At 40.7% G+C, this 57671-nt stretch carries 54 protein-coding genes, 1 tRNA gene, 1 pseudogene and 1 other annotated feature (1 of these 57 cut by a window edge); of the genes and pseudogenes, 7 read left to right on the plus strand and 49 right to left on the minus strand.

What is annotated here, in order from left to right; genetic code table 11:
- Both CSV60_RS08835 and CSV60_RS08845 read right to left on the minus strand, forming a co-directional pair.
- Positions 1-739: the start of a valine--tRNA ligase gene (locus tag CSV60_RS08835; protein ID WP_099636717.1), read on the minus strand. Its footprint begins 1907 nt before the window's first position; 739 of the gene's 2646 nt are visible here — the first part of the coding sequence; its start codon is at positions 737-739; its stop codon lies off the left edge, out of view.
- A 53-nt stretch (positions 740-792) separates the two neighbouring features.
- Positions 793-1010 (minus strand) — a binding site (T-box leader).
- A 227-nt stretch (positions 1011-1237) separates the two neighbouring features.
- Positions 1238-1861 carry a hypothetical protein gene (locus CSV60_RS08845; protein ID WP_099636718.1) on the minus strand — a complete coding sequence of 208 codons (624 nt, stop codon included), beginning with the start codon at positions 1859-1861 and terminating at the stop codon, positions 1238-1240.
- Between the two features lie 70 nt (positions 1862-1931).
- On the opposite strand from CSV60_RS08845, the gene CSV60_RS16120 reads away from it, so the two are divergent.
- Positions 1932-2060, plus strand: a complete 129-nt coding sequence (locus CSV60_RS16120; RefSeq protein ID WP_255397313.1) for a hypothetical protein — start codon at positions 1932-1934, stop codon at positions 2058-2060.
- 98 nt (positions 2061-2158) lie between these two features.
- Here the strand turns inward: CSV60_RS16120 and hemL are convergent, their stop codons facing one another.
- The 24 genes from hemL to CSV60_RS08965 form a co-directional block, all read right to left on the minus strand.
- The gene (gene hemL / locus CSV60_RS08850) at positions 2159-3454 is read right to left on the minus strand and encodes a glutamate-1-semialdehyde 2,1-aminomutase (protein WP_099636719.1); all 1296 of its coding nucleotides are present in this window, start codon (positions 3452-3454) and stop codon (positions 2159-2161) included.
- Position 3455: 1 nt separating this feature from the next.
- Positions 3456-4436, minus strand: coding sequence for a porphobilinogen synthase (gene hemB / locus CSV60_RS08855; RefSeq protein WP_099636720.1), 981 nt, complete (start codon positions 4434-4436; stop codon positions 3456-3458).
- Positions 4417-5199: a uroporphyrinogen-III synthase gene (locus CSV60_RS08860; protein ID WP_099636721.1), complete on the minus strand. Its 783-nt coding sequence runs from the start codon at positions 5197-5199 to the stop codon at positions 4417-4419. Before CSV60_RS08860 ends, hemB begins: the two co-directional genes overlap by 20 nt.
- Positions 5192-6121, minus strand: coding sequence for a hydroxymethylbilane synthase (gene hemC / locus CSV60_RS08865; RefSeq protein ID WP_099629785.1), 930 nt, complete (start codon positions 6119-6121; stop codon positions 5192-5194). Before hemC ends, CSV60_RS08860 begins: the two co-directional genes overlap by 8 nt.
- Positions 6122-6136: 15 nt before the next feature.
- The gene (gene ccsA / locus CSV60_RS08870) at positions 6137-6967 is read right to left on the minus strand and encodes a cytochrome c biogenesis protein CcsA (protein ID WP_099629784.1); all 831 of its coding nucleotides are present in this window, start codon (positions 6965-6967) and stop codon (positions 6137-6139) included.
- Positions 6968-7188: 221 nt separating this feature from the next.
- Positions 7189-8565, minus strand: coding sequence for a glutamyl-tRNA reductase (gene hemA / locus CSV60_RS08875; protein WP_099629783.1), 1377 nt, complete (start codon positions 8563-8565; stop codon positions 7189-7191).
- A 129-nt stretch (positions 8566-8694) separates the two neighbouring features.
- Positions 8695-9276: a ribosome biogenesis GTP-binding protein YihA/YsxC gene (gene yihA, locus CSV60_RS08880; RefSeq protein ID WP_099629782.1), complete on the minus strand. Its 582-nt coding sequence runs from the start codon at positions 9274-9276 to the stop codon at positions 8695-8697.
- Positions 9273-11594 carry an endopeptidase La gene (gene lon, locus CSV60_RS08885; RefSeq protein ID WP_099636722.1) on the minus strand — a complete coding sequence of 774 codons (2322 nt, stop codon included), beginning with the start codon at positions 11592-11594 and terminating at the stop codon, positions 9273-9275. The genes yihA and lon overlap by 4 nt, the downstream gene beginning before the upstream one ends.
- 129 nt (positions 11595-11723) lie before the next feature.
- Positions 11724-12992 (minus strand): ATP-dependent protease ATP-binding subunit ClpX, encoded by a 1269-nt coding sequence (clpX, locus tag CSV60_RS08890; protein ID WP_099629780.1) that lies wholly within the window; start codon positions 12990-12992, stop codon positions 11724-11726.
- Positions 12993-13201: 209 nt separating this feature from the next.
- Positions 13202-14488 (minus strand): trigger factor, encoded by a 1287-nt coding sequence (gene tig, locus CSV60_RS08895; protein ID WP_099636723.1) that lies wholly within the window; start codon positions 14486-14488, stop codon positions 13202-13204.
- Positions 14489-14732: 244 nt separating this feature from the next.
- Positions 14733-15698: a tetratricopeptide repeat protein gene (locus CSV60_RS08900; protein WP_099636724.1), complete on the minus strand. Its 966-nt coding sequence runs from the start codon at positions 15696-15698 to the stop codon at positions 14733-14735.
- 148 nt (positions 15699-15846) lie between these two features.
- Positions 15847-16683, minus strand: a complete 837-nt coding sequence (locus CSV60_RS08905) for an SDR family oxidoreductase (RefSeq protein WP_099636725.1) — start codon at positions 16681-16683, stop codon at positions 15847-15849.
- A 2-nt stretch (positions 16684-16685) separates the two neighbouring features.
- Positions 16686-17756 (minus strand): mannonate dehydratase, encoded by a 1071-nt coding sequence (gene uxuA, locus CSV60_RS08910; protein ID WP_099636726.1) that lies wholly within the window; start codon positions 17754-17756, stop codon positions 16686-16688.
- A 2-nt stretch (positions 17757-17758) separates the two neighbouring features.
- Positions 17759-18388: a bifunctional 2-keto-4-hydroxyglutarate aldolase/2-keto-3-deoxy-6-phosphogluconate aldolase gene (locus tag CSV60_RS08915; RefSeq protein ID WP_099636727.1), complete on the minus strand. Its 630-nt coding sequence runs from the start codon at positions 18386-18388 to the stop codon at positions 17759-17761.
- A 12-nt stretch (positions 18389-18400) separates the two neighbouring features.
- Entirely contained in the window at positions 18401-19420 is a 1020-nt protein-coding gene (locus tag CSV60_RS08920) for a zinc-binding alcohol dehydrogenase family protein (protein WP_099636757.1), read from the minus strand.
- Positions 19421-19435: 15 nt separating this feature from the next.
- A complete protein-coding gene (locus CSV60_RS08925; protein WP_099636728.1) occupies positions 19436-20710 on the minus strand; it encodes a TRAP transporter large permease in 1275 nt (424 codons plus the stop codon).
- Positions 20707-21189, minus strand: a complete 483-nt coding sequence (locus CSV60_RS08930; RefSeq protein ID WP_099636729.1) for a TRAP transporter small permease — start codon at positions 21187-21189, stop codon at positions 20707-20709. The genes CSV60_RS08925 and CSV60_RS08930 overlap by 4 nt, the downstream gene beginning before the upstream one ends.
- Positions 21190-21260: 71 nt before the next feature.
- Positions 21261-22265, minus strand: coding sequence for a TRAP transporter substrate-binding protein (locus CSV60_RS08935; RefSeq protein ID WP_099636730.1), 1005 nt, complete (start codon positions 22263-22265; stop codon positions 21261-21263).
- Positions 22266-22343: 78 nt separating this feature from the next.
- The gene (locus tag CSV60_RS08940; RefSeq protein WP_099636731.1) at positions 22344-23300 is read right to left on the minus strand and encodes a sugar kinase; all 957 of its coding nucleotides are present in this window, start codon (positions 23298-23300) and stop codon (positions 22344-22346) included.
- A gap of 17 nt (positions 23301-23317) precedes the next feature.
- Positions 23318-24319 (minus strand): LacI family DNA-binding transcriptional regulator, encoded by a 1002-nt coding sequence (locus tag CSV60_RS08945; protein WP_099636732.1) that lies wholly within the window; start codon positions 24317-24319, stop codon positions 23318-23320.
- 254 nt (positions 24320-24573) lie between these two features.
- Complete coding sequence (locus CSV60_RS08950; RefSeq protein WP_158233167.1) at positions 24574-25500, minus strand: diacylglycerol/lipid kinase family protein; 927 nt, start codon at positions 25498-25500, stop codon at positions 24574-24576.
- Positions 25501-25568: 68 nt separating this feature from the next.
- The gene (locus CSV60_RS08955) at positions 25569-26198 is read right to left on the minus strand and encodes an SIMPL domain-containing protein (protein ID WP_099636734.1); all 630 of its coding nucleotides are present in this window, start codon (positions 26196-26198) and stop codon (positions 25569-25571) included.
- Between the two features lie 411 nt (positions 26199-26609).
- Positions 26610-27236, minus strand: coding sequence for an HD domain-containing protein (locus CSV60_RS08960; protein ID WP_099629775.1), 627 nt, complete (start codon positions 27234-27236; stop codon positions 26610-26612).
- 438 nt (positions 27237-27674) lie between these two features.
- Positions 27675-27875, minus strand: a complete 201-nt coding sequence (locus CSV60_RS08965; protein ID WP_233189587.1) for a peptide-methionine (R)-S-oxide reductase — start codon at positions 27873-27875, stop codon at positions 27675-27677.
- Between the two features lie 228 nt (positions 27876-28103).
- On the opposite strand from CSV60_RS08965, the gene CSV60_RS08970 reads away from it, so the two are divergent.
- Both CSV60_RS08970 and CSV60_RS08975 read left to right on the plus strand, forming a co-directional pair.
- Complete coding sequence (locus CSV60_RS08970; protein WP_099636736.1) at positions 28104-28739, plus strand: DUF1232 domain-containing protein; 636 nt, start codon at positions 28104-28106, stop codon at positions 28737-28739.
- A 23-nt stretch (positions 28740-28762) separates the two neighbouring features.
- A complete protein-coding gene (locus CSV60_RS08975) occupies positions 28763-29839 on the plus strand; it encodes an LCP family protein (protein ID WP_099636737.1) in 1077 nt (358 codons plus the stop codon).
- Positions 29840-29903: 64 nt separating this feature from the next.
- Here CSV60_RS08975 and CSV60_RS08980 read toward each other — a convergent pair whose 3' ends face one another.
- The 8 genes from CSV60_RS08980 to CSV60_RS09015 all read right to left on the minus strand — a co-directional run bounded on the left by CSV60_RS08980 (position 29904) and on the right by CSV60_RS09015 (position 37524).
- Complete coding sequence (locus CSV60_RS08980) at positions 29904-30047, minus strand: zinc-binding dehydrogenase (RefSeq protein WP_099636738.1); 144 nt, start codon at positions 30045-30047, stop codon at positions 29904-29906.
- A gap of 138 nt (positions 30048-30185) precedes the next feature.
- A complete protein-coding gene (locus tag CSV60_RS08985; RefSeq protein WP_099636739.1) occupies positions 30186-32642 on the minus strand; it encodes a penicillin acylase family protein in 2457 nt (818 codons plus the stop codon).
- Between the two features lie 829 nt (positions 32643-33471).
- Positions 33472-33545: transfer RNA gene (locus CSV60_RS08990), tRNA-Arg, on the minus strand.
- Between the two features lie 61 nt (positions 33546-33606).
- Positions 33607-34005 carry an SET domain-containing protein gene (locus CSV60_RS08995; protein WP_099629770.1) on the minus strand — a complete coding sequence of 133 codons (399 nt, stop codon included), beginning with the start codon at positions 34003-34005 and terminating at the stop codon, positions 33607-33609.
- Between the two features lie 121 nt (positions 34006-34126).
- Positions 34127-34777: a DUF3885 domain-containing protein gene (locus CSV60_RS09000; RefSeq protein WP_233189585.1), complete on the minus strand. Its 651-nt coding sequence runs from the start codon at positions 34775-34777 to the stop codon at positions 34127-34129.
- 25 nt (positions 34778-34802) lie between these two features.
- Positions 34803-35942, minus strand: a complete 1140-nt coding sequence (locus CSV60_RS16125; RefSeq protein ID WP_099636741.1) for a choline/carnitine O-acyltransferase — start codon at positions 35940-35942, stop codon at positions 34803-34805.
- Positions 35903-36559, minus strand: coding sequence for a choline/carnitine O-acyltransferase (locus CSV60_RS16130; RefSeq protein ID WP_255397315.1), 657 nt, complete (start codon positions 36557-36559; stop codon positions 35903-35905). Before CSV60_RS16130 ends, CSV60_RS16125 begins: the two co-directional genes overlap by 40 nt.
- 206 nt (positions 36560-36765) lie before the next feature.
- Positions 36766-37524 (minus strand): TerC family protein, encoded by a 759-nt coding sequence (locus tag CSV60_RS09015; RefSeq protein WP_099636743.1) that lies wholly within the window; start codon positions 37522-37524, stop codon positions 36766-36768.
- A 394-nt stretch (positions 37525-37918) separates the two neighbouring features.
- On the opposite strand from CSV60_RS09015, the gene CSV60_RS09020 reads away from it, so the two are divergent.
- Positions 37919-38773, plus strand: a complete 855-nt coding sequence (locus tag CSV60_RS09020) for a hypothetical protein (RefSeq protein WP_099636744.1) — start codon at positions 37919-37921, stop codon at positions 38771-38773.
- Between the two features lie 195 nt (positions 38774-38968).
- On the opposite strand, the gene CSV60_RS09025 is transcribed toward CSV60_RS09020, so the two are convergent.
- The 14 genes from CSV60_RS09025 to CSV60_RS09090 all read right to left on the minus strand — a co-directional run bounded on the left by CSV60_RS09025 (position 38969) and on the right by CSV60_RS09090 (position 52869).
- Positions 38969-40921: a hypothetical protein gene (locus tag CSV60_RS09025; RefSeq protein ID WP_099636745.1), complete on the minus strand. Its 1953-nt coding sequence runs from the start codon at positions 40919-40921 to the stop codon at positions 38969-38971.
- 280 nt (positions 40922-41201) lie between these two features.
- Positions 41202-41432, minus strand: a complete 231-nt coding sequence (locus tag CSV60_RS09030; protein ID WP_099629764.1) for a helix-turn-helix domain-containing protein — start codon at positions 41430-41432, stop codon at positions 41202-41204.
- Between the two features lie 15 nt (positions 41433-41447).
- Entirely contained in the window at positions 41448-41939 is a 492-nt protein-coding gene (locus tag CSV60_RS09035; RefSeq protein WP_099636758.1) for a DUF2975 domain-containing protein, read from the minus strand.
- A 340-nt stretch (positions 41940-42279) separates the two neighbouring features.
- Complete coding sequence (locus CSV60_RS09040; protein WP_099636746.1) at positions 42280-42678, minus strand: VOC family protein; 399 nt, start codon at positions 42676-42678, stop codon at positions 42280-42282.
- Positions 42679-42709: 31 nt separating this feature from the next.
- The gene (locus CSV60_RS09045; protein ID WP_099629762.1) at positions 42710-43207 is read right to left on the minus strand and encodes an SRPBCC family protein; all 498 of its coding nucleotides are present in this window, start codon (positions 43205-43207) and stop codon (positions 42710-42712) included.
- A 73-nt stretch (positions 43208-43280) separates the two neighbouring features.
- Positions 43281-43709, minus strand: a complete 429-nt coding sequence (locus CSV60_RS09050; protein WP_099629761.1) for a VOC family protein — start codon at positions 43707-43709, stop codon at positions 43281-43283.
- A gap of 97 nt (positions 43710-43806) precedes the next feature.
- Complete coding sequence (locus CSV60_RS09055; protein ID WP_099636747.1) at positions 43807-44199, minus strand: VOC family protein; 393 nt, start codon at positions 44197-44199, stop codon at positions 43807-43809.
- A gap of 531 nt (positions 44200-44730) precedes the next feature.
- Positions 44731-46275, minus strand: coding sequence for an acyl-CoA carboxylase subunit beta (locus CSV60_RS09060; RefSeq protein WP_099636748.1), 1545 nt, complete (start codon positions 46273-46275; stop codon positions 44731-44733).
- A gap of 26 nt (positions 46276-46301) precedes the next feature.
- On the minus strand, positions 46302-47084 hold the full coding sequence (locus tag CSV60_RS09065) for an enoyl-CoA hydratase (protein ID WP_099636749.1): 783 nt from the start codon (positions 47082-47084) through the stop codon (positions 46302-46304).
- Between the two features lie 13 nt (positions 47085-47097).
- Complete coding sequence (locus tag CSV60_RS09070; protein WP_099636750.1) at positions 47098-48003, minus strand: hydroxymethylglutaryl-CoA lyase; 906 nt, start codon at positions 48001-48003, stop codon at positions 47098-47100.
- A 23-nt stretch (positions 48004-48026) separates the two neighbouring features.
- Complete coding sequence (locus CSV60_RS09075) at positions 48027-48239, minus strand: acetyl-CoA carboxylase biotin carboxyl carrier protein subunit (protein ID WP_099629756.1); 213 nt, start codon at positions 48237-48239, stop codon at positions 48027-48029.
- A 16-nt stretch (positions 48240-48255) separates the two neighbouring features.
- Positions 48256-49623 carry an acetyl-CoA carboxylase biotin carboxylase subunit gene (locus tag CSV60_RS09080; protein WP_099629755.1) on the minus strand — a complete coding sequence of 456 codons (1368 nt, stop codon included), beginning with the start codon at positions 49621-49623 and terminating at the stop codon, positions 48256-48258.
- 98 nt (positions 49624-49721) lie between these two features.
- Complete coding sequence (locus tag CSV60_RS09085; protein WP_099636751.1) at positions 49722-51689, minus strand: acetate--CoA ligase; 1968 nt, start codon at positions 51687-51689, stop codon at positions 49722-49724.
- Between the two features lie 40 nt (positions 51690-51729).
- A complete protein-coding gene (locus CSV60_RS09090; RefSeq protein ID WP_099629753.1) occupies positions 51730-52869 on the minus strand; it encodes an acyl-CoA dehydrogenase in 1140 nt (379 codons plus the stop codon).
- 272 nt (positions 52870-53141) lie between these two features.
- Between CSV60_RS09090 and CSV60_RS09095 the strand changes: the two genes are divergently transcribed.
- The gene (locus CSV60_RS09095; protein ID WP_099636752.1) at positions 53142-54950 is read left to right on the plus strand and encodes a helix-turn-helix domain-containing protein; all 1809 of its coding nucleotides are present in this window, start codon (positions 53142-53144) and stop codon (positions 54948-54950) included.
- Between the two features lie 298 nt (positions 54951-55248).
- Here CSV60_RS09095 and CSV60_RS09100 read toward each other — a convergent pair.
- Positions 55249-55602: pseudogene (locus CSV60_RS09100) on the minus strand (steroid 3-ketoacyl-CoA thiolase); the annotation flags it as partial.
- A 109-nt stretch (positions 55603-55711) separates the two neighbouring features.
- Here CSV60_RS09100 and CSV60_RS09105 point away from each other — a divergent pair.
- Together CSV60_RS09105 and CSV60_RS09110 are read left to right on the plus strand one after the other, a co-directional pair.
- On the plus strand, positions 55712-56131 hold the full coding sequence (locus tag CSV60_RS09105) for a nitrogen regulation protein NR(II) (protein WP_143565334.1): 420 nt from the start codon (positions 55712-55714) through the stop codon (positions 56129-56131).
- Positions 56132-56193: 62 nt separating this feature from the next.
- Positions 56194-57444: a sigma-54 interaction domain-containing protein gene (locus tag CSV60_RS09110; protein WP_143565335.1), complete on the plus strand. Its 1251-nt coding sequence runs from the start codon at positions 56194-56196 to the stop codon at positions 57442-57444.
- Positions 57445-57671 lie beyond the last annotated feature (227 nt).

Raw genomic sequence — 57671 nt, forward strand, 5'->3', positions numbered from 1 at the left:
TACCGATCAAATGCTGGTAGCGTTCGTCATCGGGGTGAACTGCAACAGCTGTATCACCAAGCATCGTTTCAGGACGTGTTGTCGCTATTTCAATCGAGTCTGTGCCATCTGCCAATGGGTAGCGCATATGATAGAATGCACCTTGCACATCTTTATGAATAACTTCGATATCAGATATCGCTGTCTTCGTTGCAGGGTCCCAGTTGATGATATACTCTCCGCGGTAGATCAGCTTTTTCTCATACAACTTAACAAATACTTCACGTACTGCTTTTGACAATCCTTCATCCAAAGTAAAGCGCTCTTGTGAGTAGTCAAGAGCTAGACCAAGCTTCGCCCATTGTGCACGGATATGGCTCGCGTATTCTTCTTTCCATTTCCATGTTTCTTGTACAAAGTTTTCACGTCCAAGATCATAACGTGTTTTACCATCGGCGCGAAGTTTTTCTTCTACTCTTGCTTGTGTCGCAATTCCTGCGTGGTCCATTCCCGGCAACCATAGTGCGTCATACCCTTGCATACGCTTCATGCGGATGAGCATATCCTGTAAAGTCGTATCCCATGCGTGTCCTAAGTGAAGCTTTCCGGTAACGTTCGGTGGTGGGATCACAATTGTATACGGTTTTTTCTCGCTTTTTACATTCGATTCAAAATACTTACCTTCAAGCCACCATTCATAACGTCCTTTTTCCACTGCCTGCGGATCGTATTTGGTCGGCATCGTCAATTCGTCAGTCATTTCATTTCCTCCTTCAAATAAAAAGGGATACAAAAAAGCCCCACTCATCCCGGTAAAAGGACGAAGGAGCTCGTGGTACCACCTTTATTTATGAATGCAAAAAGCATTACATCTTCATGATTTGGTAACGGTCTTCACCGGTTCCTGCTACTCATATTTCACAGAAACTGCTCATAGGGGACTTCCATATGCGGTTTCCAGGTACGTTCCACCAATCGTACCCTCTCTAAAGAAAACGGTTCACATGTACTTTCCTACTCTTCGCATTTATATTCATATACACATTATTATAAGCGAAACATGTAGAGTCCGTCAACTGAATAGCAGTCTATAGAGAAAGGATGGTGAACGATGCGAAAAGGTTATAATCCCTATCTGTTGCCGCCGTGGCTTCGGAAAACAAGATTTTACTGTAAAGGCTGTATCATCCCGATCACCGTGTTTCAATTGATTCGATTACTACTTATCCCGACCACTGGCGATTTTTTAGTATTTTGCTTACTCGCTGCTTTGTCCTTCTGCTTCTACAAAAACATTATTTGAGTGGAAGATCTTTCTCGTTATATCGTCATCCATCTCGGCGATGTATAAGAGAAAGTCTTCCATTTCATTATTTACTTGTTCAACGGCACGATCAGCATTTGCAAGAAACTCTAAATGGGATGTCGAGGCAGCTACGAACTGTGGTGCTGCGGGCACTTCTTCGATTACAACCGGTTCTTGTACAGGCTCTTCCTGTTTCAAGTGAACGGTCCACTCAAGTTTCAATCCCCCGTCTTCCTGTGATGAAGATTTAATATCTCGCACTTCCAGTTGCAAGTCGCCATCGAGTTCTACTGGTAGATCAACATTCAAAGGCACAGCATATTCAAAATATCCTTTATTGTTTTCTACTTCCACGTCATGAATAACTAATACATCTTCAGTTGCCAATTCTACTTGCTTGTCTGCATCAAATACAACGTTTGCCGCGATATGATAGATCCCTTGCAAACGGATTGCATCTTCCGTACGTTCTTCCGTAAACCCTGGCGTCACCTTTACCTCAGCCGATTTAGCAAATGCCCCGTACTCCACAGGGAAATAAAAAGACTCTTGCAATGTCCATTGATGTGTTGTCATTTTCGCTTCACTCCTTTTCTTAACTCAGGCTACTATATGAAGAAATAAAGGAATTTAGAAGTGAAGTATAATGTGGAATGGGAATGGGAATGAAACGATCGCAACCGCGCTATTAAAGCCTAGCATCGCGCCAAAAGGACAGCACACCGCGCAAATGCCAGCGTACACCGCGCTATTGATCCCGAAGACCGCGCCATAACATCTGAAAACCGCGCCAATCCTCGCCAACACCGCGCCATCATCATAAAAAATGAACATAAAAGCGCCAAGCAATAAAATCTGCTTGACGCTTCAAGATTATCGTTTCAACTTCTCAAACACTGTATGGAAAGCTTCCACAGTCTTCGCGATATGCTCTTCTGTGTGGGCTGCTGACAAGAACATACCTTCAAATTGGGAAGGTGGTAAGAAAATACCTTCTTCTGCCATTAGACGGTAATACTCTGCGAACAGTTCCAAATCGGAAGTTTTCGCTTTATCGTAGTTATTGACACGTTGATCCGTAAAGAAGAACCCGATCATCGAACCAGCACGGTTGACGGTATGTGGAATATTATTAGCTTTCGCTGCTGCGCGGAAACCTTCTTCCAACTGATCGCCAAGCTTGATGAAGTGTTCGTATGTTTTCGGCGTCAACTTTCTCAACGTTTCAATACCTGCCGTCATGGCTAACGGATTGCCAGACAATGTACCCGCTTGATAAATAGTTCCTGCCGGTGCTACATGTTCCATAATCTCGCGAGAACCGCCATACGCACCTACAGGCAATCCACCACCGATAACTTTACCAAGACATGTAAGGTCGGGTTTGACGTTGAAGTGACCTTGTGCACATTTATATCCTACACGGAATCCAGTCATGACTTCATCGAAAATTAATAATGAACCGTTTTCTTCTGTTAACTCACGTAAGCCTTTAAGGAAGCCACTATCCGGTCCTACAACGCCCATGTTTCCTGCAACCGGTTCTACAATAATTGCAGCTAGATCGTCTCCATACTCTTTAATGGCCAATTTAACACTTTCCAGATCGTTATACGGGACCGTGATCGTGTTTTGTGCAATCGTTTCAGGCACTCCAGGGCTATCAGGCAAACCTAATGTAGCAACACCCGAACCTGCTTTAATAAGTAAGGAATCCGCATGCCCGTGATAGCAACCTTCGAATTTAAGGATCTTGTTACGCTTCGTATAGCCACGTGCTAAACGAAGTGCACTCATTGTTGCTTCTGTACCAGAAGACACCATACGTACCATCTCGATGGATGGTACACGGTCGATTACAAGCTCTGCCAATTCATTTTCCAGAAGTGTAGGTGCTCCGAAACTTGTACCTGTTTCAGCTACTTTCTGCATGGCAGATACTACGTCTGGATGTGTGTGTCCTAGGATTAGAGGACCCCAAGATAGAACGTAGTCAATATATTCATTGCCATCGATATCCTTAATGATCGCACCTTTACCACTTTCCATAAAGATCGGATCCATATTAACTGATTTGAAAGCACGCACTGGTGAGTTGACGCCACCTGGCATTAAATCCACTGCTATTTTGAACGCTTCTTCAGATTTCGTATATGATTTTTGTCCCATATTATTTCTCCTCCAACCAGCGAGCTGCATCTTTTGCATGATATGTCATGATGATATCTGCACCTGCACGCTTCATACTTGTTAATGTTTCTAACACAATTTTCTTCTCGTCTACCCAGCCGTTTAATGCAGCCGCTTTGACCATTGCGTATTCCCCACTGACGTTATATGCCACGACAGGTAGGAGTACATGATTTTTTACGTCGCGAATGATATCGAGATAAGACAATGCTGGCTTAACAATTAAGAAATCTGCGCCTTCAAGAATATCAGATTCCGCTTCACGCATTGCTTCCATACGATTTGCTGGATCCATTTGATACGTTTTACGATCGCCAAATTGTGGTGTGGATTGCGCCGCTTCACGGAATGGACCGTAATAAGCAGACGCATATTTAACTGCATACGACATAATGGGAATGTTTTGGAATCCTGCATCATCTAGCGCTTGACGAATGACCGCTACAAAACCATCCATCATATTCGAAGGTGCAATGATATCCGCTCCCGCTTTTGCTTGACTGACTGCTGTCTTCGCTAGCAGAACGAGACTAGCATCGTTATCTACATCATTGTCGTGAATAACGCCACAGTGCCCGTGATCTGTATACTCGCATAAACAAGTATCCGCTACAACGACCAATTGCGGATGCCGTTCTTTCACCGCACGTGTTGCACGTTGAATGATTCCTTCGTCGTCATATGCTTCAGTGCCCGTTGCATCTTTATTCGAAGGTATACCGAATAAAATAATTGATGAAATACCTAATTCGACGACTTCATCCGTTTCTTTTAATAATAAATCAATAGAAAACTGATCTACTCCTGGCATAGAAGCGATTGGATTACGCACGTTCTCGCCTTCTGTAACAAAGATAGGATAAATGAAATCCGCTGCTTTAATTTCTGTCTCTCTAACCATCGCTCGAACGGTAGGATGTGTACGAAGTCTACGATGACGCTTAAATTCTATTGGACTCATTTGTGAACTCTCCCTTTCGTTTGGCCAGTTCATGGACTAGCTCGACTAATGTATACGTTTTGGGCTTGATGTGAACAGGCGCACCCACTTTTAACAATGCACGTTCCGTAACATGACCGATCGCGCAAACCGTAAAGCCAAACCATGTTGTTTTCGGGGCAATACTTGAAGAGAATACTTCCACCGCCGACGGACTTGCGAACAATACGGACACTTGATTTTTATGAAGTATAAAACGACACAATTTATCTATTTCACTCGTTGCACTTTTGGTCTCATAGACTGTCCATTCGGAAACATGAAACGGCAACTCCTCACGAATCAAACTACCAGCAAGAGTACCTTTCAAAAAGACCACGTGTAATCGTTCCGACTCTTTTGGATTAAACTGTTTGACGAAAACATCTGCACTAAACACGCTTGGAATGAAAGATACGGCAAAGCCGAGTCGATCTAACGCTGCCGCTGTTCGAGTTCCGACTGCAGCCACTTTTCCTTTGAACGTATCTGCTGTTACATTGAACCGCAACATTTTTGCACGGAACGCAGCAACTGCTGATTGGCTCGTAAAAATGAGCCAATCAGCTTTCATTGCTTGTTGCAACTTTTGCTGATCAGCCTTCTTTCGTATTTCTCCCACTTCAATTAGTGGAATTGAAACCGGAATGCCTCCGTACTTTTTCACCAGTTCGGCAGCTTCCGTGGATTTTGGTGTTCCTGTGAAAATAACCGTTTCTCCTGCTAACGGTAATGCGTTACGCATCCATTTCCGCCTTCACTTTCTCGATTACTTCAGCAGCACCTTGCTCACGTAAAATTTTACTGACTTCTTTACCCACTGCAACAGGATCTGTTCCTTTCACTGTTTCACGGAACACTTGAATTGCATCCGGAGACGCGATGAAACCAGTCATTTCCACTTCATTACCATCAAACTTTGCAAATCCTCCGATTGGTACTTGACAAGAACCATCCATTTCATTAAGGAACGTGCGCTCAGCTTGTAGCTCAATCCATGTGCTCTCATCTGTTAATTTCGCTAGTTCATTTAGTAATTCTGTATCGTCTTCACGACATTCAATCGCTAATGCTCCTTGTCCTACTGCTGGAATACAATCTTCGAGCGATAGGTGTTCTGTGACGATGCTGTCATCCCAGCCCATACGCTTAAGTCCTGCCGCAGCCAAGAGGATTGCATCAAATTCACCATCTTGGAGCTTACGTAGACGTGTATCAATATTTCCACGAATCCACTTAATTTCAATATCTGGGCGCAACATTAATAATTGTGAGCTACGACGAAGACTGGATGTTCCAACAACCGCGCCTACTGGTAAATCCATGAAGCGAACATGGTCGTTTGCGATGTAAGCATCACGTGGATCCACACGTTTAGGGATACAGCCGACTGTCAAACCATCCGGAATTACCGCAGGCATATCTTTCATGCTATGTACGGCAAAATCAATTTCTTTATCAAATAATGCTTGCTGGATTTCTTTTACGAATAACCCTTTACCGCCCACTTTTGATAACATGACGTCTAAGATTTGATCGCCTTTCGTAACAATCTCTTTTACTTCAAATTCAAATGGTGCACCTGCTTGCTTCATTTGTTCAATAAACCATTTCGTTTGAGTCAATGCCAGCTTACTTCTACGTGAACCTACAATAATTTTTCTCAAAAAACTCTTCCTTTCTTATATCCATAAATGAAATTGTGACAGCGTGCTGCCCAAAAAGAAATTCACAACCGTTAAAAGAAATGCAAATATCGTCATCCAAGCAAACTCCACTGATTGAAGCTTACCCTTATAGTTGAAATAAATAACCGAAGAATAGATGAGTAATACTGCAAAGGATCCCATAATTTTTACATCAAATAGAGACCAATTCTCAAGCGCTACATACGCCCATTGAACACCGAATAATAAACTGACGAATAAAATCGGGATGCCAGTATAGATCGACATTTTCATTCCCATCATCGTCTGATGCAAATTCGGTAGACTGGAAAAGCGTTTTCCAAATTTCTTACTTTTTAGTACGTTATATACAATCAAATACAATACAGCAAAAACAAATGCTAACGCGAACACTGCATACGAGAGGATTGCTGACGTAATATGGACAAACAGTACTTCCGAAATAAGCGAATCACCAACAGTGGATGCTGTGTATTTCAAATTGGAAAAGACATGAATCATTAAAAATACAAATCCAATGATATTTGTGAAAAACACCATGAAGTTCACTTTATAAATCAACTGGAACACAATAGATAATGTGACCAGTAACCATACATAAAAATAGATTCCTTCAACTAGCGATAATACTGGAAAGCGCTTCATCTGAATTATATAAAGAGATAAAATCGCGGTTTGTGTAACCCAGACGGTAACGATAAGCCAAAAAGCAGTACGATGAACAACTTTTGACTTCTTCAAGTAATCAATTAAGTAAAAAACAAGACCGAGGGCATAAAGAACAATCATGACTTCCTGAAGTCTTGCGACGGTTAAATCAACCATATGCTATTCTCTGCCTTTCAAGCGAAAACCTCTCTTTTGATAGTAAGGAGTGTTCGTCTATATTGTCTCAAATGAGAGGGTGTTACTGCAAATAATTGCATCCATAATAAGCATCTTTCTACTAGTTTACCGAATATTTATGCATGTATTGCCTATTTAACTGCAATAAAAAAGTGGGCCTGTATCATTCTTGTGAAAGACAGATACAGAACCACCTGGGATTAGTGTTGATAATGTAAGTTCGTCACATCCACACCATCTGATTTTCGATCAGCGCGCTTTTGAAGACGTTCTTTTGCTTGTAATGCCAGCTGTTCCTTTTCTGTTACGACATCTTCAGAAATTCCAAAGATTTGTTCGAAAAGAGCGAGTTTCTCTGCTGCTTTTTTATCAGTAGATAATTCTTTAGCCTGTAAAATAGGTTCTTTTAACAATTGATTAATAATGGATTTTGTATGCTTGTTCAGCACTTTCTTTTCACGTTCGGTTAAATCGGGCATTTTATTTTCGATACTCTGCATCGTTTCGCTCTGAATACGACTTGCTTTCTTGCGTAATGCAGAAATCATTGGCACGACACCAAGCGTTGTTAACCAATCCTTAAAGGCAACTACTTCCTGTTCGATCATCAGACCGATCTCTTCAGCTGCACGCTTACGTTCAGCCAAATTTGCTTCGACAATGCCTTGTAGATCATCGATATCATACAAGAATACATTGCTTAGTTCACCGATTTTCGGATCAAGATCACGTGGCACAGCGATATCCACCATGAATAACGGCTTGCCTTTACGTAGTTTCTCTACAAAATCCATCAATTCATAATCAATGACATATTCAGTAGCACCAGTAGAGCTGATTAAAACATCTGCTTCTAGTAATAAGCATTGCAACTCTTGCATAGATTTCGCTTCACCATTAAATTTCGCCGCTAGAATTTCTGCTTTGGAGAATGTTCGGTTGATTACAGTAATCTTCCCAACACCGCTTCCTTGCAAGTTCTTAACTGCTAATTCACCCATCGTACCTGCACCAAGAATCGCAATATGCTTATCCTTGAGTGAACCGAAAATCTTTCTTCCGAGTTCTACTGCTGCATAGGAAACTGACACAGCATTTTCACCAATTGCTGTATCGGTATGTGCTCTTTTTGCTGTCGTAATCGCTTGCTTGAACAATTCGTTGAATACGGTACCAGTTGTACCAATATTTTGCGCAGCGAAAAAACTACTACGAACTTGTCCTAATATTTGCGTTTCCCCAAGTACCATGGAATCAATGCCTGCAGTTACACGTAATAAATGTTCCACTGCACCATCTTCTTCATGAATGATCAAGTGACTCGAAAAGTCCTCCATGGGAATAGAAAACCAATCGGCTAGAAATCTTTTTATATAATATCGTCCTGTATGAATCTGATCCACCACCGCATAGATTTCTGTGCGGTTACAAGTGGAAATAATGATGTTTTCCAAGATGCTCTTTTGCTGTTGCAATGTTTGCATCGCTTGTGGCAAATCAGCCTCGACGAATGATAGCTTCTCTCTAATTTCGACAGGGGCGGTTCGGTGGTTAACACCGACAACGACTGTATACATTAGGTGCTCACACCTTTCGGAATCATTTTCTTATACTCATTATAACATACATAGCGCTTTAGTCGGAATGCAAATTGTGAACATCGTTTGAAGTCATAATGTAACAATTCGATAAAATTAGATCGTTACTTACATGCGACTTTCAATTTCATGCCATGCTTCATCCATCCCAATACCTTTTTCAGAGGAAAACAGGATGAGCGGCTCGTGTATCTCCATGTTAAATGTTGTACGAACGATTTTCTTATGCTTCTCCCATTTACCTTTAGGTATTTTATCTGCTTTTGTCGCTATGACAATCGTCGGGATATTGTAATGAGAAAGGAAATCATGCATCATGCAGTCATCTTTTGTCGGTGGGTGACGTAAATCAACAATCTGCACTACCGCACGCAATTCTTCTCGTGATGTAATGTACTGTTCGATCATACCGCCCCATTTTTCTTTTTCAGTTTTCGACACTTTGGCGTACCCGTACCCCGGTACGTCAACAAAAAATAATTTTTCCTCAATCTTATAGAAATTGAGCGTTTGAGTCTTTCCCGGCTTTGAAGATGTACGCGCCAAACTTTTACGCCCAATCATTTTATTAATAAAGGAAGATTTCCCTACATTCGAGCGGCCGGCCAACGCAAATTCAGGATAACCTTCTGTTGGATATTGTTCAGGACGAACCGCACTCATAATCATTTCTACGTTATGGACTTTCATTTCTTTTCCTCCAAAGCGATATCGAGTACTTCATGAGCATCCGACACGAGTTTAAATGTTAATTCTTTTCTTACACTATCTGGAATATCATCTAGATCACGTTCATTATCTGACGGGATGATAATTGTTCGCAATCCTGCACGATGCGCACTCAGCGTTTTTTGTTTTAGTCCACCAATTGGCAATACACGTCCACGCAGTGTCACTTCCCCTGTCATACCGACTTCACGGCGAATCGGGCGTTCCGTCAATGCGGATACTAGTGCCGTTACGATCGTTATACCCGCGGAAGGTCCATCTTTTGGCGTGGCGCCTTCAGGAACGTGAATATGAATATCCCATTTTTCATGGAAATCAGGATCTATTTGAAATGTCATGGCTTTGGAACGCACATAGGACAAAGCGGTTTGTGCGGATTCCTTCATAACATCCCCAAGTTTCCCTGTCAGTAATAACTTACCTTTACCTGGAGATAATGAAACTTCAATTTGCAATGTATCTCCACCCACAGATGTATAGGCTAGCCCAGTTGCCATACCTACTTGATTGACTGTTTCTGCCTGTCCAAAACGGAAACGCTTTTTGCCAAGTAAGGCTTCTAAAGATTTCAGACTCACTGTTAGACTTTTTTTATCACCTGCTAGAATTTGACGCGCGGCTTTACGACAAATGCTGGCAATTTCTCGCTCAAGTGAACGGACACCAGCTTCACGTGTATAGTAACGTACGACTTCGAGAACTGCTTCTTCCTGGAAACGAAGTTGTGACTTCTTGAGGCCGTGTTCTTTCATCTGTTTGGGAATCAAATGATTGATCGCAATCGATTGTTTTTCCTGTTCTGTATAACCGGGAATCGAAATGATTTCCATACGGTCACGCAATGGACCGGGAATAGCCCCCAGATCATTTGAAGTCGCAATGAATAAAACACTCGAAAGGTCATACGGCTCTTCTATATAATGATCACTAAAAGTACTGTTTTGTTCAGGATCCAGTACTTCCAGCATAGCAGACGATGGATCTCCTCGGAAATCATTAGACATTTTATCGATTTCATCGAGTAAGAAGACTGGGTTGACAGTGCCGGCCTTTTTCATACTTTGGATAATACGCCCAGGCATCGCGCCTACATACGTTCGACGATGACCACGTATTTCAGATTCATCACGGACACCACCTAGAGATAGGCGGACAAATTCACGTCCTAGTGACTCCGCAATAGAACGGGCCAAAGAAGTTTTACCCACTCCTGGTGGACCATCTAAGCAAAGAATCGGACCACGCAGAGAATTTGTCATCTGACGCACCGCGAGATACTCTAGAATTCGCTCTTTAACGTTTTCCAATCCTTCATGATCACGATTCAAAATCTTTTCTGACCGAGACAAATCTAGTTGATCTTCTGTCGCATGAGTCCATGGCAACATAATGAGCCACTCAATATAATTACGAATAATGCCACTTTCAGCTGAAGCGGAAGGAATCTTTTCATAACGTTCCAACTCGCGCTCTGCTGTCTCTCTAACAGATTGCGGCATATTCGCTTCTTCAATTTTCTTTTTTAGTTCGGACACTTCAAGACCTTTACCATCTTTATCGCCTAGCTCTGTTTGAATCGCCTTTAATTGTTCGCGTAAATAAAACTCTTTTTGCGTGCGTTCCATTGCATCTTTCACGCGTTCATTAATTTTTTGTTCTAGCTCCATGATTTCCTGTTCATTATACATTCGACTGATTAGCCATTCCAAACGTTCAGGCACGTCCAGTATTTCAAGCACTTCTTGTTTTGCTGTTAATTTTAACGGCAAGTTTGATGCGATCATATCTGCTAACCTACCGGGTTCTTGAATGCTTTCAACCGTCTCCAGTGTTTCGTCGGAAATTCTTTTGCTGTTCTTCACATATCGTTTGAACTGTGCAACAAGTGAACGCATTAGCGCTTCTGCTTCCGCGTCTTTTTCTTCGCTTTCTTTATAACATGTGACATTGACAACTGGATACAGGTCAGCTTCTTGGTAACTGCTCCACGCTGCTCTATGTATGCCTTCGATTAATACACGATACGTACCATTTGGTAATTGAGTCATTGATTTGATAGTCGCCAGTGTACCTATTTCATATAAATCATCTATTTCAGGGTTTTCCAAGCCTAGATCTTTCTGAGTTGCAAGGAAAATTTGACTATCACCTGCTAATGAATGTTCAATAGCGAAAACCGAGCGTTCACGGCCTACATCAATATGTAATAGCATCGTCGGATAAACAATCACTCCGCGAAGTGGCAATAATGGGATGTTCTGTTTTTGAATCGTCGGCATGAATAGCCACCTCCAAATAAGTTATGTATATGTATGTATAATGCGTAATAAAATCCTATGTAAGAAAAGGCCGACTGCCGAACGTATAAGATACGCATCGGTGGAGCCGGCCCTTTTGCCTTTTCGGCGTTATGCGGTATTTTTTTCGTTATCTGATTCGTATACAGATCCGTCTTCTCGGTGCAAGATCGGAGTAGACTTACCAAGAACAGAGTCCTTCGTAATGATACATTTCTTCACTTCTTCAAGTGAAGGTAGATCGTACATTACATCCAACATGATATTTTCAATAATGGAACGAAGTCCACGTGCACCCGTTTTACGAGCAATCGCTTCTTTTGCGATTTCGATCAATGCATCATCTTCAAATTGAAGATCTACATCATCCAGTTCGACCATCTTCTGGTATTGTTTGACGATCGCATTTTTGGGCTCTGTTAGAATTTGATACAATGTATCTGCATCTAATGTATCGAGCGTTGCGATTACCGGCAAACGACCAATAAATTCTGGAATCAAACCGTATGATTGAAGATCCTCAGGAATCAATTTAGCCAATAGGCTATCTTCTTCATTGATTTCTTGCTTGGATTCAGAACCAAAGCCGATGACTTTACGTCCGATACGGCGTTTAACGATATCTTCAATTCCATCAAATGCTCCACCTACAACGAATAAGATATTCGTTGTGTCGATTTGCAAGAACTCTTGATGAGGATGCTTACGGCCGCCTTGTGGTGGAACGCTCGCAACCGTTCCTTCAAGAATCTTCAGCAAGGCTTGTTGCACACCTTCACCCGATACGTCACGAGTAATCGACGCGTTCTCAGATTTACGAGCTACCTTGTCGATTTCATCAATGTAGATAATACCTTTTTCAGCTTTATCGATATCGAAGTCTGCTGCTTGAATTAATTTCAAGAGAATATTCTCTACGTCTTCCCCGACGTATCCTGCTTCAGTTAATGAAGTCGCATCTGCAATCGCAAATGGCACATCCAAAATACGAGCCAACGTTTGTGCCAGTAATGTTTTACCGCTACCAGTTGGACCGATTAAGACGATGTTGGATTTAGCTAGCTCGACATCATCAATTTTACTGCTTGAATTTACCCGTTTGTAATGATTGTACACTGCTACAGCGAGTGATTTCTTTGCGCGATCTTGCCCGATGATATAGTCATCGAGGATACCTTGGATTTCTCTTGGTTTCGGAACATCTTTTAGCTCGAAGCCTTCTTCAAGACCTACTTCCTCTTCCACGATTTCCGCACAAAGTTCAACGCATTCATCACAAATATAAACACCTTGACCTGCTACCAATTTGCGGACTTGCTCTTGAGATTTCCCACAAAAAGAACAGCTAAGGTTATCGTTTTCATCATTAAATTTGAACATTATGCTCACCCCTATTCAAGTCAATATACTACAAGATTACCATGACTTAATCAACTATTTAGAACTTAATGACCGATTACAACCAGCCAGATATGTATGGTTATTTGTGTTCTAGCTTGTGGAGTTTCCGGAAGACTATACATGAGTTCTTTTATTTAAGAAAAACAAGGTACGGACAACCCGTACCTTGTTGCGTTCATATAGAAAGATTAGTCGATGATTTTTGCGTTGTCAACAAGTAGTTGTACTGTTTTATTGAAACGAAGGTCGTTCTCCAGTACAGATGTACCACCAAGAGTAGTCTTGATTTGCTCAACGTCCATACCGAATTGCTCAGACATTTTTTCAAGCTCAGCTTGTACTTCTTCTTCTGGCACTTCTACTTCTTCAGCAGCGCCGATTGCTTCAAGTGTCAATGAAACGCGTACGCGGCTTAGTGCGTCGTCTTTCATCTGATCACGAAGTGTTTGCTCGTCTTGACCAGAGAACTGGAAGTAAAGATCCAAGTTCATGCCTTGCATTTGTAGACGTTGTTCGAAGTCCTGCATCATACGATCCGTTTCTGAATCGATCATCGCTTGTGGAATGTCCATTTCAGCGTTGCTTGCAGCTTGTTCTACTAAATCGTCACGAAGAGCTGTTTCAGAATCATTCTTTTTCAGTTCTTCAGCTTCTTCTTTCAACTTCGTGCGTAACTCTTCAACAGAAGATACACTCTCGTCGATTTCTTTTGCCAACTCACCATCAAGTTCAGGAACTTCTTTAGACTTGATTTCGTTCACTTTCACTTTGAATGTAGCAGGCTTTCCAGCTAATTCAGCAGCATGGTATTCTTCAGGGAAAGTGATTTCAATTTCTTTTTCTTCTCCTGTTTTCATGCCTACTACTTGCTCTTCAAATCCTGGAATAAATGAACCAGAACCTACTACAAGTTCGTAGTTTTCTGACTGTCCACCTTCAAAAGCTTCACCATCAGCGAATCCTTCGAAATCGATTGTAGCTGTATCGCCGTCTTCCACAACGCCATCTTCTTTGACTACCATTTCTGCTAGTGCTTCAGTACGTTGTTGAAGCTGTGCGTCTACCTCCTCGTCTGTTACTTCAACTGCTTGACGAGTTACTTCAAGACCTTTATAATCTCCAAGCTTTACTTCTGGCTTAAGCGCTACAATTGCAGTGAAAACAACAGGCTCGCCTTTTTCTAGCTTTTCGATGTCGATTTCAGGAGCTGCGATTGGATCTACGTCCGCTTCGTCTACTGCAGCAGAATATGCTCCAGGTAGTACGATATCGATAGCATCGTTGTAAAGTGATTCTTCACCGTACATTTTGTTGAACATTTTGCGTGGCATTTTTCCTTTACGGAATCCAGGTGCCTGTACTTTCTTTACTACTTTTTTGAACGCTTCATCTAATGCTTCGTTGAAACGATCTACGGAAACTTCAAACGTAAGTTTCCCTTCGCTACCCTCTAATTTTTCCCATTTAACTGTCATATGTATGACCTCCAAATCATTTGCAATACTTTTATTTTTATTTTAATCAATTATACCTTCGCATGATTGTATCTGAATTTTTTCTGTACATCCTAAAAAATCTTCGACACTCTTTGAAGGCTTTACCTGAATCGGCTCAATTTGTTCCGCCTGTAAGAAGCGACAACACTGCTGAGGACAGGTAAGCAGTTGACAACCATTTTAGTATAACATAGTCTATTCATCTTTCAAGAATTAATCACTGTCAACGCTCCATTTCTTCATCCACCGAACGTATGAACGATAGCAATGAAGAATCCTCCGTCTGCTTACCGTATAATAACTGCTTTGTATACGCAACATACGCGCTGGCTACCTCTTCCGCTATGTAAGGCCCCCAGTGGAATGGAAACAGTAAGACACTGTACTTAAGGATCAGATTGACAACCAGTTCACTAGCCGTGGGATCTTTTTCAAATTGCGCTTTTGCGAGAAACTGCACTTCCTGAACAAATTGATCTTCTTCGGGTGAAACTAGTCTCGATGGATTAGCTTTTGTTTCAAAGTGGTATTTCCGTACAGCTAGTGACTCTTGATAGCCTATTTGTTGCAATAACATCAACGCATAGGTCTTCACAACAGGTAACGCTTCCTCTGTTTCAATTACATCTACTAACACTGGAATATACGGTTGTAATTTCTGATGTTGCAATGAAAGTAAGAATTCCTGTTGCTCCATCGGTCCCATTTGGTGAAATTGCTCGCTTGTAATAGAAGGCTCCTCAATAGAAGGTTCTTCATAACGATCAGATAATCGACTATTCAATTCTCGCAAGTATTGAAACTTCTGCAAGCTATATTCTGGAATGATTTCTTTCTCCAACAGACCTTGTATCGTCAGCTCTACCTCATCGTATTGCTGTAATTGGATCGAAATCGAAAGATAAAGCTCAAGTAATTCTATGTAATCGCCAGCTTGGTTTTGCATAGCAAGAAGTGCGAATTCTTTTGCTCGTTCATATTCTTTCATTTCATATAAAGAAATAGCCAAACCATCAAAAACTGTGTAATCTTCTGGATCAATTTCTAATACAGATTCGAAATTTCGTGCCGCTTCTTCATGAAGGTCACGTTCCAATGCCTGTCTACCTTCACGATGAAGACGTTCGAGTGTTCCAGGAAAGACGACCACATTCCCTATTCTAATGACTTTTCTGTGCTTTTTTTGCACCGTAATCACCTGCCCGCTTTGTTACTTTCACTATAGCACAGCAACTGAAAAAAATTCTAGTTCGGGATGTTTCTATTGAAGGCCTGGTTATATTACAACACAAATAACGCAAAGATTATCTAATAACCTTTGCGCTATTTACAATAAATCACACACCTGAATAGGCCATAAAACCACCATCTACAGGAACAGTAATTCCAGTAACAAAACTAGAGTATGATTCATCAACAAGCCATAACATAGTACCAAGCAGATCTTCAGGTTTACCAAAGCGTTTCATAGGAGTACTATTTAAGATTTTATTAGAACGCTGTGTATGATTTCCATCAGCATCAATTAATAAGTCATGATTTTGCTTTGTCAAAAAGAAACCCGGCGCAATAGCGTTGACGCGTAGATTAGATTCAGCGAAATGAACCGCCATCCACATTGTGAAGTTATTGATAGCTGATTTCGCAGCACTATATGCAGGCACTTTCGTCATCGGCGAAAATGCACTCATGGAAGAGATATTTAAAATAACAGGAGATTCTTGTTCTAAAAGCACTTTTCCGAAAACTTGACTAGTTAGAAATGTTCCTGTGAAATTACTAGCAAACACTGTCGATAATCCCACTTCATTCATCTGGAAAAAGGATTGTTCCGCTTCATTCCCACTGTAGATCTCTTCTGAAGTAATTGCATCAGGGTGATTACCCCCTGCACCATTTATGAGGATATCTACTTTTCCAAATTGTGAGACTACTAGATCTTTTGCTGTTTCTAGTGAGGATCTGTCTAGAACATCTCCTTCGACAGCTATTGCTTGTCCTCCAGCTTGTTGAATTTCAGCTGCTATTAGCTGTCCGTTTTTTAACGTGCGGTTGATAATAGCTATCCTGACACCATGTCTGGCTAATTCTATTGCCATAGCCGAACATAGAACTCCACTACCGCCTGTTACTACAGCCACTTTATTCTGTAAGTTTTGGTGAATGGTCTGCAAAGTTATTTCACCTCGTTTTTCTTATGATATGCATCCCAAAGCCCGAGCATATACATAATACCCAACGCACGATCGTATAATCCGTAGCCTGGACGACAGTCTTCATTCCATAAATGTCTACCGTGATCAGGCCGTATATAACCCTCGTATTGTTGTTCAGCTAATGTTTTCACTACTCCAGCTATATCGATTGAACCGTCTTCCGTAAAATGAGAAGTCTCGATAAAATCACCATTGTCAAATATTTTAACATTACGTATATGAGAAAACGGAGCATACTGCGCATACTTTTCAGCGAGATACACCATATCATTTTTTGGGTTTGCGCCTAATGAGCCTGTACAAAACGTAATTCGATTCGAAGGTGAATTTGAGATAGATAATAATCTCTTTAGACTTTCTTCACCAGTAATAATTCTTGGCAAACCAAAAATAGACCATGGCGGATCATCGGGATGTATGCCCATTTGGATATCGCATTCTTCCGCAATCGGTAAAATTGCATTTAAGAAATAGGAAAGATTATCCCATAATTTTTCTTCATTAACTTCTTTATAGGCCTCTAATAAATTCGTAATCTTAGCTAATCGTTCAGGTTCCCATCCAGGCATCGTTAACGTAGATGATTCTGAAACTGATTTAATAAGTTCCACAGGATCGATACCTTCTACTTTTGCTTTTTCATAAAATAATGCAGTCGATCCGTCTGGAAGCGGGTGATGCAAATCAGAGCGCGTCCAATCAAATACAGGCATGAAATTATAGCATATTACTTTAACACCTGCTTTTGCTAAATTGCATATCGTTTGCTTATAGTTTTCTATTAATTCATCACGTTCAGGTAACCCTAGTTTAATGGATTCATGAACATTAACGCTTTCCACAACATCCGCGTGAAAGCCATGAGATTGAATATATGAAACCTCATCTTGAATTTCTTCTTCCGTCCATAACTCACCAGCTTGTTTATGGTGAAGGGCCCAAACTATTCCCTTTGTTCCTGGGATTTGTTTGACTTGTTCCAACGAAACTGTATCGTTGTTTCTACCATACCATCTAAAAGTAATATTCATTGTCATTTTACCCCCTTAACTTTTTCCATATACGTTTCTGCCAGTTTACTAACTGCTTCTTCACCTCCAGCTTTATATGCTTTGGTGAGATCACTACCAATACCAACAGCCACGGCCCCCGCTTGTAACCAATCGCTTATATTATCTAAAGAAACGCCACCCGTAGGCATGAAACGAGTATGTGGTAACGGGCCTTTAAACGCGGAAATTATAGAAGGCTTAAATTGATTGGCTGGAAATAGCTTTAAGATATCACAGCCACCTTCCATAGCTTTATTCATTTCTGTAATGGTCATGCAGCCAGGAAGATAAGGAATAGCATAGCGATTGCACATTTTTGCTATTTCCTTATCATAATGTGGACTAACAATGAATTTAGCGTTTGCCAGAATTGCAATACGCGCTGTCTCTGGATCTAAAACTGTTCCCGCACCTATCACAGCATCTTCATCTACTAAACCTTTAAAGGTATCTTCAATAAAAGGTGTTGTAAATGTTAGCTCAATCACTGAAATACCACCTGAAATAGCGGCTTTCGAAATAGCAATTGCTTCTTTTGCATTGGCAGCACGAATAACCGCCACAACTTTTTGTTTCATAATATGATGAATTACTTGGTGTTTTGGAAGCATATTCAGATCTCCTTAGTCAAAAGTAATACAAGCCTTACGTACTTGATCAGGACTATTCTCGATAAAGTCAAATGCTTTTTGAACATCCTTCAGAGTGAATTTATGTGTTATTAAACCATCATGAGTTAAACTACCTTCATTTAATAGAGTAATTACTTTTTCGAATTGATTGGTCTGCAAACGAGAACCTACGATTTCTAACTCTTTTTTTGTTATAAGAAGCTGAGAGATGGAAGCGGGACGTTCATCAAAGCCAAGTACCACAACGGTACCAGCAGGAGAAGCAACTTGTACACCTAGTTCAAATGTTGACGGAAGGCACACAGCGTCTATTACAACATTAACACCTTCACTTTCAGTAATCTTCATTACTTCAGTTTCTACAGAAACTTTTCCTGCGTTTATGATATAGTCTGCTCCATTTTGTTCTGCAAACTGTAAACGTTTTTCATCTAAATCCGTCATGATCACAATAGCACCTGCTAATTTAGCCATCTTCAAAATACAAACTCCAATAGGACCACAACCTTGAATCAAAACGGTGTCACCCGCTTCAACATTACCTCTAAAAACAGCTTGTGCGCCAATTGTATAGGGTTCCGCCAAAACAATTTCATCCCATTCAAGATTCTTATTAACGCGATGAACTTGTCTCTCAGGAAGAACAATTTTTTCTTGCATACCACCATCTTCATGTACACCAAAAACTGAAAGATGCTTACAAACATTTTGACGACCTTTTCTACATGCGTAACATTCCCCACAAAATGAAATTGGTTCGATTACAACATGATCCCCCAATTTGAGTGTACTAACAGATTCACCTATTGCAGTAACTTCTCCCGCGACTTCATGTCCCACCACGCGGGGATATGTTGCTAAAGGGTTAGTACCATGATAGATATGCATATCAGAGCCACAAATACCTACACGCTTAACCTTTACTTGCACGTCAAATTCATTTTTTATCTCTGGACATTTTTTTTCAATAATCATTAATTTATGTGCTTCTGGTACTTGAACTGCCTTAATTTTCATCTTCTACACCTACTTAAATAGACTTGGTAAATATAATGTGATTTGTGGCACGAACGATACTAATAATAATATGACTAAACTAACACCTAGGAACGGAAGCAACTCTTTTGTTGTCTTGCCTATTGATACCTTTCCTATTTGCGAAGCAACGAACAGACAAACACCAACTGGTGGAGTTGTTAATCCGATAACAAGATTCAAGACCATCATGACGCCAAATTGCACTGGATCCATGCCAACTTCCATAGCTACTGGGAGTAACACAGGGAAAAGGATAACAAGTGCTGCAATGGTTTCCATAAAGGTACCAACAAATAACAATAAAATATTGATTAAGATAATAACTATGATGGGATTGCTTGAAATACCTAAAATTGTACTTGCAACTAATTGCGGAATTTGTTCACTAACCATAATCCAACCGAACAAGTTAGCAAATCCTACTAATAACATGATAGACGCTGTACTCGTCATGGAATCCAGCATGATTTCCGGTATTTTTCTGATTGGTAATTCTTTATAAACAAAAATTCCAATGACCAATGCATATAAAACCGCGATAACAGAAGCTTCTGTTGGTGTGAATATACCACCTAAAATACCAGCTAGTATAATGACTGTCATGAAGAGCGCCCAAAATGCCCCTAAGAAACTACTGCTTATTTCTTTGAACGATTTCCGCTCACCCTTAGGGTAATTTCTCTTAACAGAAATCAAGTACGTAGGAATCATCAAGCCTAGACCTAAAAGTATACCCGGCACTGCACCAGCTAAGAATAGATCTCCAATAGATACTGAAGCTAGTGTACCCACAATAATCATCGGCAAAGATGGTGGAATAATTGGTCCTACTGTAGATGATGAAGCTGTAACAGCGGCAGAAAACCCTGCTCCATATCCTTCTTTTTTCATTGCAGGTATCATGACTGCTCCGATACTTGCCGTATCAGCAAGTGCTGTTCCTGAAATACCTGCAAAACCCATAGATGACCCTACGTTTGCCAATCCTAAACCACCTCTAATATGGCCAAAGCAGTTATTCGCAAACTGAATAATACGATCAGTAATACCACCGGCGTTCATTAGATTCCCCGCTAAAATAAACCCGGGAATACATAGTAAGACGAAGGAGTTTAGTCCGCCAAACATCCTTTGTGGAATAATTGAGAACGACATATCGTTAATAAACAAATATAAGAGTGAAGATAATCCTAAACTAAATGCAACTGGCACTCCAATAAATATTAAAACGAGAAAAGATAGGAACAGAACTAACGCCATCATTCTTCTTCACTCCCATCTAAATAAGGTTCTTTATTCTGTAGTAATAGTATAATTTTCACAACAGCAAATATTGAAAGGAATAATCCCATTAAGAGAATAGATGCATGCACAACAGACATCTGAATAGGTAATGTCGCTGCGCGTTGATTATGTCCTAGCAACATAAACTTATATCCTTCTTTGGCAATTACTAATGTTAAAACTAAAATAGTGATATAAATAGCCACATCATAAAATCTTCTAACGCTACTTTTCATTTTATTAATTAATAGATCAACATTAATAAATTCATTTCGCATCAGTGCTAATGGTGTACCAAAACTAATAGCGAATAAGAATAAGTAACGTGTTATTTCTTCTGTCCATATGTATGAGAAAGGTAGGAACCTAGATAAAATCTGTATAGTTACTACAATGATAACTCCAGCAAAACTTAAAATAGAAAGTATGCCCAGAATGCGTTCTACTAATTTTAACATGATTGCGTCAACTTCCTTTCTTAAGGAAAGACACAACCAAGTGTTAATTAGTTGTGCCTATTGTTTATAAATTACTTAACTTCAAGAATTTTTTCTAGTACTTTATTTTGTTCTTCAGACAATGCTTTTTTAACTGCTGGTAACATCGCTTTACTAAACTCTTCACGATCTACATCAACAAACTCCATACCTTTTTCTTCTAAGTCTTTTTCGATTGAGGTAATAGTTTCATCATATAATGAATCTCCGTATGCTTGCGCTTCAGCAGCGGCTTCTTTTACTGCTGTTTTCTGATCTTCAGTTAAGGCATTGTACTGATCATTTCCGACTAATACATAAATCCATGAATATACATGCTCCGTTCGATTCACATACTTCTGAACTTCATACAGACCGCCACTTTGAATTAAATCTACTGGATTTTCTTGTCCCATAATAACTCCTTGCTGTAATCCAGTAAAAACTTCGTTAAAGTCAATAACTTGTGGTTTCGCTCCAGCTACTTCCCAAACTTTCAAGAATAGAGGAACATTCGGTACACGCATACTGAAACCTTTTAAATCAGCTAGTGATTGAATCTTCTTATCAGATGTTAAATTTCTAGGTGCTCTCGTATGATAATAAAGTGGAGTCAATTGACCCTTTTCAATAATTTGTTCTTCAACTTCTTTACCTACGTCCCCTTCAACCACTTTTTTCACGTGATCAATTCCATCGAATGCATATGGTACAGCCATAAGGGCAGCTTTCGGAGCCCAGTTCTGTAACGTTTCGCCCGAAACAACCATATCAGCTGATCCAGCTTGAATAGAGTTAATCGTATCTGTCTCTGAACCTAAAGAGTTATTTGGATAAATTACAATTTCTATCTGGCCATCTGTCTTTTCTTTAACTGAGTCGGCAAATTCCAAAGCGGTTTTATGCCAAATATGGTTTTCATCAGCTAAATGCCCTAACTTCCATTTAATCACTTTATCGCTTTTTGTATCTGTTGAATCTCCTGGTTTATCTGCTCCACAAGCTGCTAGCATCAAAATCGCAATCAATAAACCTGCCATCCACTTAATTTTTCTCATGTTATTCGCCCCTTTTATAGTTGTCTGTAGAAAATGAATTATTGAATATAACCTTTTAATCACCCCTTCCATTATTTTTCATCTTTCAATCTCTTTAGTACCTGATGTAAACGATTGCACTTCACTTAAATATGGAAGTCCTTCATTATCTCCTAAAACGCTTACAACAAGTGCCCCAACACCATTGGCAAACCGCAAAGCTTCCTTTGGTTCCAAATCATTTAAATAACTATAAACATAGCCAGCATCAAAACCGTCACCAGCACCTACTGTATCAATTACGGGAACTTCAAATGCCGGTGAAGTAAACCACTGCCCTTTTTTATAGAGCCTAGAACCTGCAGAACTATCTTTAATGACCAGATCCGTTATATTATAATCATTTGCAAATTTGACCAGTGCCGTTTCCGAACTATCTTCTAAAATTAAATGAATTTCATCTAAACCTGTCAATAGAATATCTATTTGTTGAAAGATTTCAAAATAAGCTTTTCTTGCATCCTCAATCGTCCATAATTTTAAACGTATATTTGGATCAAATGATACAGGAATATTCTTTTTGTTCGCTAATGTGATCAAACGTTTAGCTATTGCAAGATTTTGTGGATCGATTGCCAAGAATACTCCTGTAATATGCAATAGATCGATAGAATCCAATAAATCTTCATTAATATCTTCTACTCTCAGCGTTAGAATAGGTGATTGTTGACGGTAATAAAATGTCTTGCCTTCGCCACTTTCTCTAACCTCTTTAAAATTTACAGATGTAGTGTATCCATCTACAAAATCAACATCTTTTACATCGATTCCTTCACCGCGTGCAAAATTATAGATTACTTTACCAAATTCATCCTGTCCTAACCGGCTAATCCACTTACTATTTAATCCCAGTCGCGAACATCCTATAGCAAAATTTAATTCTGCACCACCCATTTTCCTTTCGAAATGAGTAACAAATCTCATAGGGCCTTTAGTTATAGGGTCCATTGTAATCATTGCGTCACCAATTGTTAATACATTAAAATTCGTAGACATTTTCATAACTCCCTATCTTATACAGACTCCCTTTTCAATAAATGTGGCATATATCTTTGCACTTCTAAATCATCCGGTATCTCTTTATCATGAATGATTTTTAATAGTAGCTGAGCTGCTTCCATACCCATTTGAAAAGTTGGTTGTTTAATCACAGTTATAGCTGGCGTGAAAACTTCCAAAAAGGGAGAGTCATCCAGTCCTATTACGGCAACATCCTGGGGAATCAATAAATTATTATTTTTTATGAATTTCATTAATTCCATTAGTGCTAAATCATTAATTGCGTAGAATGCATTGGGTTTTTCTTCTTTATCCCATAAAACTTGAAGAGCGTCCATAATGTTTTCTCTTTCAGTCGCCACAAGCCAAGAGTCTTCAACAGGCAAAGAACACGCTTTCATTTTAAGCTGATAACCTTCAATTCTCTCAATCCGGGGTATTACTTTTCTCTCAATAGAAGTCGATACAATTGCTATTTTATTCTTTCCTACTTCAATAAATTGATCAATCGCCATCTCGGAGGCTTTATGATTATCTAGCATAATCGTAGGGTAATATGATTTTTCTGTTCTCCTATCTACGAATACAATAGGGAAATTATTTTTTCGCAGATCAGCATAAAGATCTTCATTACCTACTGTAGGGAAAATAATAAGTCCATCTACTTGTTTAGCACGCAACATATCGATGTAAGAACGTTCTTTTTGAGGGTTATCGTCAGCGTTGCATACAAAAACATGCACTCCTTTTTCTTCACAAACATCTTCTATGGCCCTAATAACTTCAGTGGAAAAAGTATGTAATATATTTGCTACAATAATACCTATCGTGTTCGATTCTTTTCTCTTTAAACTTCTTGCCATGTTGTTTGGAATATATCCAAGCTCTTCAATGGACTGTTGTATTTTCACTTTTGTTTTTTCAGCCATGAACTCATATCTCTCGTTTATAAATTGTGAAACAGTACTTTTAGAGACGCCTGCTTTTTTTGCTACGTCAGCCATCGTCACTTTCATTTTATTTCACCTTTCCCCACTTACTAAACCGGTTTAGTAAAAGTATAAATGCAACCGCTTCCAAAATCAATAACTTTCTTGTGATTTGTTTAAATATTTTTATTTATCTCAAATTCAATTCGAATACAAAGTAGCTAAAATAAAAGGATTGTAGTATTTTTATAACTACGTAATATCCACTCTACAGAATTAATGTCCCTGTTATGTGAGCCGTCGATAAGTTCAGTTCAGTTTAGACTATATAATATGTTAATTTATTTTTCTCTTTTGTCCGCGACCACCCACTTCCGTTCATCCACATCACAAATGACTGGCTGATCTGTAGTTGTCCCAATATATTCCCCGTCGGTATGACAACCTACTACTCGATCCGTTTCAATAATGAATTGGTCACTTTTATAAGTAGAAACTCCTTTTAACTTCGTATGGCTTCCATTGAATACCGTTAAAAATACTGCAAGAAATTTGAGCACAGAAATAGAGTGGATGATTGTCAGCTCAAACTCTCCATCATCATAAATAGAATGAGGAGAAATTTTCATACCGCCACCGTAGTATTTTTGATTGCTGACAGTGATCATCCAGACATTCTCAAATATCCGTGTATCCGAGTCCATTTGAATGGTCGCGTTAAATGGTTTGAAGGCTAATAAACTGCGCGCTACGGTCAGTGCATACACTATGCTACCAAGCTTCCATTTATTTAGCGTCTTTTTAATAGTAGATTGTCCAACTGCCAATGAAATATCTGCATCTAAGCCGAAACCACAGTTGCTTGCAAAATAACGTTGATGTGAGGCGCTCAATTTCACGGAGCCAAAGTCTACAGTTTTTCTATTAGCCGGTTCGATTGCGATATAAGATTCCACTTCCTGCAAACTATTAAATGCTGGAAACGTCCTTGCGAAATCATTACCGGACCCCGCTTTCATGACCCCGACTGTTACATGAGGATAACCTGCAACACCATTTAGCACTTCATGGATTGTCCCATCCCCGCCTATTACGATGATCAATAATGACACAGTGGTTTGTTTAGCAAGTCGCCATGCAAGTTCTTCCGCATGATTACGTCGCTCGGTCAGATGAAATGGATAGCTGGTATTCAGTCGCAAGTTTGCCCACAACTTGGCCCCTTTACCATCTCCAGCTTGTTCATTAATGATGAAATGTACATCCATACGGACCGCCTCTTTCAAAAGCCTTTTCATCATAGTAGCAGACTGCCCATTAACTTACTAGATCATTGTCAGACTATTTGATATTTCACTTGCAGGCTTGCGCTGATCGTAATCGTACCCGACTCGATGGGTGTTCTACCGGTATCTGCCATAGCCATCGCGCGGAACGCTACTGGTTGAGATGTATGCTGCTCTTCAACCTTTAATGGAATTGGCCGGTTCTGTAATTTCAACGAAGTTCCAATCGTAATCATTTTAGTCTCTGCATCTTGCAAGGCTAGCACCAGCGCTTGCTGATATTGTTCTTCTTGATCGGGCATCGTGAATTCGATCGATCCAATTTGATTCGCACCATTTTTGACCGCAAGATCAACCAGTTCACCTGTTCGTGAAAGTTCGTTACTTGTAATGCGGATGGAATTAATCACTTCATACCCTTGAAAGCGCTGTTCTCCATTCACGTATTCATAGACTGGACGAATTTGAAAATCAATCGTTTGAATGGATGTTTCTGCAATACCCGCTTTTTGTAGCGACTGGATTACTTGATTCATGCGTCTAGCGTTTTCTCGCTGGATTTCTCCGAGTTCGGTTCCTCTTGACACTACAGATAATACAATATGAACCGTACTAGGCGAGACTTTCACTGCCCCTTCACCAAATACAGTTATCATTCGTGTTTCCTGTTCTTTAAACATATAGAACACTCTCCCTTTTACAGTATTATCATTTCTATGCAGCACTCGAACCAATTTATACCCATTTTTGTTTACTCACGCACTTGAACGTGTAAAAATACTTAATCCCAAACGTAAAGTAACTGGCCTAGGGGGTCTTATGAGTGAAAATGTAAAACAATTCGTCCAATCCAAACAAAAAAGCTCCCGATCCATTATGACCGATGAGCTCTGAATATTCGTTTCAGTATTAAAATGTGATGAATCCTTTTTGTACTGCGAATCCACCTAATGTAAACAAGGCGATGACAACGAGTGTAATGATGAATAATCGATTATTTCTGTCCAAGACGTCACCTTTTTCTCTATCGGATAAATTATTATTAGTTACCTCATTCTATCCTAGCGAGTTCAGAATTAGCAATCTATTTTTCAATCGACTTCTTTCCGTAGTTGCTGTAAAAAACTTACCATGAATTCATGTCGTTCTTTTGCCAAACGCGTACCTTCCTTTGTGACCATCAATTCGCTAAGTAATAATAACTTCTCGTGAAAATGTGTAACGGTAGCCGTTTCCTTTATACGGTATTCTGACTCAGACATATCCATTCGAGCTTCTTCTTGTTGATCGTACAGTTTCCTGCCGCGTGCCCCGCCAAATGCAAATGCCCGCGCAATGCCGACCGCGCCTATGGCATCCAAACGATCAGCATCTCTGACAATTGCGCCTTCAATGGATGTAATATCTTTTGCATTGCCACCACTGAATGAAACACTTTCAATCGCGGACATCACATTGTCTGCAATCTGTGGTGACGCACCTATTTTTTCAAGCAACTCTTTCGTAGTGACTTCATGCATCTCTTCATATTTTGCATCTTCTACATCATGCAATAGAACTGCTAAACGGACGACTAGTTCATCAGCACTGGGTTCTGTCGCTAAAATTTTCTCTGCATTTTTCATTACACGATCAATATGATCAAGATCATGACTCGCATCAAATTTATTATAAATACCTTTAACTTCCATTCTACATTTCGCTATCATTTCTTGCATTGAATCCCTTCCCCTCTTTTCCATTAGTTATATGCGAATACAGCCCAGAAAATCAGTTCTTTTCCTGACGAATGAAATTCATTTCGTTGAATTACCGAGACAAATCGTTACAGTCATCCCAATGTTAAAGCAGAATTTACTGGGGCTTCGTATTCTCACCATAATTGAGTTTAACATGCATACCGATGTTTTAAATACTTATACTGCCTTGTCGTACTATATGCTGTGTAGGCAACCCTATCAATCCTTTTTCCATGTCTTCAATGATCCATGCAAGTTATTCCATTCAGCAACAGCACGGCTTCTACATACAGCTTGTCGTGTTAGTCCACGATTTGCTATATTCATCATGTTAAAAAGAAAAGAAAGCCACTGCCGCTCGCCTTTCCTTCTATTGTATTCGTCGTTTATTATTTTACGTAAATTGTCAGATAGACTTTAGCTACCATTTCTTTTAAGCGGTGCAAATTCAATCGATGCACTGTTAATACAGTACCGTAATCCCCTGTGATCTTTTGGTCCATCTTCGAATATATATCCCAAATGCCAATCACCTGCAAAACTTCTCACTTCAGTTCGGATCCTATTGAAACTATTTTCTATATGTACCGTCATTACTTCCGGAACGATTGGCTGCATGATACTTGGCCAACCGCACTGAGGGCCATACTGATCAGAACGTGAAAATAACAATACGATATAGCCTACAGATTGTGATTCATTCAAACTTTACTTAAATCAGCGGCAGACGTTTTTCGACAAAAAAAGATCCTTGCTTATAACCGTTGACAATTTGCCAACAAACATTTAGTATTTTGAGAGAAGTACATATTTTTACCGGTGTAGTAGAATTGGAGGGGTAGTGTCATGTCAGAAAGTAGTCTTGGTCTGTCTGTCGGGCAGTTGTTGCGTGATGTTTTAGAAGATCGTTCATTGTCCATGCGCAAACTAAGCGAACTTACAGATATTGACACTTCAACCATCTCTAGAATCATTAATGAAAAACGCAAAGCAACACTGGATCATCTAGAGAAATTCGCAATAATTTTAGAAATTCCATTAGCCAAGTTACTTCAGGCGGCAGGCTATCCGGTTGATCATAAACATGTGATCCATTCTACATACGATGAAACGATCCAACAACTGGTCGAAACATCAGAACTTCTATCTGCGGATATCTCTATTGAAAAAGTCAAACTTCAACTTGCAAGTTATGAAGCATATGTTCAAAGCACTGAAGGAAGAGAAAGAATTCTTCATGACTTCGATAACAAGTTAAAACTGGCTGGCGGAGTAGGTCCATTCGTCGATCAAATGAAAGAATTATTTACACGGTTTAAAATGCAAGATGTTGCAAAACGTGATCTAGCCATTATCGGCAGCGCATTATTATACTTTATCATTCCTATAGATGTCATCCCGGACTACATTTTTGCGGTCGGGTATCTAGACGATGCGATCGCGGTCCAAATTGCTTCAAGCGTACTGACAAAGAATTCATAATCAAATGAGTAGGTGTGACATTAATGGAAAACAGAGAGACTGGAAAGCGTCGTAAGAAAAAACTTAAAAGAAAATATAAACGGTTAATATTCATGGTATTCACTTTGCTACTGTTAGCGGGTGGCGGATACGTCGCTGCACAGTATTCTAACGGCTTATCGTTTGCGAGCGGCGGCAAAACAAATGAAATACATACAGAACTCAGCGATAGCAGTAATACTTTTTCTACTAGCGATTCTGCTTTTGACGACTTTGAAGGTGGCGAATCACAATTTGGAGAAATTAACGTATTGTTGATCGGTGATGATGCAAGAGGCGACGAAGATGACACTCGTTCAGACGCTTTGATGATCGGTCACTACGATCAAACAACAAACAAAGTGAAGTTAATTTCGCTGATGCGTGATACATACGTCGATATTCCAGGTCACGGTATGGAAAAAATCAATGCTGCTTATGCACTTGGAGGACCTGAATTAGTACGACAAACGATCAAGCAAAATTTCGATGTAGATGTACAATATTATGCGATTGTTAATTTCGAAGGTTTCTCAAAAATCGTTGATGTAATCGCCCCTAATGGTATTGAAGTCGATATTCCATATGAGATGTCCCACGGTCTAGGTTTAACTCTTTATCCCGGCCAACAAAAATTGAACGGGGATCAATTACTCGGTTACGTACGATTCCGCCACGACATCCACAGTGATTACGGTCGCGTGGAACGTCAACAAGAAGCCTTAGGGAAACTAAAAGATGAAGCGATGAGTTTACAAACCCTTGTTAATATACCAAAATTAATGGGTGTTATTAATCCATACATTGATACGAACATCGACAGTAAAACGATCTTAACAATTGCTAAAGGTATGTTGACTGGTGGAAAGAGTAACGAACTGGAATCACTGCGGATTCCAGTAGAAGGATCATTTGGGGACCTGCGCACAGAAGTTGGTGCTGTTCTCGAGATTAACTTTGAACAAAACAAACAAGCATTACGCGAGTTTTTATCAGTAGAGGATGAATCAGTAAACGATGAAAGTGAACAATACGGAGAATATGCAAAAGATCCAGAAGATAGTCAAGATCAACAATACTAGAACGATATAGTCCCACAGAAAAACAAGCTGTTCCAGTCATTCAACCGACCGGAACAGCTTATTTTTACATTGTCAATACTAATTTCCCCGTCGTCTTTCTACCTTGCAATTGCCTCTGTGCTTCTGCTGCTTCTTCCAAATCAAATGTACCACCTATTGTTAGTTGTAAATCTCCATTTTGTACATATAATATTATGCGGAAATTCAACTAGAAAGAGTTCTGGAATATTAACATCATACTTAAAACTGATCTATACCCGTTTCATATAAAAAAACTGAGAAGAAAAAACACTTTTCCTTCTCAGTTCCTCCTTAAATTTCTTTCATCGTAAATACTTGACGCATCTTATGACTCTTCTTGAAAATTAATCTCAAATGTCTCAACAGAATTATCTAGTACATCCTCTTTTTTAAAAAGCATTTGTTTATACTCAAAGTTTTTAAACATTTCAATCTGATCCTTATAATGTTGAGAATACTCACCGTCTTGCCCAATGAAACCGATCTGGCCAGGTGGTGTCACATTCATGCCTACAGGGCCATTCTCTGTCATTTCTACAAAATGATTTTCACTTCCGCGGTTCATAAAAATAACGGGTTGCTGATCTCCTAGTCCATGCGGCACCCCTATAAGGGATTCAGCGCCGAATGTCATCGTCTCAATAGGCATGATCCAATCTTTCATAGATGCGCCATATTCTTTTTCCAGATCCACTACAACTTGATCGAAACTTTCACGTGCAATTTCTTCAAGGTTACGTCCCTTTAACCAATCATTTTCTACTTGTAATGCTGCTTTATCTCCTTGAACGAGGCGGGACAATAAACCTGATCCACCTGATCGATGATCCACGAACGGTCTCATCTCTTCGTAAAACTTACCAATGTCTTCTTCTGTAACATTCATAAAGAACTGATCCCACCAAGCCTTCATAATTGTTGCGCCGGGTGAATCATAGTAGCCATCATTGTTTTTATCTTCATTTAAATTATTCCAATCTTCTAGAATGGAGATAGCTATCTCATATTTACGGTCGCTATCTACTTTCTTTGAAAGAGCATCTACCAAAAATGGCTTGAACCAACGTGTCTTCAAATTGACAAAGCTCGTTTCATAGTTGACTTCATTTACATCTTCAATCGATAACTTATTTCGCGCACTAATTCTATCAATAAACTGATGATTCCGGTGATCTGTTCCCCACATATAGTTTTGTTCATTCGTATTCCAGTTTGGCGCAGGTTTGTTATTCCAATTCGCTACAAAACCACGTTCAGGATTGACTTCGTGTGGATTATCCGCTGTGTCTAGAAAACCTTTCCACTCATATTCACCTGTTCCTGGTGTTGGGAAACGCCAATCTACTCGCTCATCCCGCTCCGGTATTTGACCGACATGATAGTAAGCAATTTCATCGTTTTTATCAGCATAAAACCAATTCAATGACAGGGTATACTCTCTTGCAGCTTTCGCAAATTCTTCTTGATTCGTTGCATAGTTCATCTTTACATAAGCTGCCCAACTGTCTGCTTCAGTTCCTCGAAATGCCCATTTTTTACTGTAAGCAATATGATTGTCATCATCTTTAAATATAACGGGACCATGAATACTCTCGTGAAATTCCCGAGTAACAGTTTCGATCTTTCCATTATCTTTTTTCACATCAATACTTTCCGTTCTTTTTTCAAATTCCACCCATTCTCCATTGAACTTATACTCATTCGGATTATTGGGATTTACCTCTTCCTCAAAAATATCAGACACATCACCATAGCCAGCAGTTGCTGTAAAGGCAAAGTCATTCGTCGCACCAAACATAATGAAGGGATAGCCAATAAATGATGAACCTTGAATATCAAGATCTGGCCCGTGAAGTCCGACTTCATAAATAAAGCCAGGTGCTGTAAAACCTACTTGCGGTCCACCAAACATAATTGGATTACCAGATGTAGATTTTGAAGCACCAATAATCGCGGCATTACTACCTACTTTTAATGGGACCCCCAGCTCTTGCCGTTTCTCAATAAAATCTTCTCGCATCGACGAGACAGTCTCGCCCGCGAACGCGACTTGCTCTAGCGTTTTAACATTTGCAAATGGCGTTCCTTCACCAATCGAAGCATCGCTTTCCGAACTTGTTGGTGCGTCCGGATCGTTTATCCAAACCATATCATTAAAAATTGCTTGAGCCTTTTCTTCATCGTATTCATCTAACAATTTGGCATAAATAGTAGCATTTTCAAGCTCCTGCTCTTGATCCATGAAGGCCGTCATAGAAGCCATGTACAAGCGAAGAACATCTACACTTGTCCAATTTTCAGGTTTCAAATCATACTCAGAAAATTCCTTTGATAATTTACTCTCGGGATCCTCAAGGGCCTCTCGGACATAGCGATCAATCCCACTTGAAAAGTTTTCAATGATTTCTTTCGCAAAAGGATCCATTGTATCGATCATTTTTTGAATCGCCTCATCAGTGTGTCCATCACGTCGTATCTTTTCATCATGCGCTAGATACTCTTCCCCAAATACCTCCGCAGCTGTACCTTCATTTGCCCGTTTAAACATCTCTAGCTGAAATAGTCGATCTTGTGCCATCACATAACCATAAGCTTTGTATAAGTCTTCCATCGAGTTTGCATATATATGTGGAACTCCAAATTCATCGCGATGGACTTCAACAGCTTTGGAAACACTTTGCACTTTTTCATTTAATACTACATCCTTTTTTGAACAGGCAGATAAGAAAATCAGAACTAAAATAAGTGTCATATGCATAAATAATTTCGTTGAACGCTTCATTACATAACCACCCTATCAATTAGTATGCTACAAATTCATTCAAACAGCGTGTGTTCTACTAGTGTAGATCACTACATTCAAATACGAATACTTCAATAAATTTTTCACCAAATGATAGCGCTATCATTTATAGAGAGATTCATATCGCAAAATCCTACATCCCCTTCCTATTCTCCATCCAATCACTACTTTCCCAGAGTGGATAAAATACCCAATTAATATAACAGTTTTCAAACGACAACTGTGTTTTACATTATAGACACCCACCTTTATATGTCAACAATATTAAAAATATTCAAATATTAAATAATTAATATTTCCAACAAAAATAGGTACAAAAGAGTACTTAACATCACTTTCGACTGCTCCCTATACATTGGATATACACTTTAAAATTAAAGAGACGTAAAGTAAAACTATTTCTGGCAAACTTTTAGGTAAATGACTGATGTTATGTCATTTTTCGAAAACAGTAAAACTTCCTACCTCATCAAATTTTTTAATAAAAACTACTATATCTGAAAACCCCTCTACCATTATTGTATTATTTCCTATTACTACAAGTGGTGCTTTAGACCCCTTTTTTCTTTATTAAAATCCAATTGTAAAAATTCCAAAAAAGTTAACGTTCTGACTCGCAAGGCTTGGAAAGGACAGAAGTTAACACCTTACCTATTGTTGCTCGGATTAACATCAGAACTCACGTATGGTTTCATTTCCTAAATTTTTATAATGCCTTCTCCAACAACAAAAAGCGCTACACATGTTGTTTGTACAACATGTGTAGCGCTTTTTAAAATTCTAACCTTCTTCTCAACTGGCTTGATGACGTCCTAGAAGGGATTCGAACCCCCGACCTACGCCTTAGGAGGGCGTTGCTCTATCCAGCTGAGCTACTAGGACATGATAGGAATGAGAATCACTTTAATCCATATACTGATTCAAAGTGTTCTCATGCTTATGATTAATCGTTAGCTGTGCCATTATAATCGTCATTAAACCATAATTGCTCATCATCATCCACATCACCATTATAATTGATCAAAATCTCTTCTCCAGCTTTAATATCTTTGTAGGCAAAGAAATCAAATGTATGATGATCAAAATTAATATCATAGGTCGCATTTGGTTCATAGGAATGATTAAATAACATTCCGTAGCCAAGCAGGACAGCCGTATGGTTTTCTCCATATTCGAAAGCATAGTCAGCTAGAACGGTTTTTTCAATATGTTGATGTTGCTCATTTGGATAGGGAATAACTGGTGCCTCATGTACCAGCTGTCCTTTTTTAATATCGCATGTTGCGAATACGCCTCTATTGAATTCCCCTTCGCCAATTGGAGAAAGTTTTACTTCTATCACATCTTTCACCTACTCGCCTGTAAATTATACTTGGCAAGTATACCATTAATTCAACCAGATTGCTGATTTCTTTTCTTTTACTAAAAGCTGAAATCTACCCTTCTAGGAATAGAGTTTAGCTTTAATTATTTAACGAAAAGTCTTTATCCACTTCCTGCTTATCATAATCAAGAATCCAGTCAGTATATTGTTCGTAGAGAAATCGAATGGATTCCCTGTCAGACGCTATGATATCACACCCGCGATCATCATATAGGTGATAAATGATATTCATCGATTGATTAATAAAGAATATATCATAACTACTTTCAGGACTATGTTTTAAAATCGTTGTCGGATCGGCGAAATCTTCATAACAAATCGCTTTCAGCAATTGCTTATACCGAACATCCCGTTTCTTACAAGAAAGCGAAAAACGATGCGTTACAAGTTCTTCCTCATCGCCATAGAGATTAGGAACCGTCGAAAACCGCAATTTATATAACAAATCTTTTCGTTTTACATATTTGGAATAGACATGTAACGGTTTTGCACGTAGGAAATCATTGTTTGTATGAACATCAGTGACTAGTATGATGTCATCCTCGTCTCCAAATACTGCCTCGAATAGAGTAATGGAGCGGTAAAATGCTTGTTTTAAAAAATCCGGTTCATCATGTGCAATAAACTCTGAAATTTCAAAGCGTATAGCTTTATTAGTTTCATAAAATAAAGCGGGTGCCAGTTCAATTCCATGGAAGTAATTCGCTAAATATAGTTCTACAGCTTTCATTATTTCACTCTCCATTGTACATGCCTTACTTGACAGCTAATGCGATATCTCTCAATTCTTTCAGTGACCCATCAAGGTTTCTTACGAGGAGCTTAGCATCCTGTTCATTCCGGCTAAAACTAGAATAGTTTATTATCAATCGATTCTTCAGTAGGACATAAAAAATTCCATAACCATCTTCTACTACTGGTCCAAACATACAACTTTTTACTTCGGGATGTGTCATATTACTAGTAGAAATAAAATCATGACGCATTTTTAAATAGCCAGGATCAGAAAATAGTGCAGGTGATTTTTCTATCTCAAGCTCATCTTCAAACTGTGAAAATATTTCTTGTAATCCAAATAGATGTCTTTCCACACCAAACCCTTTTCGTGCTTCTTTTAAACGAGCAGAATGTGCAGTACTTGCATGGTGCATTAATTGATATACTATCGCGGGTTCTAGTAGATCCTCTACTATCGCTTTAGCCAATGCCAGATTTTCTGTGCTTGAAGGACGTATGCATTCCGTTCTTCCTTCCTTGAATAAGCGCATCGACACCGCTTCATATGTGCTGCGCATCGTAGCGAATGTTTTATATTGAGCAACTTGCAGCGCCATATGGAAAAATGAATCCGGACTGAATCCAAGTTGTTTTATTTCATCGGTACCAAACGTATCAAAATTTTGTACATGAATAAAATAATTTTGAACGGTTTTTTCATTTTCTATTTCCAATTTTCTGAACTCATTCAATAATTCAGCCGATAGCATCCAATTCAACTTTTCTGCTACAGGCTGCTCTTTCGTTTCGATATTTTCTGTATCCGTTGAAGTGAGCTGGTCTTGTACATATTGTATTACAGCGAAACTCGTAGTTCCATCCACTCCCGTATGTTCCACACTATATCCAACCTCGCCCGTTTTAGTAATGACGATTTGCAATGTCTTATCAAAGTATTTATTTTTGCCGCCCAGTAATAAATTTTGTATTGCTTCATCGGAATTTGTACTTTCTTTATCTATGGATAGGACGACTAGGGAATCCGCTATGCTTTGTAGATTTTCGGCATTGACTGTAGTTACTGAAAGTTGTTGATAAATATCCGCTGCTTTATTTCTATTTGTAGTAGTGAAAATCCCTACGTTTTTTCCGCTGGCTCCCTCAATGAAAGAATCGATTCAATTACACTCGACAATGCCTCACTGGAATACATTATACCTCGTTGATTGGTGACAGGAATGGAGTAGATATTACCATTAGTCAACAAGCTAATATGATTTTCCACTTTCGAGTATTCCGCGATGTAATGACCATCCCGGTGAATTTTAGGAATTCGAACCGATCGGAAGAAGTTAGGAAACTGACTCATGTCGAGCGGCATTCCCCGCGACATTTCAGGGACGGCTTTTTCATCAATGATCGTATGATAAAACTTCGCTACCGATCGACTCACTTTACCAGCTAACTCTGCAATTGTCCGCAGTGGATATTGCTGATTGTCGAGTAAAACATTAAAATTACTGCCTGTATGTAACGAATCGCGGGATGTCAGATAGACATTATCCCAAAATGGTTTTAGCCAACTGCCTGCGATATCTTCTTGCCACATCTGAAGCTTTTCTTGAAGTAGTTGCGCTTCTCCGCTTTCTTCAAAAAACTGTTGAACAACTTTCTTTGTCTCTTCGAATTCTTCTTTACTAATTAATGGTTCAATCGCCTCCAGCAGTTTCCTTTTCGTATCTTCAAGCTCTGGAATTGGTACGGAGGGTAAATGTTCTTGGAATTTAAATGTCATCAATAGTTAGAGGAACCCCCTTTCGATTAGAAAGTCTACACTTTTTTGTACATACTATTCATATTTTCGTGTTAATTAATATATAAACTGTCTACTAAAGAATATCACATAAAAAAATCTCCCATCTATTTTAATGGGAGATTCTTGTCTTATTCGCGAAATCGCTTATTTATCGTGGATACGTAATATATTGTCAGAACTTGACGTTATTCTTTCAGAGCTCGTTTTTCCTTAATACTTATTAAGGCACCTATCACTACAATTGCCACTAAAACTCCCCAGAAAATTAATTTCCATTCAGTGGAGTGTGGAAAATCTAATGGTAAGAATCCTAATTTTTCATGCGCTAACGTTAGGACGGTCAACTTGACTCCCACCCATCCGACAATAACGAAAGCCGTTGTCTCTAATTGCGGATAATTAGCTAGCAACTGGACGAACTTATGAGCAGCGAATCGCATAATTACGAGCCCGACTAATCCACCCGCCAGCATGACGCTAAACTGGCCTCCGTTAATTCCACCTATCACCATATCTCCTAATGGAGGCAATGTGATGGCCAACGCCACTGCAGCGAGCATTGAATCCACCGCAAAAGCAATATCCGCTAATTCTACTTTCAATACAGTCATCCAAAAACCAGAACCCTTAGTTGCTTCCGGTTCGATGGAATGCTCTTTTCCTTTTTTCTGATCGTAAATATGTTTGATTGCGATAAACAATAAGTACGCCGCCCCAAGTGCTTGGATCTGCCATACATTAACTAACAATGTGATCATGAACAGCGCGGCAAACCGGAATACAAATGCCCCGATTAATCCATAGAACAACGCTTTCTTTTGTTGCATCCTCGGCAAGTGTTTAACCATAACTGCCATGACTACTGCGTTATCTGCAGCTAATAATCCTTCCAACGCGATCAATACTAACAAAACCCATGCATACTCCAATAAAATTGCTTCCATTCATTTTCCTCCTCTAATTTTTACCAACAAAAAAAAGACCATTGCCTAATAAAAGGCAAAGGTCTCGCTAAGCAAAATTTTGCTATCACAACCGATGGTAGTAAACCATGTACTGACGATTGTGAAATAGGTTTCCCTATAGCTACTCCCCTTTGACAAAAAGTCAAAGTCTATTGAGTTGTACTTGTAGTTTAGCACGTGAATAGTCATTTGCAAAGTAATATACTACTTAAAGAAAATAAAACTAAACAATAGCAACTGTACACTTTATTATGTATAGCTCAACTGATAAACAATCAAATTTCCTATATAACAAGAAAGCTAATAGGTAGATTCTGTAAAGTACTATCATGTATCATATAGATATAATGAAAAAAGTGAGGTTACATACTATATGAACAAAAAACAATTGCGGTGGTCCGTGGTTAGTGCAGCCGTATTGCTAATAGCGCTAATTATTGCCATTGCGAGCAACAAAGAAACACCCGAAACTACAACAGACAAGCCAGCATCATCAGAAACTTTGATACAGGATACAACAACGGAACCAACTACTAAAACAACACTCACAGAATACCCCGAGAAAGAACAGCCTAAAATGAATGAAACCGAAAAAGATGTAAGAGAACCTGAAAAAGCAATAAAAGAACCATCAACGAAACCGGCTACAGAACCACCCAACACCGTTTCAGATGCATCTTCGACACAGCCGTCAACAACCGTACCCAAGCCAGCTAAACCAGAAAAACAAACTGCTCCGTCAACTTCGGCTTCCATAAATGGTGGCACATATCTGGTGGGAACTGACATCGAACCGGGAGAATATTTAGTTTTCTCAAATGGTCTTACGCTTCTGGAAAATACAAAAGATCAATCAGGAAATCCTGACAGTATTGTATTTAACGTTGCATTGGATGGACATTCCCACACGTATGTCACATTACGCGAAGGAGAAAACTTTACTTTAAAAGGTGGAGAAATGTATCCCGTAGCTTTCGCACCTAGTATAAAACCCGCTAATGGAATATATAAGGATGGCCAATACAAAGTGGGTACAGATCTACCAGCTGGTTCCTATACATTATTGGTAGATGATCAAAGCGACATAGGATTTTATGAAATCAGCAAAAATAGCCGGCAAGATATGATGGATCTTCTCATAAGTGACGTAGTGGAAGGTGAAACATCTATCAATATATCGAAAGGTCAATATTTGACGATCCGAAATGCCTATTTAGAAGTACAATAGAAAGAACACACAAAACCAATGAGGTTTTGTGTGTTCTTTCATTTTTAAAACTTCCGCACTGCAATAACTACTAATTCAACGACCTTCATCTCGCCATTTCCTTATTTAATAGCCTAAGTTAAATAAATTTGATAACTCTCAAGGTAAATAGAAACTGACTCTATTTAAGTATCTCATTTGTTTACAGCTTGATGATTAATCCGCCAAGTCTGCAACCAAACGTCTTAGTAAGACAATGGTTTCTCTTCGTAAGACTTGTGCTGTTTCGATTTTCAACTCATTCTTTTGATCAAACGAAGATGTGCGAATACTGTTCACCCAATGTGTCAGGTACTCTACAACCTGTACTTTATCTACATTTCTTTTCAGTAGACTAGTACCATTTGCGCTAAGATAATGATAGAAACTACCAAGAGTGGCGTAGTGATAGTACTCTTCACTGCCAATTTCGACAGAAGTTAGTCCTGATTCAGGCATCGCCACATCTATTAAAGGCATCGTCTGTTTGGTTACTCTTTTACTAACTAAGATATGACTGAGGTACTCTTCCACTGCCTTTACATAATCCGCTATAAGAAAAGCGGCTTTTTGACTGGACTGTTGACTTTCTGGCTTATAGGCATTTTCTAATTCACGCCATTTCACTTCAGCAATCGTTAAGAGTCGTTTCACTTCATTAGATTTCAACAAGCGAGGTAATTGTTTGGCCGACTTTTCAAAGCGTTCTTTTTCTTCCTCACCGAAAATTAGCGCACTATGGTGATGAAGTGATGTAAAGGTCTCTTCCAGCAGCGTCAACGCCTGTTTAGGATCGATTGGTTCTAGATCATATTGCTCAGATTTTTGTATGATTGCTTCTACGTTTGGAGACAGATCATGCAAGTAGAACTCTGTCAGGCATTCATCTAATTGGATCAATGCATCTGAAGTCATGATTTCGCGGTATTCGATTCCTACATCAGGTACCAAAGAGAGAACACGGTTTCTCAACTTCATACCTTCATTACCCAATTTCCAGCCAATCAATAAGTTTAATGCTGGTTCTTTTACCTTGCCTTCTTCTGATGTTAATGTTTTATCCGCTTTATAAAAGCAAATCATTGCGTTCAATAAATTTCTTACTATACTATCTTGATCTTCAAACGGCAACTCAGAGAAATTAGCTGTACACATTTCTTCAATTCCACATTCATAAAAGAAAAAGTTGAAATCAGCTTGTATAAAGGAGTCTTCATGAATCTTTCCACCATGTTGCTCTTCGATAACATTCTTCATTCGTAATATGTACTCGGAAATTTTCGTTAATTGCGAAACGATATCCCCTTTATATTTCTCGATGCGATATTGAATTGCTTGAATATCACCATGCAGAACATGCACTGCATGATAATCATATGCAGACTTAGATAGATTCACCAAGCTAATGACAGTGGGAATATCATTCAAATCGAATAGATCATTGAATGTGATATAGAATTCCAGACCAACCCTGTGCATCTCTTTATATTTCATCATATGAATCAAGCGTTCACAAAAACTTCGCTTCGTTGCAAAGTCGATCATTGTATCATTATGAGCCACCTGTAAAAACAAATCATACAGATTCATGATGGTCTTTTTCGTCACACTCTCTAAAATATCCGAATCGCGCGTTTTATCCATTAGTACACTTAGTTCATTAAAGTACCTAGCTAGCGTCTGCATATGATCGGCACGCGCGTTATTTAACGTGGCACATAGCGGATAAATTTTTGTATTGAATAGTTGCCAGGATTCCGCCACATGTCCTTCGTTATTAAAGAAATAGAACCAAAGATGGTATCGCCAATCCCCTTTGGCCCTAGTATCCTGATCCAGCTCAAACGGATCGAAATCTTCACCATAAGCCAACGCTAATAATGTTTCATTGTATTGACTCGCCAGTGTAATTTCACTCTCATACAAGTCTGACAGTTCTACGAGTAATGCGTACCGTTCATCATTCCTACATGCATTCATCACTTTTGTAAACGAAGGATGGTCGATGACATGACAAACATCCAAATGCCGTCCTTTAAGCAACCACTGACGCAACATATAATCCAAAAACTCTTCCGAATCTAAATAAGCCCCAAAATGTCGGGCTGAAAATTCCTGATAAATATCCAAACTATTTCCCCCTTAACATCTGACAACGCGTTGATCTGTACGAATAACAAACTTTATACTAAAAATAATAAAGTTTGAGCTATCCTTATCATATCGCGATTACTCTTTTTTCTCTACCTAGAATTATAGTTTGAAAAAGGATCCCCAACAGGTAAATATATTTATTTTAGTTTAGACAAAAATATAGAGCATTCCAGTCCTTGAGGAAATGCTCTATATTTATATTTTTTTTATTATATCGTGTTGAATGAAATGCCTTACAGTTGCATTGACTCGTTTTCTACTCTGCTGGATTTTCCGTGTCTTCTTCTACTTGGTATTCTAATATATCCCCAGGCTGACACTCTAAAGCCTTACAAATCGCATCTAAAGTCGATAGTCGAATCGCCTTCGCCTTTCCATTTTTCAGTATGGAGATGTTCGCCATTGTAATCCCAACTCGCTCGGAAAGTTCCGTAACACTCATTTTCCTTTTGGCTAACATCACATCAATATTGATGATAATTACCATGTTATTCACCTCTGCTCAGACTATTAAATCATTTTCCTCTTTTATATCGATTGCTTCTCTTAAAAGCCTTTGGAGAACAGCAGCAAAGACCGCGATCACCATGGAAGCAAAAATAGGAATCATTCCGACTATTACCAGACCTGGGGCGTCGTCTATCTCTGCCATGATAAAGACGAATGGAAGGGCTACTACATATAAGCCGCTAATTATAATCGCACAGTATTTGATTTTCTTTAACGCCCTTACAGACAACTCAGAGAACGCTTGATTTCCGTCGATAAAGTTTAATAGGTTAAAGGTTTGGTACAAGGCAAAATAAAATGAAATCACCGAAATATAGATGACTACTAAAATACTATATATTGCATAAGCAAAATCCCAACCTCTTTCCGTAGCTTCTTTTGCCTCAATAGCTAACTGCGGCAACAAAAATATGCACACAGCAAGAACTGGAATACCAATTAAAATGACAGCTATCTTTAAAAATAGTGTTGTTCCTCGTTTCATGAAAAGCACCTCTCTTAGCTTCAATATTATAAATTTCACTTTAACACCAAATTTATCGAATATCAATAAATATATGTTGATTACTAATGTATTCATTCCGCTAAATGTGCCTAAATATCTTCTTCTAGGAATCATCATCGTGGAAAAAATCCGGAAAATGGAACAAATTTCATGAGGTTCTAATAATACCGCCAATTCAAAAATGCTGATCCCATTTATTAAATATAAATGGGATCAGCATTTTACTGTTTATTATTTTGTCTGTAAAATTTTAAAAATGCGCTCATGCTTTCAGTTAAGCATCCGATGGTAAAATATCTCGATTTTTTTTGGATCTACATTACTCTGGTAAGTTCAACTGCCAAGAAATGCCGAACTGGTCATTCAGCCATCCGAATTTTTTACTGAATCCATAGTTATCTAAAGGCATGAGAGCTGTACCGTTTTGCATCATTTTTTCATAAAGACTGTCAATTTCCTCTTCAGTATCACACGTTAGATAAATAGAAAAAGATGGAGTAAATGTAAACTCGTGATCAATATGGCTGTCGATACACATGAACTCTTGTCCTTTTAACGAGAATACCGCTTGTACCACTGTACCTTCTTCACCAGGTCCTTCAGCCCCGTACCGCGTAATGCTTTTAATTTCTGAGTCTTCGATGAGTGAGGTGTAATATTTCATAGCTTCTTCTGCTGTTCCGCCCTGAAACATTAAAAATGGTTTAACGTCCTTCATATTCTACTTTCCTCTCTTTGTTTAAACTTTTTTACCCTGTATAGCTAACTCTACCTGTTTCCACTAATTCCTTCAATCCCATAAACATATAATTCCAGCCAACTTCAGTGCCATCATGCATTTCTGTAAGTGCTTTTTCGATCTCGGACTCTGTCCAATTCACTTCTTGAGCAACATGGATCAATTGTGTGAATGTCATCTTGCAACCTTGCTCGAGCTCTTTTAGCTCAACTGTAATTGTATCTTCTAAATCGCTCATTTCTGGCATTTTAAAAGTGAACATCACTTTTTTCGGAGGATCAATTTCTAGATATTCCCCAATCGCGCGGTAATCTTGTCCTCCTCTATGGTCAATAATTTCCCAAGTACCGCCTACTTTGGGATTATTTCGTGTCACTTTATTTGTCCCTTCCAATGTGAAGAACCACTTTCTCATCATTTCTGGGTTCAGCCACGCATCAAATACTTTTTCAGGTGCTACATTAAAATTTCTTATCATGTTCAAAGTCGTAGATGAAACTTTACTCATACCTACACCTCTTTTAATTAATGGTTCCATGCCGTCTGCCGATTTAAAACCTTACGACTTGGATTGTTTGCTGTTAAGAAACTTCGTCTTCGTTGATTAAACTCAATTGCCAAATTACATCGAATTTATCAGTGACCTGACCATAAAGTTTTGACCAGAAAGTCTCTTGAAGTTCCATCCCAACGGTTCCCTCTTTTTTTAGCTTATCATAAACCATTTGTAACTTTTCCGCTTCTACACATTGGTAAGCTAAGCTAATGTTGTTTCCAACTGTGAAAGGCGAACCAGGGAACGTATCTGAAAACATTACAGTGCTTCCTTCAATTGCTAAACGAGTATGCATAATTAAGTTTTTTGCTTCTTCCGGAAGAGGGTATTCTGGATTTGGAGATTTTTCTCCGAAAGTCATAAAGTTAGGTTTTTCGGTTTCAAAAACTTCTGCATAAAACTCAACCGCTTCACGACAATTCCCATTAAACGTTAAATAAATATCGACAGCCATTGTGCATCACTCCTTTAAAATAATCAAACCTAGTAAAATTATTACAAAACAAAATGTCTCTTTAGTTTAAGATTACATCCCTCACAAAACAACCTTATTATTTTGCATTTTCATCTGGTTGATGAACTCCAAAAATATTACCCTCGGTATCCAAATAATAGCCTTGCCATGCCATTCCTGGCAACGCATATTTGGGTATTGCAACGCTGCCCCCACCATCAAGAATTTTCACTTCAGTCGAATCGTAATCATCGACTCCTATAGTACAAGCATAACCATTTAATGGTTGGTTACGTTCTGGACGCGGACCTTGACGTTGCATCAATGCTCCATCCACTCCAAGCTCACTATCACCAGTCACTGCTCCACAATAAGGCATCCCTGCATACTCACTCCAGTCCTGAAAGGTCCATCCGAATACATCTCCATAAAACTTTTGTGCCCTTTCCATGTCGTCTACGTGAATTTCAAAGTGAACTACTCTTCCCATCTTTTTCCTTCTCCTTTTTATTCCATTCTTTTTAGGACAAAACATGTTTCACTGTTTATATCCAATTATTCTAATCCCATTAATTAAAAACGGCTAGTGTGCGATATATTCTCATTTTTGATTTGTCAGTAGTAATGAGTATGTCTTCCTCGTGCGCCTTCTATCCCCCACTCCTCTCAAAGTGCAGCATTTCACAAAGTATATTACGATTAAATTTAGAAAAGGTAATAAGCTAAGAATTTGTATGACTTTCGTATGGAAGACTTTGGAATTTTAATGTTGCTATTTGAAGTCTCATACAAATAGCACGGTATACATTGATTTAACAATGCTACCGTGCTTTTTTAGATCATATCTAGATTTCACTTTATTACGTTCCAAAAAGACATGAAAAATGCAATAGTAGCAATTGTTTGCGCGCTGTGTGTATACGTTTTGTATATCCATTCTCAAAATGGAAAATTGCTGAATCTGACACGTAAATAGTTAATTAAAAGTCCCTCTCGGTGACGCGGGACCTGTCTGCTTCCATCACACCGGATAAACTGGATGCTTACGTTCCGTAAACTGGATATATTTCGTCGCATACGCTTCGTAGCGCGTAATCAGCTCATCGCGCAGTGAGTCTGCTGGGATGATGCCGTCAATAATCATTTCGGAAGCTAAATGGTAAATGTCGATATCTTCTTTGTATTCGCTGCGTTTCGTTTCAATATAAGCTGCGCGCTCTTCTTCGGGCAACGCAGCAATTTTGTTTGCGTAGACTGCGTTGACAGCTGCGTCAGGCCCCATGACCGCGATGGAAGCGGATGGCAGTGCTAAACACGCATCCGGTTCAAATGCCGGGCCTGCCATGGCGTACAGACCTGCGCCGTATGCTTTGCGAACAATGACGGAAATTTTCGGCACAGTCGCTTCTGACATCGCAGAAATCATTTTTGCGCCGTGGCGGATGATGCCTGCGCGTTCTACTTTTGTTCCGATCATGAATCCAGGCACGTCGACTAAGAACAGCAGCGGAATATGGAATGCGTCGCAAAGGTTGATGAACTTTGCCGCTTTGTCAGCAGTGTCGTGGAATAGCACGCCGCCTTTAACGCGCGGCTGGTTCGCGATAATGCCGACCGCTTTTCCATCGATGCGCGCAAGACCAGTAATGAGCTCGCCTGCAAATAGCTTCTTAATTTCGAAGAATGAACCTTCATCGATAATCCCTTTGATCAAGTCGTGCATATTAAACGGAGCGTTTTCATTTTTCGGAATGATTTCTTCCAGTGCCTTATCCAGCTGTATCGGCGCCACTGCATCACGTACAGGCGGATTTTCCGAGAAGTTTGCCGGGAAATACGATAAATATCTTCGCGCCGCTGCGATTGCGTCTTCTTCGTTTTTTGCGAGCACATCGCCGCATCCTGAAATTGAGCAGTGCATTCGTGCGCCGCCCATTTCTTCGAGTGTTACTTTTTCACCGATGACCATTTCCGCCATGCGCGGCGATCCAAGGTACATCGAAGCGTTTTTGTCGACCATAATGACGATATCGCAAAACGCTGGGATATACGCGCCGCCAGCAGCTGACGGACCGAACAAGACGCAGACTTGCGGAATACGACCGGATAATTTCACTTGATTGTAAAAAATTTTCCCCGCACCGCGGCGACCTGGGAACATTTCGACTTGATCCGTAATTCGTGCACCCGCAGAATCGACTAAGTAAACGAGCGGCACATTCAATTTTTCAGCGGTTTCTTGGATTCGGATAATTTTTTCCACTGTTCGTGCGCCCCATGAGCCTGCTTTGATTGTGGAATCATTCGCCATGACGCAAACAACTTGGCCGTTAATCTTCCCCATGCCTGTTACCACTCCGTCAGCAGGAAGATCGCCCGCCATGCAGTTCGCGAATTGGCCGTCTTCGATTTCAAGATCCGAATCGAATAATAATCTTAAGCGGTCCCGGACGAACATTTTCCCTTGTTCCGCATTTTTCTCATGGTATTTCTGCGCGCCACCTTTTTTAATCTGCTCAACTCTTTCATTCAATGCTTGCTGCAAAGATTTCGTATCGGTTGTCATAGTCCTGCCTCCCTTATCATCGTTCATCATTCGCCAGTATATATAGGCTTGCGTTTTTCCTTGAATGCCTGCAGTCCTTCGAGCCGGTCTTTGGAAGGAATCGTCACTTCATAGGCATTTTGTTCGATTGCGAGCCCCGTCTGCAGTTCTACATCATAGCCGTGGTCAATCGCGAACTTCGCCTGCGCGACAGCGAGCGGACCGTTGGCAGCGATTTGTCCCGCGACAGTAAGCGCTTGATCCATCAACTGATCAGGCGCCACAATGAATTCAGCAAGCCCGATTTCCGATGCTTCTGTCGCTTCGACTTTGCGCGCTGTGAAAATAAGCTCTTTCGCACGTCCTTTGCCGATCAATCTCGGCAGACGTTGCGTACCGCCAGCTCCCGGAATAATGCCGAGCGAAGTTTCCGTCAACCCAAACTTTGCCGTCTCCGCTACAATCCGGATGTCGCATGCCAGGGCCACTTCTGTCCCGCCGCCGAGCGCAACGCCGTTGACTGCAGCTATGACCGGCTGCGGCAATGATTCAATGCCGTTAATTGTCTGACGGATCAACGAAACCGTCTTGCGCACCTCGACCGGATTCATTCCTAGGCGTTCCTTTAAATCAGCGCCTGCACAAAAAGCTTTTTCACCAGCGCCCGTTATAATAACAGCGCGGATTTCCCGGTCGTAGCGGCATTCCTGCAGTGCATTGTAAAGCCCGCCCAGCATCTCAACTGACAATGCATTCGCCGCTTCCGGACGATTCAATAAAATGACCGCAATTCCGTCGTTGCGCTTCTCTAATACCACATTATTGCCCATTTACTCACGTCCTTCACTTATCATGCGCACCGGCAGCCTGCAAGTTCTTACTTGGAAGCGCCCGGCCGATTTTTTCTTGGATAAACGCGGACGCCGCTAAAATTTTCTCGCCATCGACGCCGGTATGAATATCCATTCCATGCAGCATATACAATAAATCTTCTGTCGCTACATTGCCTGAAGCACCCGGTGCGTATGGACAGCCGCCGAGCCCGCCAACAGAACTGTCGAACACCGTAATGCCCATATCAAGTGACGCCAGGACATTCGCTAAAGCTGTCCCGCGTGTGTCATGGAAATGCATTGCCAATTTGTCTGCCGGAAAACGTTTCAGCAGTACGTCAAGCACTTCCTGGACTTGCCGAGGATTCGCAACGCCGATCGTATCGCCAAGCGACAATTCGTCAATGCCCATATCAAACAGCGACTCCGACACGCGGACGACCGCTTCCGTATCGACTACGCCTTCGTATGGACAGCCGAACACTGTAGACACATAGCCTCTCGTCTTCTTGTTTGCCATTTTCGCTCCTTGGACAATTTCTTTTAATACAGGCAGTGTATCCTTGATCGTTTTATTAATATTTTTCATATTATGCGTTTCGCTCGCTGACATGAACACCGCCGCTTCATCGATATGTGCTTCAAAAGCCCGTTCAAGCCCTTGACGGTTCGGGACGAGCGCCGAATAAGAGACGCCCGGCTCCCGATTAATGCCCGCCATTACTTCAGCTGCGTCCGCGAGCGCCGGAATCCATTTCGGATTGACGAAAGACGTCACTTCAATCGATGTCAGGCCACTTTTAGACAACTCATTAATCCAGGCGATTTTGTCCTTTGTCGGAATGAAGATTTTTTCGTTCTGCAGCCCGTCTCGCGGTCCGACTTCTTTAATCGTAATTGTTTTAGGCCATTTCATCGTTTCATCTCCTTCTACAGGAATTATTCAATGACTGCGATGACGTCTCCTTCATTGACGAATTCGCCTTCGTTCACTTTTACATCTTTTACGACACCATCAAAATCAGTTGCAATCGGTATTTCCATTTTCATCGATTCCAAGATGACGATGTCTTGATCTTCTTCTACTTCATCTCCTGCTTTCACGAGTACTTTCCAAACGCTTCCTGCCATGCTTGCAGTAATTTCTGTCATAGTAATCCCCCCAAAGTCATTTCGTTTGTTTTTGTTTTTTCTTCTTCTTCGTCAAATATTTTTCTACGAATTCCGTTGTCGTATCCCCAATACGGAATGCTTCATGTGCTGCTACTTCCTGAAGCATTGGAATATTCGTCTTGATGCCTTCGATATGGTAGGTCGAAAGCGCTTCCTGCAGGCGGTCGATCGCTTCGTCGCGGTCTTTACCTTTGACGACAAGTTTCGCAATCATCGGGTCATAAAACGGTGTGACAATCGACTCACCGTGTACTGCCAATTCGTGGCGGATGCCCGGTCCTTCTGGCAACTTAAGTTTTGTGATGGTCCCCGGTGAAGGGAAAAATGTTTTCGGATCTTCAGCGTAAATACGTACTTCAATTGCATGTCCGTCGCGTTTGACGTCTTCCTGCGCAAATGTAAGTGTTTTTCCCGCTGCGATATCAAGCTGCTCTTTCACTAAGTCGAGCCCCGTAATTTCTTCTGTAATCGGATGCTCAACTTGTAGCCGTGTATTCATTTCAAGAAAGTAGAAGTTTTGGTCTGCGTCGACTAAAAACTCGATCGTGCCAGCATTTCTATAGCCAATGGACTTCGCCGCTTTAACCGCTGCTTCACCCATTTTTCTTCGTGTCTCTTCTGAAATGAATGAAGACGGAGCTTCTTCTACGACTTTTTGGTGGCGGCGCTGGATTGAGCACTCGCGCTCCCATAAGTACACTGTATTTCCACTATTGTCCGCTAAGATTTGAATTTCGATATGGCGCGGATTCTCGACGAATTTTTCAATATACATCGCGCCATCACCGAAGAAATCAGTTGCTCGTTTTTGATTGCCTTCGAACGCTTTGTGAATTTCGTCAGCGCTGTAGACGACTTGCATGCCGATTCCACCGCCGCCCGCAGACGCCTTCAGCATAACCGGATAGCCGATAGTTTCCGCCGCTTCGATCGCTTCTTCAGCGTCTGCAAGCGCACGGGTGATACCCGGCACGACCGGAACACCGGCTTTTTCCATCGCCTTGCGCGCTGCAATTTTGCTGCCCATTTCAGAAATGACTTCCGGCGAAGGCCCGATGAACACGAATCCTTCTTCTTCGCAGCGGCGTGCAAATTCAGCGTTTTCAGAGAGTAGACCATAGCCTGGATGGATCGCTTCCGCTTTCGACTGATGCGCCGCTTCTAAAATTTTATCGATTTTCATATAACTTTCCGTTACGCGCGGTCCGCCGAGCAAATATGCTTCATCCGCATGTTTGACGTGGACAGCTTCCGCATCCGCTTCCGAATAGACACTAACTGTTTTAATACCGTGAGCCCTGCATGTACGCATGACACGGGCCGCTATTTCCCCGCGGTTCGCAATCAAAATCTTTTTAAACATGATATTCACCCTTTCAATTTATCGTGTAATCAAGCTTTCGTGTCCATCCATTTAGGAAAAGGAGGGCCGGCCATAAAAAGACCGGCTCCACTGTTCATTTATTTGCTCGCAGTTTTCGCTTTAATGACGCTCTGAAGTTCCGCAACAGTCGACGGATCTTCAAGCCCCGTCACATCACCTGCGACACTGCCTGTCGTAACGATTTCTTTAATCAGGCGACGCATTATTTTTCCGCTCACCGTTTTAGGCAGGGAGTCCGTTATGATGATTTCTTTCGGTTGGGCGATTTTTCCGATCTGGCGGATGATGTTTTCTTTAATCCGCCCTGCGACTTCCTCCCCGTCTGTTACATTTTCTGAAAGACGGACGAAAACGATAGGCACTTCTCCTTTAATTTCATCCGGCACACCAATGACCGCGCATTCCGCCACGCCTGCACTTTCGAGCACAGCGCTTTCCATTTCCATCGTACTCAAACGGTGGCCTGCGACGTTGAATGCATCGTCTGAACGGCCGACTACCCAAATATAGCCGTCTTCGTCGATCAGTGCGAGATCACTAGCGTAGTAGCTACCGTCGACTTGGCTGTAGTATGAACCGTAGTAACGTTCCGGCTCTCTCCAAATCGTCCTGCATAGCATCGGGAATGGCTTTTTAATGATCAAGTTGCCAAGCTGCCCGGCTTTCACAGGTTCGCCGGCTTCATTGACGACATCGAATACTGCGCCTAAAAACTGCGTGCCCGAAGACCCGGGTTTCATCGGCGTCAGCCATGCTGCTCCTGCAATCGGCGAGCCGGCCGTTTCGGTCTGCCCCCAAGTGTTGTTAATATAGACTTTTTTCTTGCCTAGCACTTCATATGTCCAGTGCCACGTCTCCGCATCGAACGGCTCGCCGACGAGTGCGATCACGTCAAGGCATGACAAGTCAAACTGCTCGATTGGCTCCTGACCCATGCTTTTCAACATGCGTAGCGCTGTCGGAGCGGTAAATAATTTATTGACACGGTATTTTTCAATGATTTGATAAAAACGTGTTTTCTCGGGATAATCGATCGCTCCTTCGCAAATGACTGTCGTAACGCCGTTCGCAAGGGCTCCGACGATACCCCAAATATGCATCGTCAGCCAGCCGATATCCGCCGTGCACCAAAATACGTCGTCATCGCGATGGTCGAGATGGTATTTCGCATAGACATAGTTTTGCACGACGAATGCCGTACCTGAGTGTACGATTCCTTTCGGCTTTCCGGTCGTGCCACTCGTATAGAAAACGATCCCGCTTTCATTCGCTTCAAGGCGCTCCGGTTCGCAATGGATACTCGCTTTTTCCGTCAGCTCATGCCACCAGTAATCGCGGCCTTTCTGCATGTCGATATCGATGCCCATGCGATTGACGACGATGACCGCTTCAACTGAAGAAGTGGACGGCGCGACTTGATCGACTTTTTCTTTCAAGCGAATTTCTTTGCCGCGGCGCATTGTCGCATCCGCTGTGATAATGACTTTCGGTTCAAAGCTTGCCAATCGGTCGGACAAAGAACGCTCGGAATAGCCTGAGAAGACTGCGTTGTAAATTGCCCCGACACGGAAACACGCGAGCACCGCTATGACGGCTTCCGCCAAATTCGGAAGATAGATCGCGACACAATCGCCTTTTTTCACACCGAACGATCGGAGCACATTAGAAAAACGGTTTACTTCTGCAAGGAGCATCGAATACGTGTAAAACTTCGAATCGCCGTTCTCACCTTCCCAAATGAGCGCTGTCCGGTTACCGGCACCGTTATGTATATGCCGGTCTAGTAAGTTGATGCTAGGATTCGTAATGCCATCCACGAAAAACTTGAAATCAGGGAGTTTGCCGCTGATCGTCTCTGTCCACGGTTCATACCATTCGAGCTCACGGGCTTGCTGATCCCAAAATGCAGCAGGATCTTCCTGGGACTGCCGGAGAAGTTCTTGGAAAGCTTCTGCGCTACCAATCGAAGTCGAGCGCGCCTTTTCTTCACTAGGATAAATAAGTTTACTATTCGCCGCTACTTGTAAAACTCGTTCAATATCCATTCAATCGCCCCTTTGTCAATTCACTAAAACCCTTTCAAAATCAGCAGCCGATCTGTTTTGCAATGACCATGCGCTGGACTTCAGACGTACCTTCACCGATTTCTAATAGTTTCGCATCGCGGAAGAAACGTTCAACTTGGTATTCTTTAATATAGCCGTAGCCGCCATGAACCTGCACTGCTTGATCACAGACACGCATGCACATTTCAGAAGCGAATAATTTTGCAAACGCCGCTTCTTTTTTGAACGGGCGCCCTTGATCTTTTAGCCACGCTGCTTTATACACCATATTGCGTGCCAGCTCGATATTCATTGCCATATCCGCGAGTTTGAACTGAATCGCCTGGAAGTTCGAAATGCTTCTGCCGAACTGCTTTCGCTCCTGCGCGTAATTCAACGCCTTCTCGTACGCTCCTTGCGCTACGCCAACAGCCATTGCACCGATGCCGATCCGTCCGCCGTCAAGCGTCGCCAAAAACTGTTTGTAACCGTTTCCAATTTCGCCTAGAAGATTTTCTTTCGGCACCCGGACGTTTTCCAAAATCAATTCCGTCGTGTTAGAAGAATGAAGTCCCATTTTTTCATAGTTTGCGATGACCGTAAATCCTGGTACATCGGTCGGCACGATAAATGCGCTAATGCCGTTCATTCCTTTTGAGCGGTCTGTAATCGCCGTCACAGCAAGATGTTTCGCGTAGCTTGCATTTGTAATGAAACACTTCGAACCGTTAATGACCCACTCATCGCCATCAAGAACAGCCGTCGTCTCTGTCCCGCCCGCATCCGACCCTGCATTCGGCTCCGTCAATCCAAACGCACCGAACGATTCACCCGTACAAATCGGCATTAAATATTTCTTTTTCTGCTCCGGTGTGCCGAACAAATGAATCGGTGCTCCGCCAAGTGAAATATGCGCAGAATACGTGATGCCTGTCGATGCGCAGACTCGGCTTAATTCTTCCGTGACGATAGCAAAACTCGTCGTATCTGCTCCGCCACCGCCGTACTCTTCCGGAAAAGGTAGCCCCATCAAGCCAAGCTCCGAAAACTTTTCAAAAATCTCTTTCGGGAATTCCCCTGTACGATCGCGCTCATCCGCACCCGGCTCCACTTCCGCTTCTGCAAAATCGCGAACCAGCTTGCGCACCATTTGTTGTTCATCCGTCAAATCAAAATTCATATCCAATACCCTCCATTCTTCTTTTACATTCCGTCATTGCCGTAAATCGTTGCGCCAACAATCAAATTGCAAACGCTTTCATTTGTCCGTGCACATTAAACCGACTCACTTTCATCTATCCGTGTACTTTAAACCAACCCACTATCATTCTATTTCCAATTCATCTATAATTATAAACAATAAAAAAAAACAATTCTATGTGTAATTATCCGAAAGAATTTGTGTGTTTTACACAAAAAACACAAAATACTATAGAGTTAGGATGATAGATTATGCAAGATACGTTAACTCACCGGCAGCTCAAATCTCTTGTACATGTTTCCACTGTCATTAACTCTTCATTAGACATCGAAACGATTTTCGATTTGATTATAGGTGAAGCGATTTCCGCAGTAGACGCAGCAGGAGGCGGTTCCATTTGGGTTTTCGACCTGCAGAAACAGCGCCTGGTGGCCAAATCCGCGCACGGCTTGTTTTATCCGCAAATCTTTAAATCGATTGAATTAAGCAGAGGCGAATCGATGACCGGCATGACGTTTCAAGCGGAAAAAGGGCTTGTGTTTAAAAATGAAGAAGAAATCAAACAAGCGCTTGATACACTTACTCCTTGCAATCGGACGCTGCTCGATGAATCTATTTCGAATAACTTCCACTTCACTTCAGTCATTTCATCACCGATTTTATTGAAAAGAACCTGCATCGGTGTCATTACGCTTGATTCATTCGATAAATCGCTTCATTTCAAAAAAGAAGATATGCAGCTGTTAGAAGCGATCGCCCAGCAAGCCGCCATCGCGCTCGAAAAATCGAATATTTATCATCAAGAGAAAAAGACCGTCCAGCTGCTGTCTCGCTCGATCGAAACGCAGCGGAACATCTCCAATCTAGTAGTCAACGGGGAAGGAATCCAGTCCATTATCGACTATATTTACAAAACGATCGGCGAGCATATTTTCTTATTCGATGAGATAGGCGAACTGACGGCTTCTGCCTGTCGCGCGCCCGTTTCAATAGAGATGAACAGCGAACTACAACGCTTTGTGAAACAGAATGACCAGTCGCTCAACAGCCCGTACAGCGTCTCTGAAATCACACTAGGCCTTGAAAAATATCAAGTCATCGCGCTGCCGTTGCAATCGAAAATAAAGCCGCTCGGCACACTCATCATCATCTCAAAAGACCCAATCGGAGAAGTCGGAATCAACGCGCTCGAACACATCTGCACGGTCCTCACGCTCGTGCTCGTCAAAGAACAAGCTGTCTACGAAACACAGCAGCGTCTGCGGAACGAATTCATGACAAAAATTTTATCCGGCCAGGCAATTGATGAAACATTAATGAAGCAGGCAAAAAATCTGCAATTCGACTTGAACCGCAACTACATCGCCGTCATCATTAGCGTCGAAAACAAAGACAAATTGCAGCGCGGAGCTATAAGCGAAAACGTCATCAACAATCTGCTCTATATGACGAATAATAACTTCCTAGGAAAAAACTCGCAAGGCGCCGCGCTTATCGACCAAAACAAGCTCGCCGCCTTATTCTCCTGCCCTGCCAAACTGCAGGCAGCAAACCCGGCAGGCAGCATTAAAGAACTCGCCTTGCATTTGCAGCAGGAAATCGATAAAACATACAGCGAACTCGACATCACCATCGGCATCGGCAGAATGAAACCAAACCTCGCCGCTGCCCACGAATCATTCAAAGAAGCTGAAAAATGCATCACATTCATGAAAAACTACCATTTCGAAGAACGCGCCCTGTCCTACACAGATCTTGGCATCCAACGTTTCATCTTACGGAATTCAGAAGAAGAACTGCTCGATTTCGTCCACGAAGTCATCGGCCCGCTCATTCAATACGAACAAGCCCGAAAAGGAGACTTGTTGCAAACACTACTTACTTATTTGCGTCAAAACCAAAACATCAAACGAACCGCCGTCGCCCTTCACGTCCACACGAATACGCTAAATTATCGCCTGAAACGTATTGAAGAAATTCTTTCAACCGACCTGACAGATGGCCAACAATTATTTAACATTCAGCTGGCGGGGAATATTTACCACTATATTAAACGGTGACAAGGGGATTAGATCCCTGTCACTGTTTTCATCCAAAAAGTTGGGCTGCATAAAATCCCGGTCCCTTCACAAAATGAAATTTGTAAGCAATAACAAATTTAAAGGAGAATCATTATAGGAATTATGAACGGCAATCCCCAAGACTGACCAATGCATTAATGACTGAGATTTCAGTCGTGAGTTATGCCACAGTAGTGAAAAATGCCACAATCTTATTGATTGTGGCAGTCTTAAGTATTATATTTTCCTATCTTATTTAAAATAATATACTTGAAATTGGAATGATTTAAAAGCGGTCCTACTCCAATCTTTCAATAACAGTGGCATTCTCCATCCCCATTCCCTCACAGATGGCAAGCAAACCAAATCGTTCGTTTTTCCGTTCTAAACGATTCAACAACGTAACAAGTAATTTTGTTCCTGTCGCTCCGAGTGGATGCCCTAAAGCAATGGCTCTCCCGTCAACATTTAACTTTTCATATTCAGCATCAACATCTTTTAACCAGGCTAGAGGAACTTGAGCAAAAGCCTCATTTACTTCATAGGTATCGATGTCCTTTATAGATAGACCAGCTTTTTTCAATACTTTTCTGGTCGCTTCGATTGGACCTGTCAGCATAAGCGTCGGGTCCGAACCGACAACGGAGCGTGTTTTAGAAAATCAGTTAGGACACGCGCCTGTCCTGAATGAAAAACGAGAACCCATTGGTATCATGTCCACTTCCGAAACCCTCTATTTGTACGATAAAGTTTATGGTCGAATGGAATTAGAATTGGGGTTGATTTTCCATAATTTGAATTTCGGGCTTTTTTCAGTCGATACGCATTTTAATATCATCTCCATCAATCCGTTGGCCAATTCTTTTCTACAATTGTCCGCGGATAATTACACATTTGGTGAACGGGATATTGACGAAACGATTCTCAAACTATTGAATCGTGTTCTGCTAAATAAAGAAGTTGAAGCAAAAACAAAATTAGAATTAAACGGACATAGCCTATTTATCAAATGTTATCTAATAATAGAAAGTAATGAATTGACCGGATTAATGGTCTTGATGGAAGACATGACAAAGCTCGAGGAAACGGCAAGGGAATTAGAGTTTTCAAAAGAATGGGAGGAAAAACTGCGATCCGTCGTGGAATTAGCATATGACGGCATTATTCTTGTGGATAAGTAGATGGAAATCACAATGATCAACAAAGGATTTTCGATCTTTATAACATTACAGGAAATGATTTGTTGGGAAAATCCATTACCGAAACCTTTCCGAATCTTGGTCTAGAAGAGGTCGTACGAACAGGGGTGGTATTGAATAATGTTCCAAAGCTGATTGGAGAAACGCAATCGTTAATTACTGTATTACCAATAAAAGATGAGAACATAAATGTCGGAGCCATTTGCAAAATCACCTACCAAGGATTGATTCAATTACAGGGAGCGCTACAAAAAGTGAATAAGCTAGAACAGCAGATCACCTATTATCAAAAGAAATTGAATGAAATTAGGGGAACTAAATACTCCTTGGCTGACATCATTGGCGACTCGCAGCCGATTCGCCGGGCAAAAACGGAGGCACTGGCAGCATCGCGCAGCCGCTCAACCGTGCTTTTACTTGGCGAAAGCGGAACGGGGAAAGAGTTATTTGCACATGGCATCCATGCGGCCTCCCAACAGACAGGTATGTTCGTTCAAGTAAATTGTGCGGCCATCCCGAATGAATTGCTCGAATCTGATTTTTTCGGCTACGCGGAAGGATCTTTCACTGGTGCAAAAAAGGGCGGAAAAAAAGGGAAGTTTGCGATGGCTCAAAACGGCACTTTATTTCTCGATGAAATCGGTGATATGCCGTTAGAACTTCAAACAAAAATGTTGCGGGTACTGCAAGAAAAAGAGTATGAACCAATTGGCAGCAACCAAATTGTTCAGCTAGACACTAAAATCATTGCTGCAACTAACCAGAACCTGGAAAGGCTCATTGCGGAAGGAAAGTTCAGGGAAGATCTTTATTACAGATTAAATATCATGCGGATTGAAATTCCACACTTACGTGAACGGATGGAGGACATGCCTGACATCGTCGACTCCATAATTTTCCATCTCAATCAATTCGGGTTCCATTTAAATGGCATCACCCATTCCTCACTGACGAAACTGTTGAACTATGATTGGCCCGGGAATATCCGTGAGCTTCAAAACCTATTAGAAAGGGCAGCTAACTTAACACAGAATCACTATATCGATATTGAACAACTTCCTGATTCCATCCATGCACGATTACATGTGTATAACGAACAACCGGAGCATCAACTGTCTACCCCCAAGAAGATTACAAGCGAATCCTATATCAGTTCGATGGAAAAAACTGAAAAAGAACTTATTCAAACGGCTCTTCAGGAAGCTGGAGGAAATAAATCACAAGCAAGTCGGATTCTTGGCGCCAGTCGAACATGGCTTTATGCCAAAATTAAAAAATATCAAATAATGGAATAAAAACAGAGTAGAGGCTGGGACAAAACTTAAAAAACAGTCCGTTCCCCTACGCTACACTCTTGATTACTAACGAATTAAACTTTATAAATACGTTTCAGTGAATTAAAAAAGGTATGAAAGTGTCTTCTCCTTCATACCTTTTGAGGTTGTGTCCCAGCCTCTACTCTATTCTGGACAGACTTGCCCTATTTCCTTCGACAAGCTTTGATACGATTAATTTCTAGTTT

It is taken from the genome of Sporosarcina sp. P7 (assembly GCF_002743425.1).
Taxonomy (GTDB): domain Bacteria; phylum Bacillota; class Bacilli; order Bacillales_A; family Planococcaceae; genus Sporosarcina.

Bases quoted from the DNA above. Each gene is read 5' to 3' on its own strand.
- CSV60_RS08845 (WP_099636718.1), bottom strand. From the start codon at position 1,861: ATGACAACACATCAATGGACATTGCAAGAGTCTTTTTATTTCCCTGTG.
- CSV60_RS16120 (WP_255397313.1), top strand. From the start codon at position 1,932: ATGTGGAATGGGAATGGGAATGAAACGATCGCAACCGCGCTATTAAAG.
- hemL (WP_099636719.1), bottom strand. From the start codon at position 3,454: ATGGGACAAAAATCATATACGAAATCTGAAGAAGCGTTCAAAATAGCA.
- hemB (WP_099636720.1), bottom strand. From the start codon at position 4,436: ATGAGTCCAATAGAATTTAAGCGTCATCGTAGACTTCGTACACATCCT.
- CSV60_RS08860 (WP_099636721.1), bottom strand. From the start codon at position 5,199: ATGCGTAACGCATTACCGTTAGCAGGAGAAACGGTTATTTTCACAGGA.
- ccsA (WP_099629784.1), bottom strand. From the start codon at position 6,967: ATGGTTGATTTAACCGTCGCAAGACTTCAGGAAGTCATGATTGTTCTT.
- hemA (WP_099629783.1), bottom strand. From the start codon at position 8,565: ATGTATACAGTCGTTGTCGGTGTTAACCACCGAACCGCCCCTGTCGAA.
- yihA (WP_099629782.1), bottom strand. From the start codon at position 9,276: ATGAAAGTCCATAACGTAGAAATGATTATGAGTGCGGTTCGTCCTGAA.
- lon (WP_099636722.1), bottom strand. From the start codon at position 11,594: ATGCCGACGATTCAAAAACAGAACATCCCATTATTGCCACTTCGCGGA.
- clpX (WP_099629780.1), bottom strand. From the start codon at position 12,992: ATGTTCAAATTTAATGATGAAAACGATAACCTTAGCTGTTCTTTTTGT.
- tig (WP_099636723.1), bottom strand. From the start codon at position 14,488: ATGACAGTTAAATGGGAAAAATTAGAGGGTAGCGAAGGGAAACTTACG.
- uxuA (WP_099636726.1), bottom strand. From the start codon at position 17,756: ATGAATATTACTTTTAGATGGTATGGTAGAAACAACGATACAGTTTCG.
- CSV60_RS08915 (WP_099636727.1), bottom strand. From the start codon at position 18,388: ATGCTTCCAAAACACCAAGTAATTCATCATATTATGAAACAAAAAGTT.
- CSV60_RS08925 (WP_099636728.1), bottom strand. From the start codon at position 20,710: ATGATGGCGTTAGTTCTGTTCCTATCTTTTCTCGTTTTAATATTTATT.
- CSV60_RS08930 (WP_099636729.1), bottom strand. From the start codon at position 21,189: ATGTTAAAATTAGTAGAACGCATTCTGGGCATACTTTCTATTTTAAGT.
- CSV60_RS08935 (WP_099636730.1), bottom strand. From the start codon at position 22,265: ATGAGAAAAATTAAGTGGATGGCAGGTTTATTGATTGCGATTTTGATG.
- CSV60_RS08940 (WP_099636731.1), bottom strand. From the start codon at position 23,300: ATGTCTACGAATTTTAATGTATTAACAATTGGTGACGCAATGATTACA.
- CSV60_RS08945 (WP_099636732.1), bottom strand. From the start codon at position 24,319: ATGAAAGTGACGATGGCTGACGTAGCAAAAAAAGCAGGCGTCTCTAAA.
- CSV60_RS08950 (WP_158233167.1), bottom strand. From the start codon at position 25,500: ATGGATGTACATTTCATCATTAATGAACAAGCTGGAGATGGTAAAGGG.
- CSV60_RS08955 (WP_099636734.1), bottom strand. From the start codon at position 26,198: ATGTTTAAAGAACAGGAAACACGAATGATAACTGTATTTGGTGAAGGG.
- CSV60_RS08960 (WP_099629775.1), bottom strand. From the start codon at position 27,236: ATGCAAGAAATGATAGCGAAATGTAGAATGGAAGTTAAAGGTATTTAT.
- CSV60_RS08965 (WP_233189587.1), bottom strand. From the start codon at position 27,875: ATGCAGCCAATCGTTCCGGAAGTAATGACGGTACATATAGAAAATAGT.
- CSV60_RS08970 (WP_099636736.1), top strand. From the start codon at position 28,104: ATGTCAGAAAGTAGTCTTGGTCTGTCTGTCGGGCAGTTGTTGCGTGAT.
- CSV60_RS08975 (WP_099636737.1), top strand. From the start codon at position 28,763: ATGGAAAACAGAGAGACTGGAAAGCGTCGTAAGAAAAAACTTAAAAGA.
- CSV60_RS08985 (WP_099636739.1), bottom strand. From the start codon at position 32,642: ATGAAGCGTTCAACGAAATTATTTATGCATATGACACTTATTTTAGTT.
- CSV60_RS09000 (WP_233189585.1), bottom strand. From the start codon at position 34,777: ATGAAAGCTGTAGAACTATATTTAGCGAATTACTTCCATGGAATTGAA.
- CSV60_RS16130 (WP_255397315.1), bottom strand. From the start codon at position 36,559: ATGACATTTAAATTCCAAGAACATTTACCCTCCGTACCAATTCCAGAG.
- CSV60_RS09015 (WP_099636743.1), bottom strand. From the start codon at position 37,524: ATGGAAGCAATTTTATTGGAGTATGCATGGGTTTTGTTAGTATTGATC.
- CSV60_RS09020 (WP_099636744.1), top strand. From the start codon at position 37,919: ATGAACAAAAAACAATTGCGGTGGTCCGTGGTTAGTGCAGCCGTATTG.
- CSV60_RS09030 (WP_099629764.1), bottom strand. From the start codon at position 41,432: ATGGTAATTATCATCAATATTGATGTGATGTTAGCCAAAAGGAAAATG.
- CSV60_RS09035 (WP_099636758.1), bottom strand. From the start codon at position 41,939: ATGAAACGAGGAACAACACTATTTTTAAAGATAGCTGTCATTTTAATT.
- CSV60_RS09040 (WP_099636746.1), bottom strand. From the start codon at position 42,678: ATGAAGGACGTTAAACCATTTTTAATGTTTCAGGGCGGAACAGCAGAA.
- CSV60_RS09045 (WP_099629762.1), bottom strand. From the start codon at position 43,207: ATGAGTAAAGTTTCATCTACGACTTTGAACATGATAAGAAATTTTAAT.
- CSV60_RS09050 (WP_099629761.1), bottom strand. From the start codon at position 43,709: ATGGCTGTCGATATTTATTTAACGTTTAATGGGAATTGTCGTGAAGCG.
- CSV60_RS09055 (WP_099636747.1), bottom strand. From the start codon at position 44,199: ATGGGAAGAGTAGTTCACTTTGAAATTCACGTAGACGACATGGAAAGG.
- CSV60_RS09060 (WP_099636748.1), bottom strand. From the start codon at position 46,275: ATGACAACCGATACGAAATCTTTGCAGCAAGCATTGAATGAAAGAGTT.
- CSV60_RS09065 (WP_099636749.1), bottom strand. From the start codon at position 47,084: ATGGGCAATAATGTGGTATTAGAGAAGCGCAACGACGGAATTGCGGTC.
- CSV60_RS09070 (WP_099636750.1), bottom strand. From the start codon at position 48,003: ATGAAATGGCCTAAAACAATTACGATTAAAGAAGTCGGACCGCGAGAC.
- CSV60_RS09075 (WP_099629756.1), bottom strand. From the start codon at position 48,239: ATGACAGAAATTACTGCAAGCATGGCAGGAAGCGTTTGGAAAGTACTC.
- CSV60_RS09080 (WP_099629755.1), bottom strand. From the start codon at position 49,623: ATGTTTAAAAAGATTTTGATTGCGAACCGCGGGGAAATAGCGGCCCGT.
- CSV60_RS09085 (WP_099636751.1), bottom strand. From the start codon at position 51,689: ATGGATATTGAACGAGTTTTACAAGTAGCGGCGAATAGTAAACTTATT.
- CSV60_RS09090 (WP_099629753.1), bottom strand. From the start codon at position 52,869: ATGAATTTTGATTTGACGGATGAACAACAAATGGTGCGCAAGCTGGTT.
- CSV60_RS09095 (WP_099636752.1), top strand. From the start codon at position 53,142: ATGCAAGATACGTTAACTCACCGGCAGCTCAAATCTCTTGTACATGTT.
- CSV60_RS09105 (WP_143565334.1), top strand. From the start codon at position 55,712: ATGGAATTAGAATTGGGGTTGATTTTCCATAATTTGAATTTCGGGCTT.